This is a genomic window from Mesorhizobium sp. BR1-1-13 (genome assembly GCF_020165515.1).
GTDB lineage: Bacteria > Pseudomonadota > Alphaproteobacteria > Rhizobiales > Rhizobiaceae > Mesorhizobium.
In genome coordinates this window covers 109,193-165,313 of record NZ_JAIUIH010000009.1, presented here as the reverse complement: position 1 = coordinate 165,313, position 56,121 = coordinate 109,193, and the positions used below count along the sequence as shown (strand labels likewise).

The window sequence follows — 56,121 nt, the reverse complement described above, 5'->3', positions numbered from 1 at the left end:
CCTCCTCCAGTGTCTCGCGGCGCACCGCCGCCTCGATCGTCTCGCCCGGCTCGATGAAGCCGGCAAGGGCGGAGTACATGCCCGGTGCGAAATGCCGGCCGCGCCCAAGCAGGCATTTCTCGCGCGTCGCCGTCAGCATGATCGCCACCGGATCGGTGCGCGGAAAATGCTCGGTGCCGCAATTCGGGCAATGGCGCTTGTAGCCGCCGGCCCGCATCTGCGACTCGGTCCCGCATTTGCTGCAGAAACGATGGCTGGCGTGCCAGGCGAGCAGCGCGGCGCCCTGCGCCATCGCGCCGGCGGCCGCTTCGTCGATCAGGCCTTGCATATAGACCGAGCGGTAATCGATGGCCTTGACCGTTTCGGGAAGCTGTTCCGGCTCGAGGCCGGCGGTCACCGCCAGCACTGGGCCCTGGTCGGAGAATCCAAGCAGCACGCCGCTGCCGGGCAAGGTCTGGAAGGGCAGGCTTTCGGCGACGCCGAACCAGGGATCGAAGCCGCCGTCACGAACCTTCAGGTAGAGGCGGCCGCCTTGCATCAGAAGCAGCCTGGTTCCAGGATCGGCGAGCGCCTTGTCGACCGAATCGTCGGCGCGGTTCTCGGATTGTCGGTCGATACTGTTGCCGGCGAAGCCGACGAATTGGCTCGGCTCGCGCAAGGGCGCGTCAAACAGGCTAAAGCTCATGCGGACTCTGGGCGTTCGGGATGGACACGTTCGGGATGGACACGGGAAGGCTTATAGCGCCGCCCTTATCGTTTCGGCAAACCGGCGCAGCTCGGAGCGCTGATAGGGCTCGCGCAGGCCGTGCCCCCACACCGGGCCTGGCCAGCCGGGATCGCCTTCCGAACGGGCGATGACATGGATGTGCAGCTGGCGCACGATGTTGCCGAGCGCGCCGGTGTTGATCTTGGTGCAGCCGGTCACCTTCTTCAGCGCCTGCGCCACCATATTGGTCTCGAAGGTTAGCATTGTCTGGTCGAGCGGCGTCATGTCGTGGATTTCCTCGACGCCCGGCCGCTGCGGCACCAGAAGCAGCCATGGCCAGCGGCGGTCGTTCATCACGCGCAATTCACACAGCCCAAGCCACATCAACTGCTCGCTATCCGCCTCCAGCCGGGCATCCAGCGTGAATCCGGCCTTCAGGCCCGGCAACATCGGCGTTTCCCTTGCTTTTGGTGTTTTCCTCAGAGTTCATGAACGCTAGAGCGGCTGCATCGAGGCTGCAAGCGAATCTCGTGGCTGGTGCAGCCGATTTGCCTGCGCCCTTGCATTTCGTCGCGCAATTGCCGATATGGACGGCGGGAGGTTGGTGGTGGACGATCCACTCGCCAACCGGGTCAGGTCCGGAAGGAAGCAGCCCTAACGAGCCCGGAACGGGTCATTGTTCCAGCCTCCCACCTCATCGGCCCTTCTCGCGACGTTGACGACGCATTGCAGCGCGGGCGAAACTATGCGCAGGAATCGGCCGCCTTTTGGCGCGGCCATTTGGAGTTTTGCGGGCGAATGAGCGAAGCCGGAAATTCGGGACCAAAAAGCCTGGAGATAGGCAAGGCCGGCGCCTATCGCGTGCTGGCGCGCAAGTACCGTCCGGCGAATTTCTCCGAGCTGGTCGGCCAGGAGCCGATGGTGCGCACGCTCACCAACGCTTTCGCCACCGGCCGCATCGCCCAGGCCTGGATGTTGACCGGCGTGCGCGGCGTCGGCAAGACCACGACCGCGCGCATTCTCGCGCGGGCCCTGAATTATAAAACGGCAACAATCGACCAGCCTTCCGTCGACCTTGCCGTGCTGGGCGAGCACTGCCAGGCGATCATGGAAGGCCGCCATGTCGACGTCATCGAGATGGATGCCGCCTCGCACACCGGCATCGACGACATCAGGGATATCATCGAACGGGTGCGCTACGCGCCGGTCTCGGCCCGCTACAAGGTCTACATCATCGACGAAGTGCACATGCTGTCGACGCAGGCCTTCAACGGCCTGTTGAAGACGCTTGAGGAGCCGCCGCCGCACGTCAAGTTCATCTTCGCCACCACCGAAATCCGCAAGGTGCCGATCACCGTGCTGTCGCGCTGCCAGCGCTTTGACCTGAGGCGCATCGATGCGGCTGTGGTGAAGGCTGATCTCGCCCGGATAGCGGGCCTGGAGGGCATCGAGGCGGACGACGACGCGCTGGCAATGATCGCGCGTGCCGCCGAAGGGTCGATGCGCGATGCTCAATCGATTTTCGACCAGGCCATCGCGCATGGCGGCGGTGCGGTCAGCGCCGAAGCCGTGCGGGCGATGCTGGGCCTTGCCGATCGCGCCCGCGTCGTCGATTTGTTCGAACATGTCATGAAGGGCGATGTGGCCGCGGCACTGGCTGAATTGCGCGCGCAATACGACACCGGCGCCGATCCGGCCGCCGTGCTGACCGATCTTGCCGAATTCAATCACCTCGTCACCCGGCTGCGCTTCGTGCCGGCCGCCGCCGACGACGCAGCGCTGTCGCAGGACGAGCGCGAGCGCGGCGCCGATTTCGCTCGGACGCTCTCGATCAAGGTGCTGTCGCGGACGTGGCAGATGCTGCTCAAGGGCATCCCGGAGGTGCAGTCCTCGAACCGGCCGGTAAGTGCAGCCGAGATGGTGCTGATCCGGCTGGCGCATGCGGCCGACCTGCCGACGCTGGACGAGGCATTGAGGTCGCTGAAGAACGGCCTGCCGGCGCCGGGCGCCGCGCCGCGTTCGAACGGCGCGCCGGCGAGCCCCGGTAATGGCGGCACGTCCGGCGGCAACGGCGCCAGCGCAGTGGCGCAGGCGCGCATGCCCGGCGGGTCGGGCGGCGCGCAGACCATGCGGCTGGTGGAGGCCGCGCCCGCTCCGGCCGCCTTCGTTGCGCCTGTACAGCCGGCGCCGGAGGCGCAGCCAATACCGCTGAAATCGCTGGCCGATATTGTCGCCCTTGCCGACGCGCAGCGTGACATCGCCTTCAAGGTGCTGGTCAAGCGCTGCATCCGCCTCGTGCGCATCGAGCCCGGCCGCATCGACGTCAGCCTGACCGACGATGCGCCCAAAATGCTGCTCAACGATTTGACGACCAAGCTGCGCGCCTGGACCGGTCGCAACTGGCTGGTGTCGCTGTCGAAGGAAGAGGGCGGCCAGACGCTGGCCGAAATGGAATCGACCAGGCGCGAGAACGCTTTGCTCGATGCCAAGAGCGATCCGACGGTCGCCGCCATCCTGGCTCGTTTTCCTGGTGCCAGGATCATCGACGTGCGCATTCCCGATGCGCCGGAAGCCGACGCGGTCGAAGCCGAAGTGCCGGTCGAGCCGCCGGCGGATGACGACGAACCCTGACGAAACCACGACTCTGCAAAGGATCGGACCATGAAAGATCTTCTCGGCCTCATGGGCAAGGCGAAGGAAATGCAGGCCAAATTCCAGGCCATGCAGGACGAGATCGCCACAGTCGAAGCCGTCGGCCAGGCCGGCGGCGGCCTGGTCATCGTCACGTTGACCGGCAAGTTCGAGATGAAGTCGCTGAAGATCGACCCGTCTCTGTTCAAGGAGGATGAGGTCGAGATCCTCGAAGACCTGCTTCTGGCCGCCCACAATGACGCCAAGGCCAAGGTCGAGCAGATCATGCAGGAAAAGACCAAGGCGCTGACCGCCGGCCTGCCGATTCCGCCGGGAATGAAACTGCCGTTCTAAATGCATGTCGCCGTGCGATGGTTTTGGGGATAACGACATGCATAAAGCCAAAGACTAGTTGGCCATGGCCGAAGAGCCGTCCGAAAGGCTGATCGAGCAGCGTATCCGCAACAGGATCTACGAGATCCTGGAAATCCTGGCCGATTCTGATGCCGGCGTCGATCTCGTCGGCATCAAGGGCTATTTCAACCTGTTCGAGGATTTCGTGCATCGCCCCTCGATCGAAGCGGGCACCTCGGCGCTCTCGAAGGAAGAACGCGCCATCGTGCTGGAGATCGCGGATTTCCTCGAGGCTGCCGGGGAGGCCAACCCCGATTTCACCAGGTCCGAGTTCATCGACAGCGACTGGCCGGGAAAGATCGCACCGGTCGCCCGGAATGCGCGAGCATTGTTCCTGAAGCGCGGGCTGTTCTCGGAGAAATTCGAAGAAATTGAGCCAGGACGGCCGGCTGCGATTTCAGCCGGGCGATAATGCATGTCACCCAAAAGCGGTCTCGGCATGGACAAGGGCTTGCATAAAACAAAGGCTTGAAGCCCGGATCTTGCCACGTAACTGTGCCAGTTTGGCAACAGCATCTCGCTAATAACGTTTTAGCCATCATTTTGCCCGAAAGTGTCTCATTCTTGCCGCAGCCTGGGGGCGGGCATCGAAGTGAGAGGGTTACCTGTTGATTGCCACGCGATGGAAGACGCCGCTGTTGCTCGGCGTCGTCACGTCTCCCCTGTTCCTGGCCGCTTGCAGCCAGACCGCGTCACACGGCATGTCCAGCCTGACCGACGCCATCACGCCGAGTTTCCTGAGCTCCCGCGGCTACCACACGCCGAAGGACAGGGAATGCCTGGAAAGGGCGATGTTCTTCGAATCCAACCGGTCGAGCCGCGATGGCATGATCGCCGTCGGCACTGTCGTGATGAACCGGCTGCGCTCCGGCAAGCATGGCGACACCATCTGCGCGGTGGTGGGCGAGCGCGGCCAGTTCGCGCCCGGCGTCATGACCAGGCCGATGAATTCGCGTGCCATGCCCGATGTCGAGGAAGCCGCCGACGCCGTGCTCAAGGGCGAGCGCAAGGCCAAGCTCAAGAACACGATGTATTTCCACACCGCGGGCCTGCGCTTCCCATACAAGAACATGCATTACACCATGGTCGCCGGCGGCAATGCGTTCTACGAGAAGCGCGGCCGCAACTGGCAGCCGCTGCCGGACGAACCGACGGTCGCGGTCGCCTCGGCCGAGCAGCCGGCAGCCTTGCCCGGAGTTGCCGCGACTCGTGTCGCTTCCGCCGAGCCGGCCAAGACATCCGATCGTACCGCTGCGGCCTACGTGACTGCCGCCGCGGAGCCGGTGCGCTCCGTCAAGCCGGCCCAGCAGGCCTACGTGACGGCATCGGCTGCGCCGGCCGCAAAGTCTGCGCGCCTCCAGGAGAAGCCGACGATAGTGGCGATGCAGGAGCCGATGGAGGAACCCGATGCCGCTCGTTTTGGCGGGACCTTGAACACGAAGGTCATTTCCTCGGTGCAGGGTGCGCCGCAGGAAGCGGCGATGGGGTTCCAGTCGACGCCTGAAAACACCGATGCCATCGGCGCTATGATCGTCAGCCAGAGCCGTCCGCTCGAAACCAACTGAGGCGGGCCGCACTTACGGCCTGCATGCGCTGGTTGGAGATGCGTTCCGGACGCAAAACCGCTTCGCACTTTTGGTGGAATTGCTCTAGATCAGGCAATGTCCAAGCGAATCGCGGGTCCCGAGATCGAACGCCTGATCCAGCTCCTGGCCAAAGTGCCGGGGCTCGGTCCCCGTTCGGCCAGGCGCGCCGCGCTGCATCTGATCAAGAAGAAGGAACAGCTGCTGTCGCCGCTCGCCGCCGCCATGGGCGAGGCAGCCGACAAGGTGCGCATCTGCTCAACCTGCGGCAATGTCGACACGTCTGACCCCTGCATGATCTGCAGCGATCCGCGCCGTGACGCCGGCACGCTGATCGTCGTCGAGGACGTCTCTGATCTGTGGGCGCTGGAACGGGCGGCGGCGATGAACGTGCGCTACCACGTGCTGGGCGGCACGCTGTCGCCGCTCGACGGCATCGGCCCCGATCAGCTCAACATCCGCTCATTGGTCGACCGCGTCGCCGGCGGCGAGGTCAAGGAGATCATCCTGGCCGTCAATGCCACGGTGGAGGGCCAGACCACAGCCCATTACCTGACCGATCAATTGTCCGGTTTCGAGGTGAAGATAACGCGGCTGGCGCATGGCGTGCCGGTCGGTGGCGAACTCGACTATCTCGACGAAGGCACCCTGGCGGCAGCGCTGCGCTCCAGGACGGCGTTTTGACAGATTGCGGGGAAGGATGCTTGTCACGATGATCCCGCATCCTCAAAAGTTGGCGTTCCGTGGCGCGGGGGGCGCGACAGAACGCGACTTTCGCAAATTTGGTTTTGCATTCCTCTTGGCTGCGCTCGCTGCACTGTTCCTCTCCACCCCCGCCTCGGCCGCCAAGATCGACGACCAGTTCCGCGCCTGGCTTCGGAGCGATCTGTGGCCTGACGCCAAGGCCAAGCGCATTTCCAAGCAGACCTTCGATGCCGCCTTCGACGGCGTCACACCCAATCTCAAACTGCCCGATCTTGTCATGCCCGGCGAGAAGCCGAAGACACCGCAGAAGCAGCATCAGGCCGAGTTCGGCTCGCCCGGCGCCTATTTCGCCGAGAAGACCATCCGCGCCGTCACATCGGGCGGGCGGACGCGCGAGGCGGCCAACGCCAGGACGCTCGCCGCGATCGAGAAACGCTATGGCGTGCCGGGGGAGGTCCTTTTGGCGATCTGGGGCCGCGAAACAGGCTTCGGCGCGGCGAAGATGCCTTATGACGCCTTCGAGGTGCTGGGTACCAAGGCGTTCATGTCGACGAGGAAGGACTTCTTCCGCACCGAGCTGTTGGCGGCGCTCGAGATCGTCCAGCGCGGATTGGCCCCGGTGAATGCGATGAAATCGTCCTGGGCAGGCGCGCTCGGCCAGCCGCAGTTCATGCCGACATCGTTTCTCAAGCATGCCGTCGATTTCGATGGCGACGGGCGTGTCGACATCTGGAGCTCGACGCCTGACGTGCTCGCCTCGATCGCCAATTATCTCGTCCATTATGGCTGGGTGAGGGGACGTGGCTGGGGCTTCGAAGTGACCGTGCCCGAGAGCGTCTCCTGTTCGCTCGAAGGCCCCGACCAGGGCAAGACAATCTCGCAATGGGCCGCAATGGGCATCAGGCGTGTCGGCGGCAAGGCATTCCCGGCGAGCGAGCTGAAGGCGGAGGGCTTCCTGCTGATGCCGGCCGGCCGCAGCGGCCCGGCCTTCATCGCTACACCCAATTTCTACGTGCTGAAGCAATACAACACCAGCGACCTCTATGCCCTCTTCATCGGCCATGGCGCCGACCGCATCGCCCATGGCGATGCCAATTTTTCCGGCAGCTGGGGTGCGGTCGGTGACCTCCACCGCTCCGACATCGCCGCCCTGCAGCGGGCGCTGGAGGCCAAGGGCTACGATGTCGGCAGCGCAGACGGACTGCCCGGCTTCAAGACCCGCCGCTCGATCGGCGCCTGGCAGGAAAAGAACGGCAAGCGCGCCACCTGCTTCCCCGATGCCGGGTTGGTTGCCGCGCTGAAGTAACTCCCAAATCTGGGTTTTTCTCGACTGCCGGCCTCTGTTGGCCCTTCGCCTGCTCCGGCTCGCCCGCCTGCCACTATGATCCAGTGAGCCGGCGCATAAATGCTCGTTGCCCGCCGCGAGGCCGCCGGATATGCTGTTGACCAACTGGACAAAAACCACGACGGTAAGTGGTCAAAGGGGGCCCTTGTCGGCCTGGAAAAACACCGCAACCCTGAGCCGGGAACTCAGGTCAACAAAACAGGGAACAGTCACCATGATGATGGAAAAGCTTGCTCTACGATCCCGCATTCTGCTTGCGGGTGCCGCCATGTCGGCGCTGCTTCTGGCGGGAGCGCCGGCTGGCGCGGTCACACCAGCCGACACGCTGGTCGAAGGCTTCGCCATCGACGACATCATCTCCATGGATCCGGGCGAGGCGTTCGAGCTGTCGACCGCCGAGGTCACCGGCAACACCTATGACCTGCTGGTCCGGCTCGACCTCAGCGACACCTCCAAGGTCAAGGGCGATCTCGCCGAAAGCTGGACTGTCTCGGACGATGGCCTGACCTATACGTTCAAGCTCAAGCCCGGCCTGAAATTCGCCTCGGGCAACCCGATCACCGCGGCCGACGTCGCCTATTCGTTCGAACGCGCCGTCAAGCTGGACAAGAGCCCGGCCTTCATCATCGGCCAGTTCGGCATCAGCGGCGACAATGTCACCGAAAAGGCCAAGGCGGTCGACGACAGCACCTTCCAGTTCACCGTCGACAAGGCCTATGCGCCGAGCTTCGTGTTGAACTGCCTGTCGGCCACCGTCGCCTCGGTCGTCGACGCCAAGCTGGTCAAGGAACATGTCGCGGCGGTCACGCCGAGCGCCGACTACAAATGGGACAATGATTTCGGCAATGCCTGGCTCAAGACCGGCTATGCCGGCTCGGGCGTCTACAAGCTGCGTGAGTGGCGCGCCAACGAGGCCGTCGTGCTCGAACGCAACGACAATTACTACGGCGAAAAGGCCAAGCTTGCCCGCGTCATCTACCGCAACATGAAGGAAAGCTCGGCACAGCGCCTGGCGCTCGAGGCCGGCGACATCGACGTCGCCCGCAATCTCGAGCCGAACGACCTCGACGCCATTGCCAAGAACGCCGACCTCACCACCACCAGTGCGCCGAAGGGCACTGTCTACTACATCAGCCTCAACCAGAAGAACCAGAACCTCGCCAAGCCCGAAGTCCGCCAGGCCTTCAAATATCTGGTCGACTATGACGCGCTGAGCTCGACCATCCTCAAGGGCATCGGTGAAATCCACCAGACTTTCCTGCCCAAGGGCGTGCTCGGCGAACTGGACAAGAACCCGTTCAAGCTCGACGTCGCCAAGGCCAAGGAACTGCTGGCCAAGGCAGGCCTGCCCGACGGCTTCAGCGTGACCATGGATGTGCGCACCGGCCAGCCGACAACCGGCATGGCGGAATCGATTCAGCAGACGCTCGGCCAGGCCGGCATCAAGCTGGAGATCATTCCCGGCGACGGCAAGCAGACGCTGACCAAGTACCGCGCCCGCAACCACGACATCTATATCGGTCAGTGGGGCCAGGACTATTTCGATCCGAACTCCAATGCCCAGACCTTTGCCTCGAACCCGGACAATTCGGATGAGGGCAAGTCCAAGACGCTGGCCTGGCGCAACGCCTGGGACATTCCGGACCTGACCAAGCAGACCGAAGCGGCTTTGCTGGAGAAGGATTCGGGCAAGCGCGCCGACATGTACAAGGATCTGCAGCAGAAGATCCTCGACACCAGTCCCTTCGTCATCATCCACCAGCAGCTGGAAGTCGCCGGGTTGCGCAAGAACCTCAAGGGCTTCGCGCTCGGCCCGAGCTTCGACACCAATTTCGTTGGGCCGGTTTCCAAGGAATAGCGCCGGCGGATGAGCGTAGCTGAAAATCAGGCGGCGGCAGGGCGCGGCAGCGCCCGTGCCGTCGCCATTTTCTCATCGATCGGCCGCTTCCTGGTGATCGCGATCACGACCTATCTCGGTCTGCTCGCGGTGACCTTTTTCATCGGCCGCGTCATTCCCATCGACCCGGTACTGGCCGTGCTCGGCGACCGGGCGCCGGCCAATGTCGTGGAACGCACGCGCCGCGAGATGGGTCTCGACCTGCCGCTGGTCGAGCAGTTCTATATTTATGTCAAAAATGCCCTCAATGGTGATTTCGGCACCTCGGTGCTGACCACCAATCCAGTCATGACCGACATCCGCCGCGCCCTTCCGGCGACGACGGAACTGGCGACGTTGGGGACGCTGATCGGCGCGCTGTTCGGCGTGCCGCTGGGTGTGCTGGCCGCCGTCAGGCGCGGCAGCATCATCGACCAGGTCGTCCGCGTCATCGGCCTGATCGGCTATTCCGTGCCGATCTTCTGGCTTGGCCTGCTCGGGCTCGTCCTGTTCTACGCCAAGCTGCAATGGGTTGCTTTCCCGGCACGGCTCGACGTCGTCTATGAATACACCTTCACGCCGATCACTGGTTTCTATCTTCTCGATTCGGCGATGCAGGGGCAGTGGGATGTCTTTTGGGATGCCTTCCGCCACATCATCCTGCCGGCCTCGCTGCTCGGCTATTTCTCGCTCGCCTATATCAGCCGCATGACGCGCTCCTTCATGCTCAACGAACTCACCCAGGAATACATCGTCGCCGCGCGCGCCAAGGGCCTGTCGGAAACCCGCATCATCTGGGCTCATGCATTGCGCAATGCCGCCGTGCCGATGGTGACCGTGATCGCGCTCTCCTATGCCGGGCTGCTGGAAGGCTCGGTGTTGACCGAGACGGTCTTCTCCTGGCCTGGCATCGGCCTCTACATCACCAATTCGCTGCAGAATGCCGACATGAACGCGGTGCTCGGCGGCACCATCGTCATCGGCTCGGTCTTTATCGGCATCAACCTTTTGTCCGACCTGCTCTACCGCGTGCTCGACCCGAGGACGAAATCCGCATGAGCGCCGAGGCCATCCAGAGCCGCCGTGACTGGCTGCTCAGCGAGCGGCCGGCCTCACGCATGCAGGCAAGGCTCGGCCGCGCCTATGTCGCGTGGCGGCGTTTCTCCGCCAATCGGCTGGCCTTTCTCGGCCTGCTCATCATCATCGCGCTGCTGGTCATTGCCGCCCTTGCCGGGGTGCTGGCGCCTTATTCGCCGACTTTCGGCGATCTGAAGAATGCGCGCCTGCTGGCGCCAAGCGCTGAGCACTGGTTCGGCACCGACGATCTCGGCCGCGATATACTCTCGCGCATTCTCTACGGTTCGCGCTGGACGCTGTATGTCGTCATCCTGGTCGCCATCATCGCCGCCCCCATCGGCCTCGTGGTCGGCACCGTCGCCGGCTATGCCGGCGGCTGGACCGATGCCATACTGATGCGCATCACCGACATCTTCCTCGCTTTCCCCAAGCTGATCCTGGCGCTCGCGTTCGTCGCGGCCCTCGGCCCCGGCATCGAGAACGCGGTGCTCGCCATCGCCATCACCTCCTGGCCGCCCTATGCCCGCATCGCGCGTGCCGAAACGCTGACCGTGCGCAATTCCGATTACATCAAGGCGGTGGAACTGATGGGCGCCTCGCCCTTCCGCATCGTGCTGCGCCATATCATGCCGCTCTGCATTTCCTCGCTGATCATCCGGGTGACGCTCGACATGGCCGGCATCATCCTCACCGCCGCCGGCCTCGGCTTCCTCGGGCTCGGCGCGCAGCCGCCGCTGCCCGAATGGGGCACGATGATCGCTTCGGGCCGCCGTTTCGTGCTCGACCAATGGTGGGTGGCCGGCGCGCCGGGCTTCGCCATCCTGATCGTCAGCCTCGGCTTCAACCTGCTTGGCGACGGCCTGCGCGACGCGCTCGACCCCCGGAGCGGCGACCAATGAACGCTAACAGCAAGACGCTGCTCGAAGTCGACGATCTGCGCGTCACCTTCCCGACGCGCACCGGGCTGATCGAGGCCGTGCGCGGCGTCTCTTTCTCGCTCGGCCGCGAAAGGCTGGGCATTGTCGGCGAGAGCGGCTCGGGCAAGTCGCAGACCGGCCGCGCCATCATGGGGCTGACGCCGCCACAAGCGCGGATATCGGCTAATAAATTGGCGTTCGACGGCATCGACCTGCTCGGCGTCTCGGCGCGCGAGCGCCGCGCGCTGCGGGGCAATCGCATCGCCATGATCCTACAGGATCCGAAATATTCGCTCGACCCGGTGATGAGCATCGGCCGCCAGATCGTCGAGACGCTGCGCACGCATGAGAAGGTCTCCAAGGCCGAGGCGCGGGAGCGCGCGCTGGCCATGCTGGAAGCGGTGCAGATCCGCGACCCCCGGCGTGTCTTCGACCTGCATCCGCACGAGGTCTCGGGCGGCATGGGCCAGCGCGTCATGATCGCCATGATGCTGATCGCCGGGCCGGAAATGATGATCGCCGACGAACCGACCTCGGCGCTCGACGTCACCGTGCAACTCGACGTGCTCGGCATTCTCGACCGGCTGGTCAGCGAGCGCGGCATGGGGCTGATCTTCATCTCGCACGATCTGCGCCTGGTCTCGTCCTTTTGCGACCGCGTCATCGTCATGTATGCCGGCAAGGTGGTGGAGCAACTCAAGGCCTCCGAACTCGGTCGCGCCCAGCATCCCTACACGCGCGGCCTGCTCAACTGCATGCCCAAGATCGGCGCCGATCGTCACCCGTTGCCGGTGCTCGACCGGAAGCCGGAGTGGGCGGCATGACCTCAGCAATCGCCGTCGACGGGCTGGAGGTCATCTTCGACCGCTTTCGCGCGCTGAAGGGCGTCCGCCTGGACGTGCAGCCGGGCGAATCCTTCGGCCTGGTCGGCGAATCCGGCTCCGGCAAATCGACGCTTCTGAGGGCGATCGCCGGCCTTGCGCCGGTCGCTTCGGGCAGCATCACGGTCAACGGCAAGAAGCTCGGCGCGCGCCGCGACAAGGCCTTTTACCGCGAAGTGCAGATGGTCTTCCAGGATCCGTACGGCTCGCTGCACCCGCGCCAGACCATCGACCGCCTGCTGCAGGAGCCGCTGGCCATCCATGGTTTTGGCGACGGCGAAAAGCGCATCCAGCGGGCGCTGGACGAGGTCGGCCTCGGCAGCGGCTTCCGCTTCCGCTACTCGCATCAATTGTCGGGCGGCCAGCGCCAGCGCGTGGCGATCGCGCGCGCGCTCATCCTCGAACCGTCGATCCTGCTGCTCGACGAGCCGACCTCGGCGCTCGATGCCTCCGTGCAGGCCGAGGTGCTCAACCTGCTCGAGGAGGTCCGCCGGCGGCGCAAGCTCACCTTCCTGATGGTCAGCCACGACCTCGCCATCATCACCCATATGTGCGAGCGGCTGATGGTGATGCAAAGCGGCGAGGCGGTGGAGAATTTGGCAGCGAACGACCTGGTCGAACGCCGTGTTTCGAAGGACTATACGCGCAATCTGCTCAGGGCATCCGAGGGGTTCGTGAGAGTGTAGCTCTCCTCACGAACGCCATGTCCTTCGACCTGCCTCACATCTCCGCAGCAACAGTACGGTCTTCCACCGCGCCATTCCGTTCCTGCTTCGGCTCCTTGATTCTGAACCACGTCAAGTAAAGCGCTGGCAGGAACAACAGCGTGATCGCGGTGCCCGCGATGATGCCGCCCATCATGGCAGCCAGTCCGGCCGTGCCGGTTTCTCATGATAGGAATTTTTTCTTGACGGGGTGAAGGCAACTATGGTAGATATTCAGTCATGGTGCTGAGTTGCGCCAAGGGACCCGCCGCACAGGCGGGTTTTTCCGTCCAATGCTCCTCAACAGCGCGCCGCGAAGGCTCCGAACCCGTTAACGCGGTCCGTTGCCCTGGTACAGGTGTCGCCGGCTGGTCAGGCGCGATACGTCAGGCCCAATCGACTGCCGGCGGTGCCGACTTGAGGAAAACATGAAATAAGCCCAGAAGACATCTGATCAAGCAGAACGGGCGCCGGCCCTATGAGGGACATCATGAAGAACTCAGCCATTTCCGAACGCAAGAGCCAGTCGATCTCGCGCGGTGTCGGCATGACCACGCAGATCTATGCCGACCGGGCCGAGAACTCGGAGATCTGGGATGTCGAGGGCCGACGCTATATCGACTTCTCCTCCGGCATCGCCGTCGTCAACACCGGCCATCGCCACCCCAAGGTCATCGAGGCGGTCAAGGCGCAGCTCGACCGCTTCACCCACACCTGCCACCAGGTGGTGCCCTATGAGAGCTATGTAAGGCTGGCCGAACGGTTGAACGGCATGCTTCCGGGCAAGTTCGAGAAGAAGACGATCTTCGTCACCACCGGCGCCGAGGCGGTCGAGAACGTCATCAAGATCGCCCGCAATGCCACCGGTCGCCAGGCCGTCATCGCCTTTGCCGGCGGCTTTCACGGCCGCACCTTCATGGGCATGGCGCTGACCGGCAAGGTCGTGCCCTACAAGGTCGGCTTCGGCGCCATGCCGGCCGACGTCTTCCATGCCCCGTTCCCGGTGCCGCTGCATGGCGTTTCGGTGGCCGATTCACTTGCCGCGCTCGACCGCCTGTTCAAGGCCGATGTCGATCCGGCCAGGGTCGCCGCCATCATCGTCGAGCCGGTGCAGGGCGAGGGCGGCTTCTACGAGGCGCCGCGCGACTTCATGGCGGCGCTGCGCAAGATCTGCGATCAGCACGGCATCCTGCTCGTCGCCGACGAGGTGCAGACCGGCTTCGCCCGCACCGGCAAGATGTTCGCCATGGAGCATCATGACGTGGCCGCCGACATCACCACCATGGCCAAGGGCCTGGCCGGCGGCTTTCCGCTGGCGGCGGTCACCGGCCGCGCCGAGATCATGGATGCGCCTGGCCCCGGCGGTCTGGGCGGAACCTATGGCGGCAGCCCGATCGGCGTTGCCGCCGCGCACGCGGTGCTTGACGTGATCGAGGAAGAGAAGCTGTGCGACCGCGCCAACTCGCTCGGCGCCAGGCTGAAGCAGCGTCTGGGCTCGATCCGCGACGACGTCCCGGAAATCGTCGACATCCGTGGCCCCGGTTTCATGAACGCGGTCGAGTTCAACGACGTCAGGAAGGGCTTGCCATCGGCGGAGATGGCCAATGCTGTCAGGCTGAAGGCGCTCGACAAGGGGCTGATCCTGCTCACCTGCGGCGTCCACGGCAACGTCATCCGCTTCCTGGCGCCGCTCACCATCCAGGACGGCATCATGAACGAGGCGCTCGACATTCTGGAAAGCTCGATCCGCGAGGTTCGCGCTGCCTGAAAGGGCGGGCCTTCTCCCCGTCACCATACGGGGAGAAGGTGCCGGCAGGCGGATGAGGGGCAGCGCAGACGTCGAAATTGATGTTTGACCTCGGGTGCCTTCTATCCCGCAGCCCTTGCGGGCTCATCCTGTTGAAACGCGGCCAGCGCCGCTTTCAATCCGTCCGGCCCCGCTGCCACCGTCTGTGGCGCCGGCGAGAAGCCGGCGCCGAGCATCTTGCGGCCGAGCATGTGGTCGCCGGGGCGGTTGACCGATTCGATGCCGAGCAGCCTGTCTGCGGCATAGTGGTAGATCGAGAACTTGTTGTCGGCGAGATCGCCCAGCACGACATGGCTGTCGGCGCCGGATGTCAGGCCGACCATCTGCAGCTTCATGTCGCCGATGTCGGACCAGAACCAGGGCACGGCCGAATAGGCGTCGGCATGGCCCGTTATGGTGCGCGCGGCAAGCCGCGCCTGGTCGGTGGCGTTCTGTACCGATTCCAGCCGCACGTCGCCGCCGGTGAACCAATGCCGATAGGAGGCGGCGTCGCCGATGGCGAGGATTTCCAGCACCGAGCTGCGCATCTGGTGGTCGACGCGAATGCCGTTGGCGATGGTGAGGCCGGCTTCCCCGGCCAGTTCGACATTGGGCACGGCGCCGATGCCGACGACGACCATGCGCGCCGGCAGCCTTTCGCCTGACGAGGTGATCGCGGCCGTGACATGGCCGTTTTCGCCTTCGAGCCTTGCGATCGTGGTGCCGGTGAGAATGTGCACGCCGGTCGCTTCCAGCCGTTGGCGGACATGGCTCGCCACGACCGGCGCCACGGCGCGGCCAAGCAGCCGGTCGACCGCTTCCACGACCGTTACGGTGCGGCCGGCCGCGCGCAGCGTCGCCGCGATCTCCAGCCCGATGAAGCCGCCGCCGAGGATGACGACGTCTTCGCTCCGTGCGCTCAAGTCCCGGATCAGCCGCGCATCGGCCAGCGAGCGCAACGACACCACACCGGACAGATCCGCGCCCGGCAGCGGCAGGAGGCGCGGGCGCGAGCCGGTGGCGAGGATCAGACGATCGAAGGCAAGTTCGCCGCCGCCTGATATCTCCAAACGGCGACTGCCGGCATCGATGCGGTCGATCCGAACGCCCGGCCGGTAGTCGATGGCGTTGCCGGTGTAGAAGGCCTCGCCACGCAAGGGTTGCGGCTTGGCCTCGGCATCCTTGATGAAGGTCTTCGACAGCGGCGGCTTGTGATAGGGCAGTTCGTTCTCGTCGCCGACGAGGATCACCGGCCCGTCGTAACCCTCCTCGCGCAGGCTTGCCGCCGCCTGTACGCCCGCATGCCCCGCACCGACAATGACCACGCCGTTCTTCATCGCATTCCGATCCCAAGCTGGATTTTAGGATGTCTCGCCACGTGGCAATTGTCTGGCGCCGCCGCAAGAGGCCAGTTGCGGGTCGCACCCGGAACGGCGGCTGTCAATCGGACAGTTCGGCGACGAAGTCGGCACACGGTGCAGGCGGGTAAAGTTGACTATCGCAGTTTAGAATAATTCTAAACTATTGTTTCAATTGAGTTTTCCTGTCGATTTTCGTTGACTTCCATCGGTCCTGAAGCTTTATGGAGCCTCGCGCATCGGCGCATCCCTTTGATGTCTGGGCCTTGAACCCTTTCGATTGGAGGCATTTTGGTGTCTTTCTTCTTCGACCCGCGCGACAGCGCGGCATACCCCGCGAATGACGGCCTGCACATGGCCTGGCGCCGGCTGTCGCGCGCGCCGTTCACAAAATTCCCGAAAAACTGGAGAGCGATAATGACGGCACGACATGGCAGCAGGCTTGCGGCGATCGGCGCCACGGCCCTGCTGACGGCAGCGGTGTTCGTGCTGCCCGCCAAGGCCGAGAGCGATCCCAAGGCGGTCATCAAGACCTATGCCGACATCGCGCTTGCCAAATACGAGGATTCGCTGACGTCAGCCCAGGCGCTCGACAAGGCGGTCGACACCTTGTTGGCCAAGCCTTCGGCCGAGACGCTCAATGCCGCCCGCGAGGCCTGGAAGGCATCGCGCGTTCCTTACCAGCAGACCGAGGTCTACCGCTTCGGCAACAAGATCGTCGACGACTGGGAAGGCAAGGTGAATTCCTGGCCGCTGGACGAAGGCCTGATCGATTATGTCGCCAAGAGCTACGGCACCGAATCCGACGCGAATTCGCTCTATACGGCCAATGTGATCGCCAACAAGGAGATCGAGATCAACGGCAAGAAGGTCGACGCCTCGAAGCTTTCGCCGGAATTCCTCGCAGGTACGCTGCAGGAGGCCGGCGGCGTGGAGGCCAATGTCGCCACCGGCTACCATGCCATCGAGTTCCTGCTCTGGGGCCAGGACCTGCACGGCACCGGACCGGGCGCCGGCGAGCGCCCCTACACCGACTATGATCTCAAGAACTGCACCGGCGGCAATTGCGACCGCCGCGCGGAATATCTGAAGTCCGCCAGCACGCTTTTGGTGTCCGACCTCCAGGAGATGGTCGGCGACTGGAAGGAGGGCGGCGCTGCGCGCAAGAACCTGGTCGACGGCGAGCCGAACGCCGCCATTTCGGCCATTTTCACCGGCATGGGCTCGCTCTCCTACGGCGAACTCGCCGGCGAGCGCATGAAGCTCGGCCTGCTGCTGCACGATCCGGAAGAGGAGCATGACTGCTTCTCCGACAACACCTACAATTCCCATCTCTATGACGCCATCGGCATCCGCGCCGCCTATCACGCTAGCTACACCAGGCTGGACGGCACCGTTATTTCAGGGCCGTCGGTGGCGGATATGGTCAAGGCGGCTGATCCGGCCATCGACAAGGAACTGTCTGACAAGCTCGATGTCACCGTCGCCAAGATGGAGGCGATCAAGGCCCGCGCCGAAGGCGGCGAGGCTTACGACCAGCAGATCGCCGAAGGCAACCCCGAGGGCAACGCCACGGTGCAGGCGGCGATCGACGCATTGATCGACCAGACCAAATCGGTCGAACGCGCCGTCGGCGCGCTGAAGCTCAACGCCATCGCCTTTGAGGGTTCAGACAGCCTCGACGCGCCGGACAAGGTGTTCCAGTAAGCATCAAGTCTGGAAACCGGGCCGGGGTCACACGGCTTCGGCGCGGGGAAGATAGAGTCAAGCCACACGGCGCGGGAGGCGCCGTCAGCCATCCGAGCAAGTTTATGCTGATCTGCCATTGCAACATCATCACCGAGAAGGAGATTGAGCAGACGATCGTCCGGCTGCTGGACCAGGATCCCTGGCAGCTCGTCGTGCCGGCAAAAGTCTATCACGCCATGCACAAGCGCGGGCGCTGTTGCGGCTGCTTCCCAAATGTGGTCGAAACGATCATTCGGGTCACCGAGAACTACCACGCCCGCTCGGAGGCGAGCGGCGTTGACATCGTTTCACATCTGGATCGCGTCAGAGGCCTGCGCGTCCAATACGGGAGCAGAACCCATGAAAGGCGAACCACAGATCATCGAGCGGCTTAACGAGGCTCTGTTCCTGGAGCTTGGTGCCGTCAATCAGTATTGGGTGCATTTCCGTCTGCTGGAGGACTGGGGATACGCCAAGCTCGCCAAGAAGGAACGCGCCGAATCGATCGAGGAGATGCACCATGCCGACAAGCTGGTGGCTCGTATCATCTTCCTGGAAGGCCATCCCAATCTGCAGTCCGTGGCGCCGCTGCGTATTGGACAGAACGTGAAGGAAGTGCTCGAATCCGACCTTGCCGGCGAGTATGACGCTCGCACCGCCTACAAGCGCTCGCGTGAGGTCTGCAACGAAGCCGGCGACTATGTCAGCATGAAACTGTTCGAGGAACTCTTGGCCGACGAGGAGGGGCACATCGACTTCCTCGAGACGCAGCTCGATCTGCTTGCCTCGATCGGCGAGGAAAAATACGGCCAGCTCAATGCCGCATCGGCGGACGAGGCGGAGTAAGGGCATGCGGGAATGCGGCGCACCCTAGCATTGCTGCGCCGCTGGCGGCGGGCCAAAGGCCTATCGTCAAACAGGAAACCGGGAAGCATCGTGCTTTCCGGTTCGGCCGCCATCATTCTTTTGGCCTTCGCCACGGGCGGGTCCGGCTCGCAGCAGCCCGCCAATTTCGCCGCCACGCGCACCGATCTCAGCCCGAAGGATCAGGCGCGCGTCACAGCCGTTACCAGGCCGACCACGGACTTTTCGAAACCCGAGCAGTTCGAATTGATGCAAGGCGGCGCCGGCACATCCAGGAAGGACGTCAACCGCGATTCCTTCTCGCAATCGTCGGCCAACATCACCTTCGAGGAAGAAGGCACCTTCAAGCTGGGCAACGCCCTGTTCCGCAAGAACTGGGTGTCGTCGCCGTCCTCGACGCAGGCCTCCGACGGGCTTGGACCGCTGTTCAACGAACGCGCCTGCCAGAACTGTCATCTGAAGGACGGCCGCGGGCGCCCACCGCAGGGCGCGGCTGGCACCACGTCGATGTTCCTGCGGCTAGCGCGCAAGGCGAGCACCGAGGAAGAGAAGGCTCGGCTTGCCGACCACAGGCTGCTCAACATCCCCGATCCGGTCTACGGTTCGCAGCTGCAGGACCTGGCCGTCCCCGGCCTGCGCGGCGAGGGCCGGATGCGCGTCGATTACAGTGAGGAAAAGGTCGGGCTCGGCGACGGCACCGTGGTTTCGCTGCGCAAGCCCGCTTACGCGGTCGATGATCTGGCCTACGGCCCGCTCGATCCGCGCACCACGCTGTCGCCGCGCCTGACGCCGCCGATGATCGGGCTCGGCCTCATCGAGCAGATCGCGCCCGCTGATATACTCGCCCATGCCGATCCGAACGACCGGGACGGCGACGGCATTTCCGGCAGGCCGAACATCGTGCGCGACGGCATGAGCGGTGAGCTCACTCTTGGCCGTTTCGGCTGGAAGGCGCAGACCGCGTCGATCCGCCAGCAGGCCGCGGATGCCTTTGCCGGCGACATCGGCATCTCGACGCCGGAGGAGCCCAAACACTGGGGCGACTGCACCGCCGCGGAGAAGGATTGCCTTACCATGCCGGACGGCGTGCAGGAGCGGCTCGGCCCGGCCGAGGCGCCGGCGCCGGTCATGGACCTCGTCACCTTTTATTCGCAGAACCTGGCCGTGCCGGCGCGCCGCGACCTCGGCGCCCCTGATGTGCTCGCCGGCAAGAAATTGTTCTACGAGATCGGCTGCGTTTCATGCCACGCGCCAAAATTCGTCACCCGCCGCGACGCGCCCAACAAGGCGCAGGCCTTCCAGCTTGTCTGGCCCTATTCCGACTTCCTGCTGCACGACATGGGCCCCGGCCTTGCCGACGGCCAGGCGGTGGGCGAGGCGACGGGCAACGAATGGCGCACGCCGCCGCTATGGGGCATAGGCCTCACCGAAACGGTCAACGGCAACAATTTTTATCTGCACGATGGCCGCGCCCGCAGCCTGGTCGAGGCGATTCTTTGGCATGGCGGCGAGGGCCAGAAGTCGCGCGACCGCTTCGCCGCCGCCGATGCGGCCGACCGCGAGGCATTGCTCAAATTCCTGGAGTCCCTCTGATGCTGAAGCGTTCCGCGCTGGTAATCCTTCTTCCTCTGGCCCTGCTGGGCGCCACCCCCGCATGGGCGGCGGTGAAGGCCGCTGACGTCATCCAGCAGGCAATCGACGGTTTTGTCCGGCCGGCCTATGCCAGTCTGCACGACCGCGCGGCGGGCTTGAACAAGGCGATGCACGCGCTTTGCGAAAAACCCTCAAAGGGCGATCTCGATGCGGCACGCGCCGAATTCTCGCGCACGGTGGATGCCTGGTCGTCGGCCGAGATCATCGGGTTCGGCCCGATCAAGGAAAACAACCGGCTGGAGCGAATGCTGTTTTGGCCGGATCGCAAAAGCATTGGCCTGAAACAGGTGCAGGCCGCGTTGGCCGCCCAAGACCCGAGCGCCGACGATCCGGCACAGCTTTCCGGCAAGAGCGTCGCCATGCAGGGGCTCGGCGCGTTGGAGTTCGTGCTCTACGGTGACGGCGCCGATGCGCTTGCCGGCAAGAACGATCCCTATCGCTGCGCCTATGGCGCCGCGGTTGCCGGCAACATCGAAACCATGGCCGGCGATGTCGCCGACGCCTGGAACAAGCGCGACGGCTTTGCGGCGCTCTGGGCCAATCCGGGGCCGCGGAATCCGCTCTATCGCGACGGCACGGAAGCGGTGACGGAACTGGTCGGCATCTTCATCAACGAGCTGGAAATGGTTCGCGACGTGCGCCTGAAAGGCTTCCTGGGCGGCAAGCCGGAGGCGGACAAGCCGAAGCAGGCGATCTACTGGCGTTCGCAAAACACCACCAATTCGCTGGCCGGAAACCTTGCCGGCATCGACGGGCTGTTCGAGGCCTCGAAGCTCGGCGATGCGCTGCCGGCCGATGCGCGCTGGATAGCGGAATCGATCCATATCCAGCTGGTCAACGGCGTCGCCACCGCGAAGACGGTCCAGGGGCCGATCGATCTGGCGCTCGGCGATCCGGCGCTACGCGCGAAGCTCGAGCATTTCGCGGTGATCACCTCCAGCCTGTCGACCCTGTTCGGCATCAGGCTGACCGCCGAATTCGGCCTGACCGCCGGGTTTTCCTCGCTGGATGGGGACTGAGCGTGAAAACCTCCCTCATCGACCGTCGCGATTTCCTGAGAGCCGCTGGAGCAGGCTTCGTGGCGGCGATCGCGCCGCCGGCCTGGGCGAAGACGCTTGCCGCCGATGCCGTCTTCGCTACCGCCTTCGTCAAGCGCGACGGCAGCTATGGCGCCGCAATCCTGTCCGAGGCCGGCAAGCTCCTGCACGCGATCGACTTGCCCGACCGCGGCCACGACGTCACCTTCGATCCCATATCGAAGCGCTCGGTGGTCTTCGCCCGCCAGCCCGGCACCTTTGCCGTGGTCTTCGATCACGCCGGGCGCGATGAACCGCTGACCATCGCCAGCATCACCGGCCGGCATTTCTTCGGCCATGGCGTATTCTCCCCGGACGGCGCCTTGCTTTACGCCACCGAGAACGATTTCGACAACGCTGCCGGCGTCGTCGGCGTCTACGATGCGCGGGCGAAATTCAAGCGCCTTGGTGAATTCCCGACCCATGGCATGGGACCGCACGAGCTTCTGCTCCTGGGCGACGGCAGGACGATCGCCGTCGCCAATGGCGGCATCGAGACTCATCCCGATTATGGCCGCGCCGAGCTCAACATCGCCACCATGAAGCCATCCTATGTGCTCATCGACCGTGTCACCGGCGACCTGGTCGAGAAGCACGAATTGCCGGCGGCGCTGCACCAGCTGTCGATCCGCCACATGGACACCGACCAGACCGGCACAGTCTGGTTCGGCTGCCAGTACAGGGGACCCGGCACCGACCGTCCGCTGCTGGTCGGCCGCGCGGCGCGCGGCAAGGATTTGCAGCTTCTCGACATGCCGCGGGATGTTCTGTCCGGCTTCCGCAACTATATCGGTTCCGTCGCGGCCAATCCGGCTGCCGGCACCGTCGCCGTCTCTTCGCCGGAAGGCAATTCGCTTGTGGTGATCGAGGCGGCGAGCGGCAAGGTGGTCGCGACCAGTGCGTTGGTCGAGGTCTGCGGCGTGGCGCCGGACAAGGGGGGCTTCATGGCGACGACGGGCGCAGGCGAGATCATAGAAGGCAATGGCGCGACGCGGTCGGAACCGGACTATGTCTGGGACAACCACATGCTGCGCATCGAGCGGGGCGCCTAGACACCTTTCCCGCTGCGCCGAAGCGAAGCCGCTTAACAAATTATGCGCTATCCCCTTGCGGTGGCGCGCTGTGGCAGGCACAGGGAATTGTTTTTCGAACCGGTCGTTTCATGAAAGTGCTCGCCATCGATTGTGCCGCCAACCTCTGCGCTGCCTGCGTCTATGACGCCGGGGCGAGGCAGGAGCTCGGCCGCGCGGTGCTCGATCTCGGCAAGGGCCATGCCGAGCATCTGATGGGCGTCATCGCCGAGGCGCTGAAGGCTGGCGCAACCGCCTATGCCGGCCTTGGCGCCATCGCCGTCTCCGTCGGCCCCGGTTCCTTCACCGGCCTGCGTGTCGGGGTTTCCACGGCGCGTGGCCTGGCGCTGGCGCTCAAGGTGCCTGCTATCGGCGTGGCGACGCTCGAGGCACTGGCGGCCGAGGCGGCAGGGGCATTTCCCGGCCGCGCCGTGCTGGCCGCGCTCGATGCCGGCCGCGAGGAGATCCATGCCGCTCTCTACGATGAAATGTCGGTTTTGACTTACGGTCCGGCCGTGGTCACGCTGGCGGATGCCGTGGCCATGGCGAGCGAGGGGTCTTCGGTGCTCGCCGGGACCGCCGCGACGCGGATCGCGGCCTTCGCCGGATGCGCCTTCGACATCGGACCCGAGACGGCGACCGCGGACATTCTCACTTACGCCCGCCTGGCGGCCGCCAAGGGCGGGGGCGAGAGGCCGAAACCTCTTTATCTGCGCGGCGCCGACGCCAAGCCGCAGGCCGGGTTCATACTTTCCAGGCAAGGGAAATAATGCGCATACCTTTTCTCCAGTCGCGCCGCCGCGATTACGCGCTCGAACCGCTCAGGACCACCGACAGTCCGGCGGTCTCGCTGCTGCACCGCGAGGACTTCGTCCGGCCCTGGACCGATGGCGAGTTCGCGGCCTTGCTCGAACAGGACACCGTGTTCGGCTATGCCGCGCGCGAAACCGGGCAGGGCGCCAAGCCGCCGGTCGGCTTCGTGCTGGCCCGGCTGGCGGCCGGCGAGGGCGAGATCCTGACCGTCGCGGTGGCGCGGTCGCATCGCCGCCAGGGGCTAGGCTGGCAGCTGATGGACGCGGTGCTGCGCGAACTGCACGCGCAGCGCGCCGAGGCGCTCTTCCTCGAGGTCGACGAGACCAATGTCGCCGCGATCGCCCTCTACAGGCGTCTGGGGTTCCGCGAAGTCGGCAAGCGCCCCAACTATTACAGGTCGCCCGAGCATGGCCCGACCGGCGCGCTTGTCATGCGCCGCGATCTTCGCTAGCCAGGGTTTCGGGGTGGCGATGATCGGAAAAATCAGGATTTTCCTGGCGATAGGGCTGGTCGTCGCCGGTTCGCTGATCCTGGTGCCTTTGCAGGTCCTGTCGATGAAGACCGGCTGGTGGCCCGAAACCTTCATCCTCAAGATCTGGCACAGGCTGATCGTCAGGGCCCTCGGCATGCGTATCCATGTCAACGGCACGATGTCCGACCGCCGCCCCTTGCTGATTGCCTCAAATCACATCTCCTGGACCGACATCATGGTGCTGGGCTCGTTTGCCGATGTGAAGTTCATCGCCAGGGCCGACATGGAAGGCTGGCCGCTGATCGGCATGCTGTCGAAGCTGCAGCGTACCGTCTTCATCGAGCGTGAGCGCAAGCGCTCGTCCGGCGACCAAGCGAGCGAGATCGCCAACCGCATGGCCAAGGGCGATGCCATGGTGCTGTTTGCCGAGGGCTCGACGGGCGACGGCAACATCGTCCTGCCTTTCAAGAGCACGCTGTTCGGCGCCGCCTCGATGGCGATTTCGGAGGGCGCGGCGGAGCAGGTCTTCATCCAGCCGGTAGCGATCGCCTATACCCGGTTGCATGGCGTGCCGCTCGGCCGCCGGCACCGGCCGATCGCGGCGTGGATCGGCGACGAGGATCTGATGCCGCACCTCAAGGTGCTGATGGCCGAAGGCGCGCTCGATGTCGAGGTGCATTTCGGCGAACCGATTGTCTTTGCCAAGGGGTCGAACCGGAAGGAAACGGCGAAGCTGATGGAAAGCCGCGTGCGCGAAATGATGCAGGGAGCACTGGCCGCGCCGCGCCCGAGCCGCTGAATCCCGAAGGCCCCCAGGCAGAATCGTCTGTTTTTTGTCGCGGAAAGGCGTTAGAAGCCGCCGGATGGACTTGAACACGGTTGAAAGCGACGACATCGGGACTGCGGCTGGACAGCAGGCAGTGATTTCCCCGGCAGCGAAAAAGGTCTTCGTCAAGACTTATGGCTGCCAGATGAACGTCTATGATTCGCAGCGCATGACAGATGCGCTGGCCGCCGACGGCTACACGGCGACGCAGACCATCGGCGAAGCCGATCTGGTGCTGCTAAACACCTGCCACATCAGGGAAAAAGCGGCTGAAAAGGTCTATTCCGAGCTCGGTCGCATTCGCGAAATGAAGGCCGAACGCGCCGCGGCCGGCCGCGAATTGCTGATCGGCGTCGCCGGTTGCGTGGCGCAGGCCGAAGGCGCCGAGATCATCCGCCGCTCGCCCGCCGTCGACCTCGTCATCGGCCCGCAGACCTATCACCGGCTGCCGGACGTACTGGCCAGGGTGCGCGGCGGCGAGAAGATCGTCGAAACCGACTACGCCATCGAGGACAAGTTCGAGCACTTGCCGCAGCCGAAGCGCGCCGAGGTGATCAAGCGCGGCGTCACCGCCTTCCTCACCGTCCAGGAGGGCTGCGACAAGTTCTGCACCTTCTGCGTCGTGCCCTACACCAGGGGGTCCGAAGTGTCGCGGCCGGTGGCACAGATCGTCGCCGAAGCCGAGCGCCTGGCGGAAGCCGGGGTGCGCGAGGTGACGCTGCTTGGCCAGAACGTCAATGCCTGGCATGGGCAAGGCGAAAACGGCGAGGAATGGGGCCTTGGCCGCCTTCTGTTCAGGCTGGCCGAAATTCCCGGGCTGGCGCGCCTGCGCTACACCACGAGCCACCCGCGCGACATGGACGACGAGCTGATAGCGGCCCATCGCGACCTGCCGGCATTGATGCCGTATCTGCATCTGCCGGTGCAATCCGGGTCCGACCGCATCCTGAAGGCGATGAACCGCAGGCATACGGCGGATGATTATCTGGCGCTGCTCGACCGCATCCGCGCCGTGCGGCCCGATATCGCGCTGTCGGGCGATTTCATCGTCGGCTTCCCCGGCGAGACGCAAGCCGATTTCGAGGCGACGATGGAGCTGGTGCGCCAAGTGAACTACGCCTCGGCCTTCTCGTTCAAATATTCGCCGCGCCCCGGCACTCCGGGCGCCGAGATGGCCGGCCATGTGCCGGAAGCGGTCAAGGACGAGCGCTTGCAGCGGCTCCAGGCGCTGCTTTTGAAGCAGCAGCAGGATTTCGGCTTGAGTCTCGTCGGCCGCACCATAGATACGCTGATTGAGAAGCCAGGTCGCCAGGCCGGCCAGAAGGTCGGGCGCTCACCTTGGCTTCAGCCGGTTATTGTTGATGAAAAGGCCGGCGAAATCGGTGACATTATCCAGGTGCGAATCACGAAGACGGGTTACAATAGCCTGTTCGCCGAATTGGTCTGATGACCTCGGCAGATGAGGAGAGACGGTTGAGCGCAGCGGAGCTGAAGAACCTGCCCCCGGTACCGGCATCTGGGGCTTCTGACATGGCGCACATCGTACTGACTTTCGACAACAACAAGCTTGCCAGCGCCCTTTACGGCCAGTTCGACGAGAACCTCGCCCGGCTCGAGCAGAAACTGGGCGTCGACATCCGCTCGCGCGGCAACCAGCTGACCATCAAGGGGTCGGCTTCCGCCGCCGAGCAGGCCCGCCGCGCGTTGGACAATCTCTACGGCATCCTCCAGAAGGGGGTGGATATCGGCCAGTCGGATGTCGACGGCGCCGTGCGCATGGCGGTCGCCGCCGATGACCAGCTCACGCTGCCGACGCTGGAGCGCAAGGGCAAGGTCTCGGCCGCCCAGATATCGACGCGCAAGAAGACGATCTACGCCCGCTCGCTCACGCAGGACGCCTATATGCGGGCGCTGGAGCGCTCGGAACTGGTGTTCGGCATCGGCCCGGCCGGTACCGGCAAGACCTATCTGGCGGTGGCGCATGCGGCGATGCTGCTCGAACGCGGCATGGTCGAGCGCATTGTTCTGTCGCGGCCTGCCGTCGAGGCCGGCGAGCGGCTGGGCTTCCTGCCCGGCGACATGAAGGAGAAGGTCGATCCCTATCTGCGGCCGCTCTACGACGCCCTCTACGACATGATGCCGGCCGACAAGGTCGAGCGCGCCATCGCCGCCGAGGTGATCGAAATCGCACCGCTCGCCTTCATGCGCGGCCGCACGCTGGCGCATGCCGCCGTCATTCTCGACGAGGCGCAGAACACCACGCCGATGCAGATGAAGATGTTCCTGACCCGTCTGGGCGAAAATTCGCGCATGATCGTCACCGGCGACCCAACGCAGATCGACTTGCCGCAGAACACCAAGTCAGGCCTTGTCGAGGCGCTCCGGATTCTCGATGGTGTGACCGGCATGGTGACGGTCCGCTTCAATGAAGGCGACGTCGTCAGGCATCCGCTGGTCGCCGAGATCGTCAAGGCCTACGACCGGGACGGCAAGCTCGCCCGCGGCCTGGGGACCGAAGGCTGATTTTGGTCGTGCGACCCAATGGTTGAGGCCGAAACGCCGAGCGGGCCGGCTCTGTCGCTGCCCGTCGACATCGATCTGACGATCGAGGCGGGGGATTGGCCGGACGAAGCCGAGCTTGTCCGGCTGGTTGGCGCCGCCGCCGCGGCGGCATTCGCCGAGACGGGTGCGGCGGGCCATTCCGAACTCAGCGTCGTTTTTTCCGACGATGCCCATGTCCAGGCGCTCAACGCCGGCTGGCGCGGCAAGGACAAGCCGACCAACGTCTTGTCTTTTCCGGCATTTCCTTTCCCCAAGGGCGGTCCGCTGCCGCCGATGCTCGGCGATATCGTGTTGGCCGCGGAGACGGTGGCGCGCGAGGCGGCACTGGAAGACAAGCCGCTGGAGAACCATATTTCCCATCTCGTCATCCACGGCCTGCTGCATCTCATGGGCCATGATCACGAGACCGACGCCGAGGCCGAGGAGATGGAGGCCGTCGAGCGCGCCGCGCTCGCCAGACTTGCCATTCCCGATCCCTACGCGTAACTACTTCTAACCATTTGACGGACGAAGATGAACGACAAACCTGAAACTGCCGTCCGCCCCGACGCCGGCAGTGCGACCAAGGCTTCCGATACGTCGGAAGAGGGATCAAGTCCGAGTACCGTTACCCCTGGTGTTGCCAACACCGGCAGCGTCGCCAGTGAGCCGTCGCCTGCCGGGCCTTCCCTGTTCAACCGCGTTCTGGGCCTGTTCAGGCAACGCAACGGAACCAGCCTGCGCGAGGAGATCGCCGGCGCGCTCGCCGAGACGACGAGCGATGTCGAATCCTTCTCGCCGGGCGAACGCGCCATGCTCAACAACATCCTGCGGCTGCGCGAGGTGCGCGTCGAGGACGTCATGGTGCCGCGCGCCGACATCGAGGCGGTCGAGATCGCGACCACGCTTGGCGATCTGCTTGGCATGTTCGAACAGTCCGGCCATTCCCGCATGCCGGTCTATGCCGAGACGCTCGACGACCCTCGCGGCATGGTCCACATCCGCGACGTGCTGGCCCATATCACCAAGATTGCGCGCGTCAGGAAGGGCCGGGCGACCAGGAAGACACCCGTGGCCACGGTTCTCGACCTCACCCAGGTCGATCTCTCGCGCACCATAGGCGAACTGAACCTGATCCGGCCGGTGCTGTTCGTGCCCCCGTCCATGCTGGCCTCCGATCTGATGGGCCGCATGCAGACGACGCGCACGCAGATGGCGCTGGTCATCGACGAGTATGGCGGCACCGACGGGCTTGTCTCGCTCGAGGACATCGTCGAGATGGTGGTCGGCGACATCGAAGACGAGCACGACGACGACGAGCCGATGATCACTCAGACCGGTGAAGGCGTGTTCATCGTCGACGGCAAGGCCGAGATCGACGAGGTTGCCAAGATGATCGGCGGGGATTTCGCCGCCGGCGAACATGGCGAGTATGTCGACACTATCGGCGGCATGATCTTCAACACGCTTGGCCGGGTGCCGGCGCGCGGCGAGGTGGTGCAGGCCATCCCTGGCTTCGAGTTCCATGTGCTTGACGCCGATCCGCGCCGCGTCAAGCGCGTGCGCATCGTGCAGAACCAGAAGGGCGAACGCCGCCGCCGCGCCGCGGCGCGCACCGAGCAGGCTTAAGCGCCTGCGGATGACCGAAGACCCCTTCAAGCACGCCGCCTTGGGATCCGGCGTGTTCTACAGGGATCCGCGGGCCGCGCTGGATTGGCTGGAGACAGCTTTCGGCTTCGAACGCAGCATGGTGGTCAGCGATACCGACGGCAAGCTCGTCCATTCCGAGATGCGGTTCGGCGACTGTTACATCATCGTCGATTCCGAATGGAGCGACTATGTCGCCAGCCCGGCCTCGGTCTCGGGCAAGAACACGCAGTCGGTCTATGTCAGGCTGAAAGACGGCATTGATGCACATTGCGAGCAGGCGCGGACGGCGGGTGCCGGTATAATCCAGGAGCCGGCGGACCAGTTCTACGGCGAGCGCCAGTATCGGGCGCGCGATCCCGAGGGCCATGTCTGGACCTTCACGCAGACCATCCGCTCGGTTCCGCTGGAAGAGGCCGAACGGCTCGGCGACGTGCGCATAGAAGGGTGGCACCGCTAAAGCAATTCCAGGAAACGTGTGTACGGTTTTGCGTCCGGAATTGCGTGATGGCCCCAGCAGCGGTGAGTGGGTTTCACGGCAGACCACCCGAAGTTTGGAGCGCAGGCCGCGGCCTGATAAATCTGCTGCCGTGATTCGCACGACTCGGAACCATGCATGAACCGCCTGGCCGGCCGGATAATTCTGTTTTGGGGTTGGCGGCGTGCGCTCGTGGCGTTCCTCGCGGGCGCCCTGGCGGTGCTTGGCCAGGCGCCGTATGATTTCTTTGCCGCTTGTTTCATTTCGTTTCCGCTGCTGGTCTGGCTGCTCGACGGGGCGACCGGTGAGGCCTCGGGCAGCCTGTTTGCGCGGCTGCGGCCGGCCTTTGCCGTCGGCTGGTGGTTCGGCTTCGGCTATTTCCTCGCCGGTCTGTGGTGGATCGGCTCGGCGCTGCTTGTAGAGGCCGACAGTTTCGCCTGGGCGCTGCCCTTCGCGGTGGTCGGCATCCCCTTTGCATTGGCCTTCTTCTATGGCTTTGCGGCCATGGTCGCCCGGCTCCTGTGGAGCAACGACATCGGCCGCATCGCGGCGCTGGCCGCCGCCTTTGGGCTGGCCGAATGGCTTCGCGGCTTCCTGTTCACCGGCTTTCCCTGGAATGCGATCGGCTACGCGGCGATGCCGGTGCCCCTGCTGATGCAGAGCGTCTCGGTCACCGGCATGGTCGGCATGAACGTGCTCGCCGTGTTCGTCTTCTCGCTGCCGGCGCTGCTGGCGGCGCGCACCCATCTTCGTCTTGGCGTCGCGCTGCTTGTCGTGCTCGTCGCCGCTCATGCCGGCTTCGGCTATCACAGGCTCAACGCTCCGGCCGCGCCTGCGGCCCGCACCATCGATGTGCGCATCGTCCAGCCCGCCGTCGACCTCTCGGAAAAGTGGGACGCCTCGGTACGCGACCGCATCTTCGCCACCCTGATAGGCCTGTCGGCCAAGGCGCCGGACCCCGGCCATGAAAAGCCGAAACTGATCCTGTGGCCCGAAACCTCGGTCCCGTTCCTCCTCACCGAGCGGCCGGACGCTTTGACCGCACTGGGCGACATGCTGGACGCCGGCCAGATGCTGATCGCCGGCGTCGTGCGCGAGGAAGGCGGTCCGGCGGCCGGTGCCGGCAGCCGCTACTACAACTCCGTGGTGGCGATCAACGACAGGGGCGAAATCGCTGACGCCGTCGACAAGGTCCATCTGGTGCCGTTCGGCGAATACCTGCCTTTCGCCGACCTGCTCGACCGTTTCGACATCGAACAACTGGTCGCTGGCCCGGTGACCTTCACGGCAGGCAATGAGCGGCATGCGATCACGCTGCCGGACGGCGTCCGCGCCTTGCCCTTCATCTGTTACGAAGTGATCTTTCCCGAACTGGTGGCGGTTGACGCAACGTCAGCGCAGCTTATTGTCAACGTTACCAACGATGCGTGGTTCGGCGATACGCCGGGTCCTTATCAGCATTTCAGGCAGGCTCAGATTCGCGCAGTGGAGAACGGGTTGCCCTTGTTGCGTGCGGCCAACAACGGCATCTCGGCGGTTGTCGACCCACGCGGGCGCATCATCGATGCGCTGGCCATCGACGCGCGCGGGGCCATCGACGTCCGTGTGCCAATCTCGCGGCAAGCGGTCGTGTCCGCCAGCCAGCTGCGCATTAACGGAATGCTGATCATGTTGCTGTTTGCCCTGGCTGCCGTCCTGTTCAATGTAAGGCAAAGGCTACGGGTGAATTGACAGTCGACACATTAGAAACTCATACTGTAACGCCTGAAAATTTCTCGAAGTCGGTGGATCGTTCTGTTGGGGCAGTCGCCTCCGGCTTTGTTTGGGTAGGAAAAAAATCACAAAGCCGAAAAAATTCGGCGAGGAAAAAATGACAGAAGATAACAAGAAGAAACCGAATCCGATCGACATCCATGTTGGAAGTCGCATCCGGCTTCGCCGCAATATGTTGGGAATGAGCCAGGAAAAACTGGGCGAGAACCTCGGCATCACATTTCAGCAGATACAGAAATATGAAAAGGGCACCAACCGTGTCGGCGCAAGCCGCCTGCAGGCGATAGCATCCATACTCGGCGTGCCTGTCGCCTTCTTTTTCGAGGATGCGCCGGGCCAGGAGAGCCCGGCCGGCCGCGGATTCGCGGAGGATGCTTCGATGGCTTTCGCCGTGGAATTCTGCGGCAGCCCGGAGGGCCTTCAGCTCAACCGGGCCTTCGTCAAGATCGCCGACGTCAAGGTGCGTCGCAGGATCATAGACCTGGTGAAGTCGCTGGCGTCCGAAGATTCCGACTGATCCGCAACAGGACTCGAACCGGCGGCATTCCGGCCGCTGGTGGTACAAAATATCGACATCGACATTCATGCCAGAAGGGCGGCGCCGCTTGACGAGCGGCGCTTCGCCCCGCTAACACGTGGCGCGCCAAATCGGCAGCCTGCCGATCGTTTTTTCAAGAGGGGACACCCGTGACGCGGCAGAACTACTTCTTTACCTCGGAATCCGTTGCCGAGGGCCATCCCGACAAAGTCTGTGACCGGATCTCCGACGAGATCGTCGACCTGGTCTACCGTGAGGCCAAGAAGACGGGCATGGACCCGTGGAAAGTCCGCGTCGCCTGCGAGACGCTGGCGACCACCAACCGCGTCGTCATCGCCGGCGAGGTGCGCGTTCCCGAGACGCTGCTGAAGAAGGACAAGGAAGGCAACATCCTCAGGGATGCCGCCGGCCATCCGATCGTCAACCCGGCGAAGTTCAAGTCGGTCGCCCGCAAGGCGATCCGCGAGATCGGCTATGAGCAGGCCGGCTTCCACTGGAAAAAGGCCAAGATCGACGTTCTGCTACATGGCCAGTCGCCCGACATCGGCCAAGGCGTCGACAATGCCTCCGACCGCCAGGGCGAGGAGGGTGCCGGCGACCAGGGCATCATGTTTGGCTATGCCTGCCGCGAGACTCCGGACCTGATGCCGGCGCCGATCTACTACAGCCACAAGATCCTCGAACTTCTGGCCGCCGCCCGCCACCAGAACAACGGCGATGCCGGCAAGCTCGGGCCGGACGCCAAGAGCCAGGTTACCGTCCGCTATATCGACGGCAAGGCCGCCGAAGCGACGCAGATCGTGCTGTCGACCCAGCACCTCGATGCGAGCTGGGATTCCAAGAAGGTGCGCAAGGTCGTCGAGCCCTATATCCGCGAGGCATTGGGTGACCTCAAGATTGCCGACGATTGCATGTGGTACATCAATCCGACCGGCAAGTTCGTCATCGGCGGGCCTGATGGCGACGCCGGGCTGACCGGCCGCAAGATCATCGTCGACACCTATGGCGGCGCCGCACCCCATGGCGGCGGCGCCTTCTCGGGCAAGGACACCACCAAGGTCGACCGTTCGGCCGCTTATGCGGCGCGCTACCTGGCCAAGAACGTCGTGGCGGCGAAGCTCGCGGACCGCTGCACCATCCAGCTTTCCTACGCCATCGGCGTCGCCCAGCCGCTGTCGGTCTATGTCGACCTGCACGGCACCGGCAAGGTCGACGAGGCAAGGCTCGAGGAGGCGCTGCGCAGCGTGATGGACCTGTCGCCGTCCGGCATCCGCCGCCACCTCGACCTCAACAAGCCGATCTACGCCAAGACCTCGTCCTACGGTCATTTCGGCCGCAAGGCCGGCCGCGATGGGTCCTTTTCCTGGGAAAAGACCGATCTCGCCAAGGCACTCAAGGATGCTGTCGCTGCCTGAGGGCGGCGACAGGACCTGATCAGCCGATGAGTTCCGGGGGCAGGCCAAGCCGCGCGACAGAAGCCTTCTTCGGCCGTCGGCGCGGCAAGCCGGTTCGCCCGCAGCAGGCGGCGGCCCTGGAAAGCGGCCTCGACACCTATCGGCTCGATCTGACGACCGAGACGCCGTCGGATCTGCGGGCTCTGTTCGAAGCCGATGTTTCCGCCTTTCGCCTCGAAATCGGCTTTGGCGGCGGCGAGCATCTCCTGCATCGCGCGACCGAAGCGCCGATGACCGGCTTTATCGGCGTCGAGCCCTTCGTCAACGGCATGGCCAAGATGATGATGGCGGTGCGGGAAAAGCCGCTGGCCAACCTCAGGGTCTACGACGACGACGCCACGCGGCTGCTCGACTGGCTGCCGCAGGCCTCGCTCGATGGCATCGACCTGCTCTATCCCGATCCGTGGCCGAAGAAGAAGCACTGGAAGCGCCGTTTCGTCAGCCCGGTCAATCTCGAGCGTTTCGCACGCGTTGTGAAGCGTGGCGGCGAATTCCGTTTCACTTCCGACATCGACACCTATGTGAACTGGACCCTGTTGCATTGCCGCGCGCATGGCGGTTTCGCCTGGCAGGCTTCAGAGGCCGCCGACTGGCATCGCCCCTACGATGGCTGGCCAGGCACCCGCTACGAGGCGAAAGCCGTCCGCGAGGGCAGGCGGCCGGCCTATCTTACCTTCATCAGGACCTAGGCATCGGGATTTGGGCGCCCCTCGTGTGTGGGCGATCTTCAATTGTTGCGGGGACACAGAACTCGAATGTCGCCCGTTGGCCGGAGTTCAGAAACGGCTGATCTTGTCGAAAGCCGTCGGATCCATGCCGAGCCTGCGCAGATCGTGGGCGCGCGGCTTGCGGCCGGCTTCCACCGCCCGCGACGCGGCTACGGCGCTGCCGAATGTGGTGAAGAGATCGCCTATGGCGGAAAAAACCTTGCGGCTGTTCATTGTCATGTCCTTTCGCGTGCGGTGACGCGCTATCGCTATCGTTTTGTGCAATGCAACGTAGATAGGAGCGCGGCTTGAGAACCAACAAGGGCCGTTGCCGCATGGATGGCATGCACCTGGCGCAAGCCCAATGCACCGGACATGCGCGCAGTTGGGACGGCGGGCTTGAAACACCGTGCCGGATCGTTTATATCAGCCTCAAATTCTTGGTCGGTATGACGAAGAGTGGGTCCACCCGGTCCCGCTCTTTTTTATTACCTGCCGACGGCTAGAGAATGATCGACAGGAATCGAATGACGTCAACGGCAAGCGAGAGCGACGATCGCATCATCCGCGAAAGCGGCATCGATGCGCGCATCGCGCTGATCATCCAGCCGGTGCTGCGCGGCATCGGCTTTCGCCTTGTACGCGTGCATCTGTCCGGTCAGAACGGGCTGACGCTGCAGATCATGGCTGAGCGCGAGGACGGCACCATGACCGTCGAGGATTGCGAAGAGGTGAGCCGTGCGGTGTCGCCGGCGCTCGACGTCGACGATCCCATCGAGAAGGCGTATCATCTCGAAGTCTCATCGCCCGGCATTGACCGGCCGCTGGTGCGCAAATCGGATTTCGTGACCTGGACCGGTCATCTGGTGAAGATGGAAACATCGGTCGTTGTCGCGGATCGCAAGCGCTTCAAGGGCAAGATCGCCGAAGCCGGTGAGAACGATGTGCTGATCGAGCGCGACAAGGCGGCCTACGGTGAGGAGCCGACAGTGCGCGTGCCCTACGACGCCATTGCCGAAGCCCGGCTGATCCTGACCGACGACCTCATCCGTGATGCGTTGTCGAAGGACAACAGGGCGCGCAAGGAAGCCAAGAAACGCCGCGGCGAACCGGACGACGACGTACCGGAGGGTACGGAATCGGGCGCTACGGAAGAACACGAACAGGAAAGTTGATTGAGCTGCCAGGCCCCAGGGCCGGCAAACAGGCTCGGGAGAAAAAACATGGTTGTAAGCGCCAACAGACTTGAACTGCTGCAGATTGCCGACGCGGTCGCGCGCGAAAAGTCGATCGACAAGTCGATCGTCATCGCCGCCATGGCCGATGCGATCCAGAAGGCGGCACGCTCGCGTTATGGCCAGGAGACCAACATCCGCGCCGACATCAACCCCAACACCGGTGAGATGAAGCTGCAGCGACTGATGGAAGTGGTCGAGAAGGTCGACGACTACGCCACGCAGATTGCCATTTCCTCGGCGCGCGAGCGCAATCCCGACGCCCAGCTCGGCGACTTCATCGCCGAACAGCTGCCGCCGATGGATTTCGGCCGTATCGCCGCCCAGTCGGCCAAGCAGGTCATCGTGCAGAAGGTGCGCGAGGCCGAGCGCGACCGCCAGTATGATGAATACAAGGACCGCATCGGCGAGATCGTCAACGGAACCGTCAAGCGCGTCGAATACGGCAATGTCATCGTCGATCTCGGCCGTGGCGAAGCGATCATCCGCCGCGATGAGCTGATCCCGCGCGAAAACTACAAATATGGCGATCGCGTCCGCGCCTATGTCTACGACGTGCGCCGTGAGCAGCGCGGCCCGCAGATCTTCCTGTCGCGCACCCATCCGCAGTTCATGGCCAAGCTCTTCACCATGGAAGTGCCGGAAATCTATGACGGCATCATCGAGATCAAGTCGGTCGCCCGCGATCCCGGTTCGCGCGCCAAGATCGCCGTCATCTCGCGCGACAGCTCGATCGATCCGGTCGGCGCCTGCGTCGGCATGCGCGGCAGCCGCGTCCAGGCGGTCGTCGCCGAATTGCAGGGCGAGAAGATCGACATCATTCCGTGGTCCCCCTCGGCCGCATCCTTCATCGTCAACGCGCTGCAGCCGGCGGAAGTCGCCAAGGTCGTGCTCGACGAGGACGCCGAGCGCATCGAAGTGGTGGTGCCGGACGACCAGCTCTCGCTGGCCATCGGCCGCCGCGGCCAGAATGTGCGCCTCGCTTCGCAGCTCACCGGCTGGGATATCGACATCCTGACCGAGGCCGAGGAATCCGAGCGCCGCCAGAAGGAATTCGTCGAGCGCTCGGCGCTGTTCATGGAAGCTCTCGACGTCGACGAGATGGTCGGCCAGGTGCTTGCCTCCGAAGGCTTCACCAGCGTCGAGGAAGTCGCCTATGTCGATGCCGGCGAAATCGCCTCGATCGACGGCTTCGATGAGGATACCGCCTCGGAGATTCAGACCCGGGCCCGCGAATATCTGGAGAAGATCGAAGCCGAGCACGACGAAAAGCGCAGGGCGCTGGGCGTCAAGGACGAGCTGCGCGAAATCCCGGGCATCACCACCGCCATGATGGTGACGCTTGGCGAGGACGGCGTGAAGACGATCGAGGATTTCGCCGGCTATGCCGCCGACGACCTCACCGGCTGGAAGGAACGCAAGGACGGCGAGACCAAGGTGTATCCGGGCGTGCTGGCCGATCATGGCGTTTCGCGCGCCGATGCCGAGCAGATGGTGCTCGCGGCCCGTCTCAAGGCCGGCTGGATTTCCGAAGACGAGCTTGCAGCCGAAGAAGCGCCGGCTGACGAAGCCGTTGGTGCGTGAGGTGAAACCGCATCGCACAGAACCCGCCCTTGGACGAGATGAACGATCGCACCTGCATCGTCACCCGCAAGCAGGCCGAACCGGATGAACTGATCCGGTTTGTCATCGGCCCGGATTCGGCCGTCGTTCCGGATCTCAAGAGAAATCTGCCCGGCCGTGGTTGCTGGGTGAGCGCCGACCGCCTACATATCGACAAGGCGGCGGCGAAGAACCTCTTCGCCCGCGCCTTCAAGGCACAGGTGGTCGTGCCGCCCGACCTCGGCGGCATGGTCGATGGGCTGCTTTCCAGATCCGCCCTTGGCATGCTGGGTCTCGCTCGCAAGGCAGGGGCGATCGCGCTGGGCGCCACCAAGGTGGAGAGCGCGGTGCGCGGTGGATTGGCGCTTTTCGTGCTCCACGCGACCGAAGCCTCAGACGATGGTGTGCGCAAGATCAGCCAGGCGCGGCGGGCGACCGTCCATATTGGCGGCCCCTCCATCCTTGCCTACAAACTTTTCTCCGAGGCTGAGTTGAGCTTGGCATTGGGGGGTACAAATGTGATACATGCTGCCGTCCTCGCGGGAGACGCGGGTAAGGCGGTCCAGAAGCGCATGGTTGCGCTCGACCGATATCGGGGCGGTACCCCGGACGATCTGGCAATGCTTGCGGCCGTTGCTGACGAAGATGAGGCCGCAGAGGATATGGAATGAGCGATACGAAATCGGGCGACGACAAGACGTTGAGTGTTACGCCGAAGAAGACCTTGACGCTGAAGCGCCCCGGCATGGAACAGGGCACAGTGCGCCAGAACTTCTCGCACGGCCGCACCAAGTCGGTCGTGGTCGAGACCAAGAAGCGCAAATTCTCGCTGCCCGGCGACAAGCCGGAGCCGGCGGTGGTGGCCCCCGTGTTCACCCCGAAGCCGGCGGTCGCGGCGGCTCCCGTCGTGCAGGAGGCACCCAAGGCACCGCCTCCACCTCCGCCGGCACCGGTCGAGCGTAGCGGCATGGTGTTGAACGAGCTGTCGCGCAGCGAAATGGAAGCGCGCCGCAGGGCGCTCGAAGGCTCCAAGGCGCGCGAGGTCGAGGACCGCCAGCGCGCCGTCGAGGAAGCCAAGCGCCGCGCCGAGGATGAGGAGCGCCGCAAGCGCGAGCGCGAGGAATCCGCACGCCGCCAGGCCGAGGAAGAAGCGCGGTTGCAGGCCGAGGCCGAATCCCGCCGCCGCGCCGAGGAAGAGGCACGCCGCCGCGCGCCCCAGGCCGCCGAACTGGCGACCGCCGACGAGGAAGAAGAGGTCAAGCCGAAGCGGACTGGCGCCGGTGCGCCGGTGCGCCGTCTGGTGACGCCCGAAGTGGCGCGTCCGGCCAAGCCGACCAAGGGCGAGGAAGACCGCCGTCGCGGCAAGCTGACTTTGAACTCCGCGCTTTCCGACGAGGATGCGCGGGCCCGTTCGCTGTCGTCGATGCGCCGCCGCCAGGAAAAGTTCAAGCGCGCGATGCACAATGAGCCGCGCGAGAAGGTTATGCGCGAAGTGATCCTGCCCGAAACCATCACTATCCAGGAACTGGCGCAGCGCATGTCCGAGCGCGCTGTCGATGTGGTCAAGTTCTTCATGAAGCAGGGTCAGATCCTGAAGCCGGGCGACGTCATCGACGCCGACACGGCGGAACTGGTCGCCACCGAATTCGGCCACACGGTCCGCCGCGTCGCCGAGTCCGACATCGAGGAAGGCCTGTTCAACATCGCCGACCGTCCGGAAGACCTGGTGTCGCGGCCGCCTGTCGTGACCATCATGGGCCATGTCGACCACGGCAAGACCTCGCTGCTCGACGCGATCCGCAACGCCAATGTCGTCTCCGGCGAGGCCGGCGGCATCACCCAGCATATCGGCGCCTATCAGGTCGAGAAGAACGGCCAGAAGATCACCTTCATCGACACGCCCGGCCACGCCGCCTTCACGGCCATGCGCGCCCGCGGCGCCCAGGCCACCGACATTGCCATCCTGGTGGTGGCGGCCGACGACAGCGTGATGCCGCAGACGATCGAATCGATCAGCCATGCCAAGGCGGCCGGCGTTCCGATCATCGTGGCGATCAACAAGATCGACAAGCATGACGCCGATCCGCAGAAAGTGCGCTCCGAGCTGTTGCGCCACGAGGTGTTCGTGGAATCGATGGGCGGCGAGGTGCTGGACGTCGAAGTGTCGGCGACCAAGGGCACCAATCTCGACAAGCTGCTCGAAGCGATCCTGCTGCAGGCCGAAATCCTCGACCTCAAGGCCAATCCGGACCGCACCGCCGAGGGCGTCGTCATCGAGGCGCAGCTCGACAAGGGCCGTGGCCCCGTCGCCACCGTGCTGGTGCAGACCGGCACGCTGATGCCGGGCGACATCCTTGTCGCCGGCAATGAATGGGGCCGTGTGCGCGCGCTGGTCGATGATCGTGGCGAACACGTCAAGGAAGCGCCGCCGGCGATGCCGGTCGAGGTGCTGGGCCTCCAGGGCACGCCGCAGGCCGGCGACCGCTTCGCGGTGGTCAACAACGAGGCCCGCGCCCGCGAGATCACCGAATATCGCCAGCGTCTGGCCCGCGAGAAGGCGGTTGCCCGCCATGCCGGCCAGCGCGGTTCGCTCGAACAGATGATGTCGCAGCTGCAGACGAGCGGACTGAAGGAGTTCCCGCTGGTCATCAAGGGCGACGTGCAGGGTTCGATCGAGGCGATCAACGCGGCGCTCGACAAGCTCGGCACCGACGAGGTGCGTGCGCGCATCGTCCATGCCGGCGCCGGCGCCATCACCGAAAGCGACGTGTCGCTGGCGGAGACGTCGGGTGCGGCGATCATCGGTTTCAACGTCCGCGCCAATGTGCAGGCACGCGCCGCCGCCGCGGCCGCGGGCATCGAGATCCGCTACTACTCGATCATCTACAACCTCGTTGATGACGTGAAGGCGGCTCTGTCAGGTATGCTCTCGCCGGAGCGTCGCGAGACCTTCATCGGCAATGCGCAGATCCTCGAGATCTTCGACATCACCAAGGTCGGCAAGATCGCCGGCTGCCGTGTCACCGAAGGCAAGGTCGAGCGTGGCGCGGGCGTGCGCCTGATCCGCGACAACGTCGTCATCCACGAAGGCACGCTGAAGACGCTGAAGCGCTTCAAGGACGAGGTTTCGGAAGTCCCGGGCGGCCAGGAATGCGGCATGGCCTTCCAGAACTACGAGGACATGCGCGTCGGCGACATCATCGAGTGCTTCCGCGTCGAGATGGTAACCCGCACGCTCTGAGTTCGTATGACGTCCGTCATGCCAGGCGGTGGCCGAGAGGCCGCCGCCTGGCTAATATTTGAGACATGAGGCACGGTCCTATCCCGTGCCCCACGCTTTCAGGATCGAGAAAAATGCCCCGTTCGACCACATCAGGCCCATCCCAGCGCATGCTGCGCGTCGGCGAGCAGGTGCGCCATGCGCTGTCTGAAACCTTGCAGCGCGGCGAGATCATCGATCCGCTGGTCGAGAATGCCGTGGTTTCGGTCTCGGAAGTGCGTATGTCGCCCGACCTCAAGATCGCAACCGCCTTCATCTCGCCGCTCGGCGCCACGGACGCCGGCGCGGTGGTCGAGGCGCTCAACAAGCATGCCAAGTTCATCCGCGGCCGTGTCTCCGGCGCGCTGCGGCAGATGAAGTACATGCCCGAGTTTCGCTTCCGGCTCGACACCTCCTTCGATAATTTCGCCAGGATCAACGATCTCTTGAAATCGCCGGAAGTGTCGCGCGATCTGGATGCGGACGACGACGATAAGGACAGCGAATAATGGCGCGCCGCGGCAAGAAGAAGGGCCGGCCGGTCTCGGGCTGGGTGGTGCTGGACAAGCCGGTCGGCATGGGCTCGACCGAGGCCGTCTCCAAGATCAAGTGGCTGTTCCAGGCGGAGAAGGCCGGCCACGCCGGCACACTCGATCCGCTCGCTTCCGGCATGCTGCCGATCGCGCTCGGTGAAGCCACCAAGACCGTGCCCTACGTTCAGGACGGCGCCAAGATCTACCGCTTCACTGTCGCCTGGGGGCAGGAGCGCTCGACCGACGACCTCGAGGGTCCGGTGACGAGGGACTCCGATCGGCGTCCCGCGGAGGCCGAAGTGCGGGCGCTGCTATCGAAATACACCGGCGTCATCATGCAGACGCCGCCGCAATTCTCGGCCATCAAGATCGCGGGCGAACGCGCCTATGATCTCGCCCGCGACGGCGAGACGGTCGATATTCCCGCGCGCGAGATCGAAATCGGCCGCCTCGACATCGTCGAGCAAGGGGCCGATCATACGGTTTTCGAGGTCGAATGCGGCAAGGGCACCTATGTGCGCTCGCTGGCCCGCGATATGGGCCGCGATCTCGGCTGCTTCGGCCATATTTCTGAACTGCGCCGGATCGAGGTCGAGCCGTTCACTGCCGAGGATTTCGTCACCGTCGCCGAACTGGAGGCGGCGCGCTTCGGCGAGCAGGGTCATGGCACACAGGAACCGTCCCCCGATACGATAGAAGCGGCGATCGATTTTGGCGCGATCGATGCACTGCTTGTCGACACCTCGGCAGCACTCGACTGCCTGCCGCAGATCGCCATCAGCGACGATGCGGCGACGAAGATCCGCCTCGGCAACCCCGTCATCATCCGCGGCCGCGACGCGCCGGTGGAGGCCGAAGAAGCCTGCGCGACCGCGCGCGGCAAGCTGGTGGCCATCGGCGCCGTCGAGCAGGGCATGTTCAAGCCCAAACGGGTTTTTGCCGGGTGAGAACCCCTCATCTGATCTCTATGCGATATCTATCCGAGGGACCGCATGGCAAAGGTTGAGGCGATCAAGACACGGGCGCCGTTCAGGACCAGGCGGCCGCCGGTAGGCGCATCTCCCGGCACGCTGATCGCCGATCCCGCGGCGCGACGCTCGGAACTGCGGCTCACCCTGATCTCGCCGCAAAAGTCCAAAACGATCGACAATGCCAGCATCGACGACGTCAATGCCAATTGCGAAAAGTGGCCAGTCATCTGGCTGGACTGCACCGGCCTCGCCAATATCGAGCTGATCGAGGAGATCGGCCGCATCTTCAACCTGCATCCGCTGGCGCTGGAAGACGTCGTCAACACAGGCCAGCGGCCGAAGGTGGATTTCTTCGAAGATCACGCTTTCGTGGTCATGCGGGTGATCGACGACGTCGCCTCGCACCGCTACGAGCAGATCGCCGTCTTCCTTGGCAAGAATTTCGTCGTCACCTTCCAGGAGCGTGAAGGCGATCCGTTCGATCCGGTGCGCAAGCGCATCGAAAGCTCGGCGCCGAACCGGCTGCGCGCCCGTGGCGCCGACTATCTCGCCTATGCGCTGATCGACGCCATCGTCGACAGCTACTTTCCGCCGATCGAGGCGGCCGGCGAACTCGTCGACAGCATCGAGGACCAGATGCTGCACGCGCCGCACAAGCATCAGATGCAGCAGCTTCATGGATTGCGGCACGACGCCAATGTGCTGAAGGGGGTGCTGTGGCCGATGCGCGACGCGCTGGCGACGCTGATCCGCAACGACGTGTCCTATGTGAAGGCTGAAACCAAGGTTTTCCTGAATGATACGCTCGACCACGCGCTGCGGCTGATCGAGTTGGTCGAGAACCAGCGCGACATGCTGACCGGCCTGATCGAGATGCATCTGTCGCTGAGCCAGGCACGCACCAACGAGGTCATCTCCTATCTGACGATCGTGTCGGTCATCTTCATGCCGCTCACGTTTCTGGTCGGCGTCTGGGGCATGAATTTCGATCCGGAGACGTCGCCCTGGAACATGCCGGAGCTGAAGGCCTATTACGGCTATCCCTTGTCGCTGTTGTTCATGGCCGTGGTCGCGATTGGGCTGATTGCCTTCTTCAAATGGAAGAAATGGCTTTGACGGCGATAACTTGCCGTTTTGGCGTGAAAAGCCGGCTTCGTGAATTGGGCTGGTGTTTTCTTGGGAATTGCACTATATGCGCCGCAGCTTAGCGCTATGACGCTCTGCTTTGCACCGGCCCCTGCTGGACGACATCCCGGCTGAGGGCGACCCGTTTCCTCGAACAGATAAGGAAAAACACGATGTCGATCACTGCCGAGCGCAAACAGGAATTGATGACTGAATTCGCAACCGCCAAGGGCGACACCGGGTCTCCGGAAGTTCAGGTGGCCATCCTTTCCGAGCGCATCAAGAACCTGACCGACCATTTCAAGGACCACAAGAAGGATAACCATTCCCGCCGTGGTCTGCTCGCTCTCGTCTCCCAGCGCCGCAGCCTGCTTGATTATCTCAAGCGCAAGGACGACACGCGCTACCAGACGCTGATCGAGAAGCTCGGCCTGCGCCGTTGACGAATTGACCGGCGGGCCCTCGCAAGGGCCCGCCGGTCGCGCATTTGAGCACCGGACCAATCCGATCTCGAATGCAGGTACTGGAGCGCCGCGCACCCATCCGGATGCCGGACGGACGCTCCAACAAGTTGAGTTTGCGCGTGACGCATTCCGCAAGCCGCTGCTTGTGGGGTCATGCGCAGGGCCAGTCGGATCGATTGGCCAAATCCGGTTTCGAGCGTGCAGAGGGCCCCCTCGAAGCCACCCCATGGACGGTCATGGGGCAGGATTGCAGGACGCTCGTGCGGCCATCCGGCCGACATGGATCGAGCTTCCCGTTGTCTTGCCCGTGGCTGCCCGAGAAAGGAAGCCAGGGGAAAGGGCACCCGCGCACGCTGAAACGGCGCGGCCTTTTCCTCATATGAAGGACAAGACATGTTCAATCACCACAAAGTGGAAATCGAATGGGGCGGTCGCCCGCTCATCCTCGAAACCGGCAAGATCGCGCGCCAGGCCGACGGCGCCGTGCTCGCCACCTACGGCGAGACCAAGGTTCTCGCCACGGTCGTTTCGATGAAGGAGCCCAAGCCGGGCCTCGACTTCTTTCCGCTGACCGTCAATTACCAGGAAAAGACCTACGCCGCCGGCAAGATCCCAGGCGGCTATTTCAAGCGTGAAGGCCGTCCGAGCGAAAAGGAAACGCTGGTTTCGCGCCTCATCGACCGCCCGATCCGCCCACTCTTTGCCGACGGCTACAAGAACGACACGCAGATCGTCGTCACCGTCGTCCAGCATGATCTCGAGAACGATCCGGACATCCTGTCGATCGTCGCCACCTCGGCGGCCCTGACCCTGTCGGGTGTGCCCTTCATGGGCCCGATCGGCGGCGCCCGCGTCGGCTACATCAACGGCGAATACGTGCTCAACCCGCATGTCGACGAGATGCAGGAATCCAAGCTCGACCTCGTCGTCGCCGGCACCGCCGACGCCGTGCTGATGGTCGAGTCCGAAGCCAAGGAACTCGGCGAAGACCTGATGCTCGGCGCGGTCATGTTCGGCCATCGCGGTTTCCAACCGGTGATCGACGCGATCATCAAGCTGGCCGAGGTCGCCGCCAAGGACCCGCGCGACTTCACCGCGCCGGACTATTCCGCTCTCGAAGCCGAGATGCTGAAGATCGTCGGCGACGAGCTTCGCGACGCGTACAAGATCACCGACAAGCAAAAGCGCTATGCCGCCGTGGACGCCGTCAAGGCCAAGGTCAAGGCGGCCTTCGCTCCGGCCGAAGGCGAAGAGCCGAAATATTCCTCCGAGCAGATCGGCAGCGTATTCAAGGAGCTCCAGGCCAAGGTCGTGCGCTGGAACATTCTCGACACCGGTTCGCGCATCGACGGCCGTGACCTGAAGACCGTGCGCAAGATCGTGTCCGAGGTCGGCGTCCTGCCGCGCACCCACGGTTCGGCGCTGTTCACCCGCGGCGAGACCCAGGCGCTGGTCGTCGCCACGCTGGGCACCGGCGAGGACGAGCAGTATGTCGATTCCCTGACCGGCATGTACAAGGAGAAGTTCCTCCTCCACTACAACTTCCCTCCCTATTCCGTCGGCGAGACCGGCCGCATGGGCTCGCCCGGCCGCCGCGAGATCGGCCACGGCAAGCTCGCCTGGCGCGCCATCCGCCCGATGCTGCCGACATCAGACCAGTTCCCCTACACGCTGCGCGTCGTCTCGGAGATCACCGAGTCCAACGGCTCGTCGTCGATGGCAACCGTCTGCGGCACCTCGTTGGCGCTGATGGACGCCGGCGTGCCGCTGGCAAAGCCCGTCGCGGGTATCGCCATGGGTCTGATCAAGGAAGGTGAGCGCTTCGCCGTGCTCTCCGACATCCTGGGCGACGAGGATCACCTCGGCGACATGGATTTCAAGGTCGCCGGCACCACCAACGGCATCACCTCCTTGCAGATGGACATCAAGATCGAAGGCATCACCGAGGAGATCATGAAGATCGCTCTCGACCAGGCCAAGGACGGTCGCCAGCATATTCTCGGCGAAATGGGCCACGCGCTGTCCGGCGCGCGCGCCGAGCTCGGCGAGTTCGCGCCGCGCATCGAGGTCATGCACATCCCGACCGACAAGATCCGCGACGTGATCGGTTCCGGCGGCAAGGTCATCCGCGAGATCGTCGAGAAGACCGGCGCCAAGATCAATATCGAGGATGACGGCACGGTCAAGATCGCTTCGGCGAACGCCAAGGAGATCGAGGCGGCGAAGAAATGGATCCACACCATCGTCGCCGAGCCGGAAGTCGGCGAAATCTACGAAGGCACGGTCGTCAAGACCGCCGACTTCGGCGCCTTCGTCAACTTCTTCGGCCCGCGTGACGGCCTCGTCCACATCTCGCAGCTTGCCAACGACCGGGTCGCCAAGACTTCGGACGTCGTCAAGGAAGGCGACAAGGTGTGGGTCAAGCTGATGGGCTTCGACGAGCGCGGCAAGGTCCGCCTGTCGATGAAGGTCGTCGACCAGGCTACCGGCAAGGAAATCGTTCGCGACAAGAAGGCCGAGAGCGAAGAAAACGCCGCCTGAACGGGCTGACGGAAAAATCGAAGCGGGCGCGGCTCATGTCGCGCCCGCTTTCGTTTATGGAGCAAAGGCATGTCCGCTGAAGCGCTGAAGACGCTGTTCCATCCATTCGAGGCCGAGGCGGTCGCCTTGCCGCGAAAGGGCGAGCGCATGCTTTTTCTCGGGGCCGAATCCGGCTTGCGGACACCGCGGGACTTCGACGCCGAGCTGCACGTGGTGCAAGGCCTCCGGCCACACTTTCGCGCGCTGCAAGCTGCGGGGTTCGCCGTGACCGCGCAACCGGAGGGTGATGGCTTTGACGCCGCGCTGGTGCTCGCGGGCCGCCATCGCGGCCAGAACGAGCTGCGCATCGCGGAAGCGCTGGAGCGCGTCGCCGAGTGCGGATTGATCGTCATTGCCGGCGGCAAGGATGACGGCATCGCCAGTCTGCGCAAGCGCATGGACGAGCTTGTGCCGCTCGAAGGCCATCTGCCCAAATATCACGGCATCGCCTTCTGGCTTCGCCGGCCGGCCGGGACGGAGGCGGCGGCAGCGCTGCGTGCCGCCAATCCCGCCGGGCTGGTCGACGGCCGCTTCAGCACGGCGCCCGGCATGTTTTCCTTCGATCGTGTCGATGCCGGTTCGAAGTTGCTGGCGGACCATCTTCCGGCCGACCTGCGCGGCCATGTCGCCGATTTCTGCGCCGGCTGGGGCTATCTGGCGGCGGAGATGGAAGCGCGTTCGCCCGGCATCTCGGCACTTGATCTCTATGAGGCGGATTTCGCTTCGCTCGAAGCCGCCAAAGCCAATCTTGCCACGGCCAGCCAGTCGGTTGCGAAAGGTTTCTTCTGGACGGACCTGCAGGGCGAGCCGGTCGAGCGTCGCTACGACGCGGTCGTCATGAACCCGCCCTTTCATCGCAGCCGCGCGGCTGAACCGGAGATCGGCGCCGGCCTGATCCGGGCAGCGGCAAAGGCGCTGAAGCCGGGAGCACGGCTGTACATGGTGGCGAACCGCCAGCTACCTTACGAGCACGTGCTGGCCGCTGCCTTCTCCAGCCATGCCGAGCTCGCCCGTGACGGCATGTTCAAGGTTCTTTCCGCGCATCGCTGACACGCAACGGCTTGGCACTCAGTGCAGATTGGCGACGCGCCTCGAATCCTCGACGACATGTCCCTCGCCGGCCATGACTGCAAGCGGCGCGGGCCGGCCGAACAGATAGCCTTGCACCACCTCGCAACCGGCAGCCCTGAGCAGTGTCGCCTGGTCCTCTGTCTCGACACCCTCGGCAATGATACTGACGCCGAGTGCTCGCGAGAGGCCGACAATGGTCGATACGACGGCGCCGGAGCTCGAATCCGTATCGATGCGGCTGACGAAGGAGCGGTCGATCTTCAGCTTGCCGAAGGAGAAATCGATCAGGTAGCTGAGATTGGAATAGCCGGTCCCGAAATCGTCGACTGCAACCGAGATGCCCATGTCGGCAAGCTCTTTCAGGATGGCGGCGGCGCGGTCGCGGTCCTGCATCATGGCCGTCTCGGTGACTTCCAGCTCCAGCCGCGACGGCTTGATGCCGGTGGTCCGCATCGTGTCGCGCACGAGGCCGATGAAGTCCTTGGTCATGAACTGGACCGGCGAGATGTTGACGGCGACGAAGCAGTCGTCGGGCAAATGGCGGGCGTCGCTGCATGCTTTGCGCAGAACCCATTCGCCGATCGGATTGATCATGCCGGTTTCCTCGGCGATCTGGATGAACTCCAGAGGCGGGATCATGCCGCGTTCTGGATGGTTCCAGCGGATCAGCGCTTCATAGCCGACGATGCGGCCGCTCGGCAGGTCCAACTGCGGCTGATAGTGAAGGTCGAAATCACCGCGCTCGAATGCGATGTGCAGCTCGGATTCGACCCATTGGCGATGATCGGCGACCCGCCCCATCTCGGTATCGAAGACCGACCAGTTGCCGACTCCCCTGGCGCGCGCATTTTGCAGCGCCAGGTTGGAGCGGCGCAGGATGAGGACTGGGTCGATACCGTCCTTGGGCATCGCCACGATGCCCACCGACAGGCTCACCGATTGCTGGTGGCTGCTTAGCTCATAGGGCTCCATCATCTCGTCGATGAGCCTCTCCACCATAGCTTCCATCGTGCCGTGGATCTGATGATCCGGAAGCAGCACCGCGAACTCGCCGGCGCCGATGCGCCCGATCAGCACGCGCTCGGGCACGCAGGCCTGCAGCCTCTTGGTGAAGGCGCGGATCAGTTCGTCGCCCTGGCTGTAGCCGATCGCGTCGTTGATCTGCTTGAACCGGTCGATGTCGATGTCGATGAGGAACATCGGGGCCCCGGTGCGGCTCGTCGCGCAGGCTGCCTCGGCGATTTTGCCGACCATTGCCGGACGCGCCAGCAATCCGGTCAGCTTGTCGAACTGGGTTTCGTTGAAGACGAAATCAGCCGATTCATCGACGCCGGCGAAGAAAGACATCGCGGCTCCCGCCGCCGCCAGCGCGCAAAGGGCAGCCATGATCGCCACCATCACGTCCGCCGGCATGCCGGCAAAGCCGTCGCCAAGCGCGTGCTTCAGGCCCCAGATGCCGAGGATGAAACTGCCAATGCCCGAACTGGCTATGGTGATCAGCCGGAACACCGGTGTGCGGTTCGGGTTGCTGACGGCAGGCATTGAAAGTCCCCAAATTGCGGGACTTTGTAGCGGATAGGCCCTTAAAATGAGTTTCCGCGAATGCATCCAATTTTATTGGAAGGGAATTATTTCTTCACAGGAGAAAAGACCATTTCGCGAAATGGCCTATTCGCTCGCGCGATCCGTCTGCTTCAGCTCCTCGAGCGTCGGCATGGAAACGATATGATAGCCTGAATCGACATAGTGGATTTCGCCGGTGACGCCGGAAGCGAGGTCGGATAGGAGATAGAGAGCCGAGCCGCCGACCTCGTCAATGGTCACGGTGCGGCGCAGCGGAGAATTGCGCTGCTGGTAAGAGAACATGTGGCGCGCATCGGAAATCCCGGCGCCGGCAAGCGTTCGCACCGGTCCCGCCGATATGCCGTTCACCCTGATGCCGCGCGGGCCGTAATCGTTGGCGAGATAGCGCACGCTCGCCTCGAGGCCGGCCTTGGCGACGCCCATGACGTTGTAGTTCGGCATGACGCGCACCGAACCGGCATAGGTCAGGGTGATCATCGATCCGCCATCCTGCATCAGGGCCGCGGCGTGGCGCGCGACCTCGGTGAAGGAGTAGCAGGAGATGACCATGGTGCGGACGAAATTGTCTCGGCTGGTGTCGGCGTAGAGGCCCTTGAGCTCATTCTTGTCTGAAAACCCGATGGCATGGACCACGAAGTCGAGCCCACCCCAGGCCTTGCCCAAAGTCTCGAAGGTGGCGCGGACCGAGGCGCTGTCCTCGACGTCGCAGGGAACCACCAGCGCCGCGCCGAGCTTGTCGGCGAGCGGTTTGACTCGGCGGCCGAAGGCGTCACCCTGGTAGGTGAAGGCAAGTTCGGCCCCATGTTCGGACAGTTTCCGGGCTATGCCCCAGGCGATCGAATGATCGTTGGCGACGCCCATGACAAGCCCGCGCTTGCCCTTCATCAATCCGTCCATGATCGCCAATCCTCGTGGAAAAAACGTGGCCTTATGCGGAATAGCGCTGGAAAACCAGCGTTGCGTTGGTGCCACCAAAGCCGAAGGAATTGGACAAAACGGTGTCGATCCTGGCGTTGTCGATGCGCTTTCGCACCACCGGCATGCCCTCGAATTCGGGGTCGAGAGTCTCGATATGGGCGCTTTCGCCGATGAAGCCGCCTTGCATCATCAGGATCGAATAGATGGATTCCTGCACGCCGGCGGCGCCCAGCGAATGGCCCGTCAGCGATTTGGTCGAGGTAATGAAGGGCATCTTCTCGCCGAACACCTCGCGGATCGCGCCCATTTCGCGGGAATCCCCCACCGGCGTCGAGGTGCCGTGGGTGTTGATGTAGTCGACCGGGGTGGTGACGGTCGCAAGCGCCTGCCGCATGCAGCGGACGGCGCCTTCGCCCGAGGGCGCAACCATGTCGAAGCCGTCCGAGGTGGCGCCGTAGCCGACGATCTCTGCATAGATCTTGGCGCCACGCGCCTTGGCATGCTCCAGTTCCTCGAGCACCAGCACGCCGGCGCCGCCGGCGATGACGAAGCCGTCGCGATCGACGTCGTATGCGCGGGAAGCGGCCGATGCCCTGTCATTGTACTTCGACGACATGGCGCCCATGGCGTCGAACAGGTCCGACATCGTCCAGTCGAGATCTTCGTGGCCGCCGGCGAACACCATGTCCTGCTTGCCCCACTGGATCAGTTCGTAGCCGTTGCCGATGCAATGCGCCGAGGTCGAACAGGCCGACGAGATCGAATAGTTGACGCCGTGGATCTTGAACCACGTGGCGAGCGTCGCCGACGCGGTCGACGACATCGCCTTCGGCACGGCGAACGGGCCGATACGCTTGGGGCTGCCGTTCTTGAGCGTGGTTTCGGCCGCCTCGACGATGGTGCGGGTGGAGGGCCCGCCCGAGCCCATGACGATGCCGGTGCGCTCATTGGTGATGTCGCTCTCGCCAAGGCCGGCATCGGCGATCGCCTGGTCCATGGCGACATGGTTCCAGGCCGCACCCTGGCTCAGGAAGCGCATTGCGCGGCGATCGATCATGGCGCTGGGATCGAGCGTCGGCGCGCCCCAGACCTGGCAGCGGAAACCGTGCTCGGCGAAGGAGTCGGAGAAGCTGATGCCGGATTTGGCGTCATGCAACGAGGCTTGCACCTCGTTGGCATTGTTGCCGATCGACGACACGATGCCGAGGCCTGTGACTACGACACGTCTCATTCGCAACTCCTTCCAGGAATGCTGGCCACGAGGTCGACCAGGGCGACGGTCAAGCGACCGCCGACTGCTTAGACAGACCGACTTTCAGGTCCGTTGCCGCGTATATGGGTTCGCCGTCCGCCTTTAGCCAACCATCGGCGATGCCCAGCACCAGCCGGCCACGCATCACACGTTTGAATTCCACGCCATACTCGACCTTTTTAACCGAGGGCGTGACCATTCCCTTGAACTTGACCTCGCCGGTCGACAGCGCCATGCCTTTGCCGGGTTCGCCCAACCAGCCGAGATAGAAACCCGTCAGCTGCCACAGGGCATCGAGGCCCAGGCATCCAGGCATGATGGGATTGCCGATGAAATGGCAGGCAAAGAACCACAGGTCCGGCTTGATGTCGAATTCGGCGCGGATGAAGCCCTTGTCGAAAGCCCCGCCCGTTTCGCTGATCTCGGTGATGCGGTCGAACATCAGCATCGGCGGGTAGGGCAACTGGGCATTGCCCGGTCCGAACAGCTCGCCGCGGGCGCAGGCCAGCAATTCTTCGTAGTCGTAGCTGGATTTCGAACCCGCCATCAATCTCGTTCCCATATGTCCCGGGCGCTGGCGCGCCCTTGTCGTTGGTGTCCTAACACAATCTGTTTCAGGCCGGAAACCGGCGTTTGCGCTTAACCCGCCAGTCTTGCCGGGTCAATGCGCGCTATTGATCGCATCCGGACGACAGAATATATGTCGGAAGGGGTCCGGTTTCGGCAGACATCCGTTTTTTTGCCATTCTGGACGTGTCTTGAGGCGGAACTGTGAGCTTGGACGACCAGATGGACCGGGGCTGCCGGAAGGAAAATGTCGCTGTGGACAAGCGGGTTCGTGAAGCCGGCCTGAGGCCGACACGGCAGCGCATTGCGCTTGCAGACCTGCTTTTCGCCAAGGGCGACCGCCATCTGTCGGCCGAGGAACTGCACGAGGAGGCCGTCGCCGCCGGCGTGCCGGTGTCGCTGGCCACCGTCTACAACGCCCTTCACCAGTTCACCCAGGCGGGACTGCTGCGTATTCTCGCTGTCGAGGGCGCCAAAACCTATTTCGACACCAACACCTCCGATCATCATCATTTCTACATCGAAGGCGAAAACCGGATTTTCGACATCGCCAACGGTCCGGTAACCGTCACCAACCTACCCGAACCACCCGAGGGGATGGAGATCGCCAATGTCGACATCGTGGTGAGGCTGCGCCCCAAACGCGCCGAATGACCGAGGGCCAGGCACCTATGAACGGCCGGGCACGTATCAACGGCTGGGAATGAAACCCCTCGATCTGGCTATCCGGTTGGAATGGTCCGCTGTCGCGGTGTCCGCTATCGTCTTTTATGCACTCGCCGGTGCGTCCTGGTGGTTGTTCGCCTTGTTGATCCTGGCGCCTGATCTGTCCATGTTCGGCTATCTCGCCGGGCCGCGCGTCGGCGCCGCCTGCTACAATGCCTTCCACATCTTGGTCCCACCGGTGTTTTTGGTGCTTGCCGGCAGCCTGTTCGGCAATGCAACCGCTATAGCGATTGCATTGATCTGGATCGCCCACATCGCCATCGATCGTGCGCTGGGCTACGGCTTGAAGCTGTCGAGCAGCTTTCAGGATACCCATCTCGGCCGCATCGGCCGCTAAACGGTCCGGCCTGCGGTTCAAACGAATCGGGGCAAGGCCAAAAATCAGTCCTTGACCCGTTCGCCGGGATAGGCGCCCCAGACGACGGATTGGGCGAGCCAGCCGGTATGGCCATCGAGCGTCATTTCGCACCACTGGCCGTCGCAGGATTTGATCGTGCCCATGACGCCCGGCTCGACGATCGCCACCACGCTGGCGTCCTTTTCGGGGCTCCTGAGGAGATTGATCTGGGCGCCCTTGCCGCGCTGCCACGGCGCCACGATCGCCGTGCGCCGGCCCGAAAGCAGCGACTGGTTGATCCAACCTTCCGAGCCGTCGGCGTCGCGCACGCGGCGCCATGTGTCGAATTCCTGGATGATCTCCATCGGCAAGCCTGCCTTCAGGTACATCCAGTCGACCGAGTAGTTGGCGCCCGGCCCGACACGCGAATTGACGCGGCCGGATTTCAGGCTGACGAATCGTGGCAGCGGCAGGCCGCTCGGCCCGAGCGTGACGACGCTCTGGGCGGGGGCCGCTGCACCTTGCGCGCACAGTTGGGGTGAATAGAGCAGAGCGCCGAGAAATGCTGCGCTGAGGGTCAGGCGAAGCGACGCGAAACCAGACACTTTCGTTCCTTTCGGCGCTGGCCTGCCGGCCCCGGCGCCCCTTTTTCTTTGTCTTCGGCGGCACCGCTTGGTACATGGGTAAATCGGCTACCGCGACCGGCTTCCAGTTTCGCCGGTCTTGGTTAAAGAGGTCTCAACGAGGGAAACAATGGCAGGCAAAAAGAAGCCTCTCGTGGTCATCACGCGAAAACTGCCCGACCCTGTCGAGACCCGCATGCGCGAGCTGTTCGACGCAAGGCTGAACGTCGAGGACAGGCCGATGACGCAGCCGGAACTGGTCGCGGCGGTCAAGGAGGCCGACGTGCTGGTGCCGACGGTGACCGACCGCATCGACGCGGCATTGATCGCCCAGGCCGGCGAAAACCTCAAGCTGATCGCCAATTTCGGCAATGGCGTCGACAAGATCGACGTCGCGGCCGCGGCCAAGAAAGGCATCACCGTCACCAACACGCCCAACGTGCTGACCGAGGATACGGCCGACATGACGATGGCGCTGATGCTGGCGGTGCCGCGCCGGCTGGCGGAGGGCGCCAATGTACTCACCGGCGACAAGAAATGGGCCGGCTGGTCGCCGACATGGATGCTTGGCCGGCGCATCTGGGGCAAACGGCTCGGCATTGTCGGCATGGGGCGTATCGGCACCGCCGTTGCCAGACGTGCCAAGGCCTTCGGCCTCTCCATCCACTATCACAACCGCCATCGCGTGCTGCAGGCGGTTGAGGACGGGCTGGAGGCGACCTATTGGGAAAGCCTCGATCAGATGCTGGCCCGCATGGACATCATCTCGGTCAACTGCCCGTCGACGCCGGCGACGTTCCATCTGCTTTCGGCGCGGCGGCTGGCACTGCTCCAGCCCACCGCCTATATCGTCAACACCGCGCGCGGTGACATCATCGACGAGGAGGCGCTGGTCAAGCTGATCCAGGATGGCAGGATCGCCGGCGCAGGCCTCGACGTCTACGAGCACGAGCCCGCATTGAACGGAAAACTGCTCAAGCTCGCGACCAAGGGCAAGGTCGTGCTTTTGCCGCATATGGGGTCGGCGACCCTCGAGGGCCGCATCGACATGGGCGAGAAGGTGATCATCAACATCCGCGCCTTCGTCGACGGCCACCGACCGCCGGATCGCGTGCTGCCGCTCAGGACCTGAGCGGCTTCGCAACTGAATGTAAGTAAAATCTTACGAAAAAGTCTTGCGCATGGTGACCGAAGTCGGCCGCGCATACCCTTCATGCGCCGTTCTCACGATCTCGCGAAAACCGAGCCGGGCAAAGGCTGCCTGGTTCCCAGCCAGCTCGATTCGCGTCTGCAGCTCGATTGCGGCCTTGCCGCGGCTGCGGGCAAAATCCTGGACGGCTTGCATCAACAACCTGCCGATGCCCTGGCCCTGACAGTCCGGCGTGACGGCGAGCTTGCCGACATAGAGGTGGTCGGTTCGTTCCAGGGCGAAGATGCAGCCGACGATCCTGTTGCCGCTGAGCGCCAGCAGGCCGGTCTCGCGGCGGGCTTTGTCGCGCAAAGTTTCCGCGGTGAGCAGGTGCGCCGAGGACGGCGGGTCGATGATGCCGTCCATGAAGGCGAATGCGCGCAGGATCAGGGCGAGCACTTCGTTCCAGCCGTCGAAATCGGCCGGAATCCGGGTGATGATGATATCGGCAGTGCGCTTCAACGTCAGTTTCGTCTCTTGTAGCGGATGGTCTCGAAACGCGCGGCCAGCGCGTCATAGAGCAGCAGTCGTCCGATCAGCGGCTCGCCAATGCCGGTGATCAGCTTGATGGCTTCCATGGCCTGCAACGTGCCGATCACCCCAGTCAGCACGCCAAGCACCCCGGCCTCGGCACAGGACGGCACCAGACCCGGCGGTGGGGCCTCCGGGAAGAGGTCGCGGTAGCCGGGGTTGGAGGCGCCGTCCCTATCGGCTTGGAACGGCATCAGCACGGTCACGGAGCCATCGAAACGACCCACGGCGGCGTGCACCAGCGGCTTGCCCTCCGCCGCGCAGGCATCGGCCACGACATAGCGCGTCTCGAAATTGTCGGACCCGTCGACGACCACGTCGTAACGGGCGACGAGGGCTTGGGCATTGTCCGCGGCGAGGCGCAATGTGTGGGTTTCGACAGCGGTGTTGGGATTGATGCGGGCGATTGCCGCCTTGGCGCTGTGGGTTTTCAGCATGCCGACAGTGTCGGTGCCGTGAATCACCTGCCGCTGCAGGTTGGAGAGCGAAACCGTGTCGTCGTCAATCACGCCGAGCGTGCCGACGCCGGCTGCGGCAAGATATTCAAGCACTGGTGCACCCAATCCGCCGGCGCCGATGACCAGCACCCGCGCTCGCTTCAGGCGCTGCTGGCCGGCGCCGCCAATTTCGGGCAGCACGATGTGGCGGGCGTAGCGTTCGAGTTCTTCGTCGGTGAGGGCGGTGGCGATCATGGCTCGACCATATAACGGGAGAAAAACCTTGTCAGGTGTTCACACAGCCATCGGCGCGACCGTGCCGTGATCCACGGTCAGGAACTGCGCCCGGCCCCCCAGGCTGGAAAACAGCGCCGCATCGGTTCCCGTCATGAAAGCCTGGCAGTTCAATTCCTCGAGGATCGAGAACAGCGCCGCACGCCGGCCGCCATCGAGATGTGCCGCGATCTCGTCGAGCAGCAGGATTGGCGTCAAGCCGGACATCTCGCCGGTCAATCTGGCATGCGACAGGACAATGCCGACAAGCAAGGCTTTCTGTTCGCCGGTCGAACACAGCGCCGCCGGCGTCGCCTTGGGTCGGTGCCGGACCACGAGATCGGAGCGGTGCGGGCCGTCGAGCGTGCGCCCGGCAGCGCGGTCGCGGTCGCGGCCCCCGGCGAGCGTGCGGCGGAACCACTCCTCGACGTCGACAGCCGGCGTGGTGGCGATCTCGGCTTCCAGATCGCCCGACAGGCCGATATCGGCCTGCGGAAACGGGCCGCTGTCGGGCAGCCTGTCGATCATGGCGGCCAGAAGGCGCACCATTTCGGCGCGCGCCGCGGCGATCGCCACGCCTGTCTCGGCCATCTGCGTCTCGATCGCCTCGAACCAGCTCAAATCCCGCGAACCTTCCGTCAGCAACCGGTTACGGCCGCGCATCGCCTTTTCATAGTCGAGGGCGCGCTGTCCGTGGCCGGGATCGATCGCCAGCACCAGCCGGTCGAGAAAGCGCCGGCGGTCCGCGGCCGGTCCGGTGAACAGAGCATCCATGGCCGGCGTCAGCCACGTGACGCGCAGCCATTCCAGCATGTCCTCGGCGGATCGCGCCGTGGCGCCGTTGATGCGCACCCGCCTGCCGCCCTCGCCAAGACTGTCGCCACCCGAAATGCCCGTCCCTATCTCGACTTGGCCGTCAGGTCCGTCGAGCCGTGCGTGCAGCGCAAAGCCGCCGTCGCCGCCCTCCCGCGCGACGTCCGCGTAAGGCGCGCGGCGCAGGCCGCGGCCCGGCGTCAACAGGGAAATCGCTTCCAACAGATTGGTTTTGCCGGCGCCATTGTCACCGGAAAACACCACCGCGCCAGGCTCAAGCTCGATCGACAGCGCCGCATAGTTGCGGAAATTGGTAAGTGTAAGCTTACTTATATGGGTTTGTGCCGGCAACCGCTGCTGCTCTACACCCGCATCGGCATCAGCACGTAAAGCGCGGTTTCATCGGCC

General features: G+C 64.1%; 57 protein-coding genes and 1 other RNA gene (2 of these 58 only partly in view). 44 read left to right on the top strand and 14 right to left on the bottom strand.

The window, feature by feature from the left end:
* Positions 1–685, bottom strand: the 5' portion of a protein-coding gene (gene nudC / locus LB533_RS21095) for an NAD(+) diphosphatase (protein ID WP_140639990.1). Its footprint begins 257 nt before the window's first position; only the first 685 of its 942 coding nucleotides appear in the window; the start codon lies at positions 683–685; the stop codon falls past the left edge of the window.
* Between the two features lie 51 nt (positions 686–736).
* On the bottom strand, positions 737–1,156 hold the full coding sequence (locus tag LB533_RS21090; RefSeq protein WP_140496869.1) for an HIT family protein: 420 nt from the start codon (positions 1,154–1,156) through the stop codon (positions 737–739).
* A gap of 146 nt (positions 1,157–1,302) precedes the next feature.
* Here LB533_RS21090 and ffs point away from each other — a divergent pair.
* From ffs to LB533_RS21030, 12 genes are all read left to right on the top strand, one after another.
* Positions 1,303–1,399: signal recognition particle sRNA small type (gene ffs / locus LB533_RS21085), an RNA gene on the top strand.
* Positions 1,400–1,504: 105 nt separating this feature from the next.
* Positions 1,505–3,337, top strand: a complete 1,833-nt coding sequence (locus LB533_RS21080; RefSeq protein WP_140639989.1) for a DNA polymerase III subunit gamma/tau — start codon at positions 1,505–1,507, stop codon at positions 3,335–3,337.
* Between the two features lie 30 nt (positions 3,338–3,367).
* On the top strand, positions 3,368–3,691 hold the full coding sequence (locus tag LB533_RS21075; protein WP_140496865.1) for a YbaB/EbfC family nucleoid-associated protein: 324 nt from the start codon (positions 3,368–3,370) through the stop codon (positions 3,689–3,691).
* 64 nt (positions 3,692–3,755) lie between these two features.
* On the top strand, positions 3,756–4,163 hold the full coding sequence (locus LB533_RS21070) for a hypothetical protein (protein ID WP_140496863.1): 408 nt from the start codon (positions 3,756–3,758) through the stop codon (positions 4,161–4,163).
* Positions 4,164–4,359: 196 nt separating this feature from the next.
* Positions 4,360–5,316 (top strand): cell wall hydrolase, encoded by a 957-nt coding sequence (locus LB533_RS21065; RefSeq protein ID WP_140639988.1) that lies wholly within the window; start codon positions 4,360–4,362, stop codon positions 5,314–5,316.
* Between the two features lie 96 nt (positions 5,317–5,412).
* The gene (gene recR / locus LB533_RS21060; protein WP_140639987.1) at positions 5,413–6,018 is read left to right on the top strand and encodes a recombination mediator RecR; all 606 of its coding nucleotides are present in this window, start codon (positions 5,413–5,415) and stop codon (positions 6,016–6,018) included.
* 16 nt (positions 6,019–6,034) lie between these two features.
* A complete protein-coding gene (locus LB533_RS21055) occupies positions 6,035–7,345 on the top strand; it encodes a lytic murein transglycosylase (protein ID WP_411908881.1) in 1,311 nt (436 codons plus the stop codon).
* A 253-nt stretch (positions 7,346–7,598) separates the two neighbouring features.
* The gene (locus tag LB533_RS21050; protein ID WP_140639986.1) at positions 7,599–9,242 is read left to right on the top strand and encodes an ABC transporter substrate-binding protein; all 1,644 of its coding nucleotides are present in this window, start codon (positions 7,599–7,601) and stop codon (positions 9,240–9,242) included.
* 9 nt (positions 9,243–9,251) lie between these two features.
* On the top strand, positions 9,252–10,319 hold the full coding sequence (locus LB533_RS21045; protein WP_140639985.1) for an ABC transporter permease: 1,068 nt from the start codon (positions 9,252–9,254) through the stop codon (positions 10,317–10,319).
* The gene (nikC, locus tag LB533_RS21040) at positions 10,316–11,236 is read left to right on the top strand and encodes a nickel transporter permease (protein WP_140550114.1); all 921 of its coding nucleotides are present in this window, start codon (positions 10,316–10,318) and stop codon (positions 11,234–11,236) included. The genes LB533_RS21045 and nikC overlap by 4 nt, the downstream gene beginning before the upstream one ends.
* The gene (locus LB533_RS21035; protein WP_140639984.1) at positions 11,233–12,078 is read left to right on the top strand and encodes an ABC transporter ATP-binding protein; all 846 of its coding nucleotides are present in this window, start codon (positions 11,233–11,235) and stop codon (positions 12,076–12,078) included. Before nikC ends, LB533_RS21035 begins: the two co-directional genes overlap by 4 nt.
* On the top strand, positions 12,075–12,821 hold the full coding sequence (locus LB533_RS21030) for an ABC transporter ATP-binding protein (RefSeq protein WP_140639983.1): 747 nt from the start codon (positions 12,075–12,077) through the stop codon (positions 12,819–12,821). Before LB533_RS21035 ends, LB533_RS21030 begins: the two co-directional genes overlap by 4 nt.
* Positions 12,822–12,855: 34 nt before the next feature.
* Here the strand turns inward: LB533_RS21030 and LB533_RS21025 are convergent, their stop codons facing one another.
* Positions 12,856–12,996: a hypothetical protein gene (locus LB533_RS21025; protein WP_181169381.1), complete on the bottom strand. Its 141-nt coding sequence runs from the start codon at positions 12,994–12,996 to the stop codon at positions 12,856–12,858.
* Between the two features lie 333 nt (positions 12,997–13,329).
* Here LB533_RS21025 and LB533_RS21020 point away from each other — a divergent pair, with 333 nt between their 5' ends.
* Positions 13,330–14,607, top strand: a complete 1,278-nt coding sequence (locus tag LB533_RS21020) for a 4-aminobutyrate--2-oxoglutarate transaminase (protein ID WP_140639982.1) — start codon at positions 13,330–13,332, stop codon at positions 14,605–14,607.
* A gap of 101 nt (positions 14,608–14,708) precedes the next feature.
* Here LB533_RS21020 and LB533_RS21015 read toward each other — a convergent pair whose 3' ends face one another.
* Positions 14,709–15,962: an NAD(P)/FAD-dependent oxidoreductase gene (locus LB533_RS21015; protein ID WP_140639981.1), complete on the bottom strand. Its 1,254-nt coding sequence runs from the start codon at positions 15,960–15,962 to the stop codon at positions 14,709–14,711.
* A gap of 438 nt (positions 15,963–16,400) precedes the next feature.
* On the opposite strand from LB533_RS21015, the gene LB533_RS21010 reads away from it, so the two are divergent.
* From LB533_RS21010 to trmB, 18 genes are all read left to right on the top strand, one after another.
* Positions 16,401–17,690 carry an imelysin family protein gene (locus tag LB533_RS21010; RefSeq protein WP_140639980.1) on the top strand — a complete coding sequence of 430 codons (1,290 nt, stop codon included), beginning with the start codon at positions 16,401–16,403 and terminating at the stop codon, positions 17,688–17,690.
* Between the two features lie 104 nt (positions 17,691–17,794).
* Positions 17,795–18,106 carry a (2Fe-2S)-binding protein gene (locus tag LB533_RS21005; RefSeq protein ID WP_140639979.1) on the top strand — a complete coding sequence of 104 codons (312 nt, stop codon included), beginning with the start codon at positions 17,795–17,797 and terminating at the stop codon, positions 18,104–18,106.
* Complete coding sequence (bfr, locus tag LB533_RS21000; protein WP_140496826.1) at positions 18,072–18,557, top strand: bacterioferritin; 486 nt, start codon at positions 18,072–18,074, stop codon at positions 18,555–18,557. The genes LB533_RS21005 and bfr overlap by 35 nt, the downstream gene beginning before the upstream one ends.
* Positions 18,558–18,671: 114 nt before the next feature.
* Positions 18,672–20,168, top strand: coding sequence for a di-heme oxidoredictase family protein (locus tag LB533_RS20995; RefSeq protein ID WP_411908883.1), 1,497 nt, complete (start codon positions 18,672–18,674; stop codon positions 20,166–20,168).
* A complete protein-coding gene (locus LB533_RS20990) occupies positions 20,168–21,247 on the top strand; it encodes an imelysin family protein (RefSeq protein ID WP_140639977.1) in 1,080 nt (359 codons plus the stop codon). Before LB533_RS20995 ends, LB533_RS20990 begins: the two co-directional genes overlap by 1 nt.
* Before the next feature lie 2 nt (positions 21,248–21,249).
* Complete coding sequence (locus LB533_RS20985; protein WP_140639976.1) at positions 21,250–22,356, top strand: DUF1513 domain-containing protein; 1,107 nt, start codon at positions 21,250–21,252, stop codon at positions 22,354–22,356.
* A 110-nt stretch (positions 22,357–22,466) separates the two neighbouring features.
* Positions 22,467–23,144 (top strand): tRNA (adenosine(37)-N6)-threonylcarbamoyltransferase complex dimerization subunit type 1 TsaB, encoded by a 678-nt coding sequence (tsaB, locus tag LB533_RS20980; RefSeq protein ID WP_140639975.1) that lies wholly within the window; start codon positions 22,467–22,469, stop codon positions 23,142–23,144.
* Positions 23,144–23,638: a ribosomal protein S18-alanine N-acetyltransferase gene (rimI, locus tag LB533_RS20975; protein WP_140629792.1), complete on the top strand. Its 495-nt coding sequence runs from the start codon at positions 23,144–23,146 to the stop codon at positions 23,636–23,638. The genes tsaB and rimI overlap by 1 nt, the downstream gene beginning before the upstream one ends.
* Positions 23,639–23,657: 19 nt before the next feature.
* The gene (locus tag LB533_RS20970; protein ID WP_140639974.1) at positions 23,658–24,458 is read left to right on the top strand and encodes a lysophospholipid acyltransferase family protein; all 801 of its coding nucleotides are present in this window, start codon (positions 23,658–23,660) and stop codon (positions 24,456–24,458) included.
* A gap of 64 nt (positions 24,459–24,522) precedes the next feature.
* Positions 24,523–25,932: a tRNA (N6-isopentenyl adenosine(37)-C2)-methylthiotransferase MiaB gene (gene miaB, locus LB533_RS20965; protein WP_140639973.1), complete on the top strand. Its 1,410-nt coding sequence runs from the start codon at positions 24,523–24,525 to the stop codon at positions 25,930–25,932.
* 83 nt (positions 25,933–26,015) lie between these two features.
* Complete coding sequence (locus LB533_RS20960) at positions 26,016–27,008, top strand: PhoH family protein (RefSeq protein ID WP_224518987.1); 993 nt, start codon at positions 26,016–26,018, stop codon at positions 27,006–27,008.
* 18 nt (positions 27,009–27,026) lie between these two features.
* A complete protein-coding gene (gene ybeY / locus LB533_RS20955) occupies positions 27,027–27,533 on the top strand; it encodes an rRNA maturation RNase YbeY (protein WP_140639972.1) in 507 nt (168 codons plus the stop codon).
* Between the two features lie 27 nt (positions 27,534–27,560).
* Positions 27,561–28,655 carry a hemolysin family protein gene (locus LB533_RS20950; RefSeq protein ID WP_140639971.1) on the top strand — a complete coding sequence of 365 codons (1,095 nt, stop codon included), beginning with the start codon at positions 27,561–27,563 and terminating at the stop codon, positions 28,653–28,655.
* A gap of 10 nt (positions 28,656–28,665) precedes the next feature.
* Complete coding sequence (locus LB533_RS20945; RefSeq protein ID WP_140639970.1) at positions 28,666–29,133, top strand: VOC family protein; 468 nt, start codon at positions 28,666–28,668, stop codon at positions 29,131–29,133.
* Between the two features lie 156 nt (positions 29,134–29,289).
* Positions 29,290–30,882, top strand: coding sequence for an apolipoprotein N-acyltransferase (gene lnt / locus LB533_RS20940; RefSeq protein WP_140639969.1), 1,593 nt, complete (start codon positions 29,290–29,292; stop codon positions 30,880–30,882).
* 139 nt (positions 30,883–31,021) lie between these two features.
* Positions 31,022–31,441, top strand: a complete 420-nt coding sequence (locus tag LB533_RS20935) for a helix-turn-helix domain-containing protein (protein WP_140496800.1) — start codon at positions 31,022–31,024, stop codon at positions 31,439–31,441.
* Positions 31,442–31,611: 170 nt separating this feature from the next.
* Positions 31,612–32,877, top strand: a complete 1,266-nt coding sequence (metK, locus tag LB533_RS20930; RefSeq protein ID WP_140639968.1) for a methionine adenosyltransferase — start codon at positions 31,612–31,614, stop codon at positions 32,875–32,877.
* A 26-nt stretch (positions 32,878–32,903) separates the two neighbouring features.
* Positions 32,904–33,605 carry a tRNA (guanine(46)-N(7))-methyltransferase TrmB gene (gene trmB / locus LB533_RS20925; protein ID WP_140639967.1) on the top strand — a complete coding sequence of 234 codons (702 nt, stop codon included), beginning with the start codon at positions 32,904–32,906 and terminating at the stop codon, positions 33,603–33,605.
* An 87-nt stretch (positions 33,606–33,692) separates the two neighbouring features.
* Here trmB and LB533_RS20920 read toward each other — a convergent pair whose 3' ends face one another.
* Positions 33,693–33,857, bottom strand: a complete 165-nt coding sequence (locus LB533_RS20920; protein ID WP_140639966.1) for a hypothetical protein — start codon at positions 33,855–33,857, stop codon at positions 33,693–33,695.
* Between the two features lie 293 nt (positions 33,858–34,150).
* On the opposite strand from LB533_RS20920, the gene rimP reads away from it, so the two are divergent.
* The 10 genes from rimP to LB533_RS20870 all read left to right on the top strand — a co-directional run bounded on the left by rimP (position 34,151) and on the right by LB533_RS20870 (position 46,442).
* A complete protein-coding gene (gene rimP, locus LB533_RS20915; protein WP_140639965.1) occupies positions 34,151–34,798 on the top strand; it encodes a ribosome maturation factor RimP in 648 nt (215 codons plus the stop codon).
* Positions 34,799–34,846: 48 nt separating this feature from the next.
* Positions 34,847–36,442: a transcription termination factor NusA gene (gene nusA, locus LB533_RS20910; protein ID WP_140639964.1), complete on the top strand. Its 1,596-nt coding sequence runs from the start codon at positions 34,847–34,849 to the stop codon at positions 36,440–36,442.
* 38 nt (positions 36,443–36,480) lie between these two features.
* Entirely contained in the window at positions 36,481–37,131 is a 651-nt protein-coding gene (locus LB533_RS20905) for an RNA-binding protein (RefSeq protein WP_140640180.1), read from the top strand.
* Positions 37,128–39,701, top strand: a complete 2,574-nt coding sequence (gene infB / locus LB533_RS20900; RefSeq protein ID WP_140639963.1) for a translation initiation factor IF-2 — start codon at positions 37,128–37,130, stop codon at positions 39,699–39,701. The genes LB533_RS20905 and infB overlap by 4 nt, the downstream gene beginning before the upstream one ends.
* Positions 39,702–39,814: 113 nt before the next feature.
* Positions 39,815–40,228, top strand: coding sequence for a 30S ribosome-binding factor RbfA (gene rbfA, locus LB533_RS20895; RefSeq protein WP_140639962.1), 414 nt, complete (start codon positions 39,815–39,817; stop codon positions 40,226–40,228).
* Positions 40,228–41,199 carry a tRNA pseudouridine(55) synthase TruB gene (gene truB / locus LB533_RS20890; RefSeq protein WP_140639961.1) on the top strand — a complete coding sequence of 324 codons (972 nt, stop codon included), beginning with the start codon at positions 40,228–40,230 and terminating at the stop codon, positions 41,197–41,199. The genes rbfA and truB overlap by 1 nt, the downstream gene beginning before the upstream one ends.
* A gap of 45 nt (positions 41,200–41,244) precedes the next feature.
* Positions 41,245–42,339: a magnesium/cobalt transporter CorA gene (gene corA, locus LB533_RS20885; protein ID WP_140639960.1), complete on the top strand. Its 1,095-nt coding sequence runs from the start codon at positions 41,245–41,247 to the stop codon at positions 42,337–42,339.
* 182 nt (positions 42,340–42,521) lie between these two features.
* Positions 42,522–42,791 (top strand): 30S ribosomal protein S15, encoded by a 270-nt coding sequence (rpsO, locus tag LB533_RS20880; protein WP_140496780.1) that lies wholly within the window; start codon positions 42,522–42,524, stop codon positions 42,789–42,791.
* 414 nt (positions 42,792–43,205) lie between these two features.
* Positions 43,206–45,353, top strand: a complete 2,148-nt coding sequence (pnp, locus tag LB533_RS20875; protein ID WP_140550084.1) for a polyribonucleotide nucleotidyltransferase — start codon at positions 43,206–43,208, stop codon at positions 45,351–45,353.
* Positions 45,354–45,422: 69 nt separating this feature from the next.
* Positions 45,423–46,442, top strand: a complete 1,020-nt coding sequence (locus LB533_RS20870) for a class I SAM-dependent methyltransferase (RefSeq protein ID WP_224678155.1) — start codon at positions 45,423–45,425, stop codon at positions 46,440–46,442.
* An 18-nt stretch (positions 46,443–46,460) separates the two neighbouring features.
* On the opposite strand, the gene LB533_RS20865 is transcribed toward LB533_RS20870, so the two are convergent.
* From LB533_RS20865 to fabA, 4 genes are all read right to left on the bottom strand, one after another.
* Positions 46,461–48,005 (bottom strand): putative bifunctional diguanylate cyclase/phosphodiesterase, encoded by a 1,545-nt coding sequence (locus LB533_RS20865; protein WP_140639958.1) that lies wholly within the window; start codon positions 48,003–48,005, stop codon positions 46,461–46,463.
* A gap of 126 nt (positions 48,006–48,131) precedes the next feature.
* A complete protein-coding gene (gene fabI / locus LB533_RS20860; protein ID WP_140624823.1) occupies positions 48,132–48,944 on the bottom strand; it encodes an enoyl-ACP reductase FabI in 813 nt (270 codons plus the stop codon).
* 31 nt (positions 48,945–48,975) lie between these two features.
* Positions 48,976–50,196: a beta-ketoacyl-ACP synthase I gene (fabB, locus tag LB533_RS20855; RefSeq protein WP_140496770.1), complete on the bottom strand. Its 1,221-nt coding sequence runs from the start codon at positions 50,194–50,196 to the stop codon at positions 48,976–48,978.
* A 49-nt stretch (positions 50,197–50,245) separates the two neighbouring features.
* Positions 50,246–50,764 carry a 3-hydroxyacyl-[acyl-carrier-protein] dehydratase FabA gene (gene fabA, locus LB533_RS20850; RefSeq protein ID WP_140496768.1) on the bottom strand — a complete coding sequence of 173 codons (519 nt, stop codon included), beginning with the start codon at positions 50,762–50,764 and terminating at the stop codon, positions 50,246–50,248.
* A 242-nt stretch (positions 50,765–51,006) separates the two neighbouring features.
* On the opposite strand from fabA, the gene irrA reads away from it, so the two are divergent.
* Positions 51,007–51,438 carry an iron response transcriptional regulator IrrA gene (gene irrA, locus LB533_RS20845; protein ID WP_181165297.1) on the top strand — a complete coding sequence of 144 codons (432 nt, stop codon included), beginning with the start codon at positions 51,007–51,009 and terminating at the stop codon, positions 51,436–51,438.
* Between the two features lie 49 nt (positions 51,439–51,487).
* On the top strand, positions 51,488–51,847 hold the full coding sequence (locus LB533_RS20840; RefSeq protein ID WP_140639957.1) for a DUF4260 domain-containing protein: 360 nt from the start codon (positions 51,488–51,490) through the stop codon (positions 51,845–51,847).
* 44 nt (positions 51,848–51,891) lie between these two features.
* Here the strand turns inward: LB533_RS20840 and LB533_RS20835 are convergent, their stop codons facing one another.
* Positions 51,892–52,452, bottom strand: coding sequence for an SH3 domain-containing protein (locus LB533_RS20835; protein ID WP_140496762.1), 561 nt, complete (start codon positions 52,450–52,452; stop codon positions 51,892–51,894).
* Between the two features lie 148 nt (positions 52,453–52,600).
* Between LB533_RS20835 and LB533_RS20830 the strand changes: the two genes are divergently transcribed.
* On the top strand, positions 52,601–53,602 hold the full coding sequence (locus tag LB533_RS20830) for a 2-hydroxyacid dehydrogenase (RefSeq protein ID WP_140496760.1): 1,002 nt from the start codon (positions 52,601–52,603) through the stop codon (positions 53,600–53,602).
* Positions 53,603–53,632: 30 nt separating this feature from the next.
* On the opposite strand, the gene LB533_RS20825 is transcribed toward LB533_RS20830, so the two are convergent.
* The 4 genes in view from LB533_RS20825 to dnaN are tightly spaced (at most 39 nt apart) and all read right to left on the bottom strand, a layout consistent with a single transcriptional unit that may run on beyond the window.
* Complete coding sequence (locus tag LB533_RS20825) at positions 53,633–54,121, bottom strand: GNAT family N-acetyltransferase (protein WP_224556961.1); 489 nt, start codon at positions 54,119–54,121, stop codon at positions 53,633–53,635.
* Between the two features lie 2 nt (positions 54,122–54,123).
* On the bottom strand, positions 54,124–54,882 hold the full coding sequence (locus tag LB533_RS20820) for a molybdopterin-synthase adenylyltransferase MoeB (protein WP_140639956.1): 759 nt from the start codon (positions 54,880–54,882) through the stop codon (positions 54,124–54,126).
* 39 nt (positions 54,883–54,921) lie between these two features.
* Positions 54,922–56,064, bottom strand: a complete 1,143-nt coding sequence (recF, locus tag LB533_RS20815) for a DNA replication/repair protein RecF (RefSeq protein ID WP_224678154.1) — start codon at positions 56,062–56,064, stop codon at positions 54,922–54,924.
* Between the two features lie 11 nt (positions 56,065–56,075).
* Positions 56,076–56,121, bottom strand: the 3' end of a protein-coding gene (gene dnaN / locus LB533_RS20810) for a DNA polymerase III subunit beta (protein ID WP_140496751.1). Its footprint extends 1,073 nt past the window's final position; the window shows 46 of its 1,119 coding nt (coding positions 1,074–1,119); its start codon lies beyond the right edge, outside the window; it ends in the stop codon at positions 56,076–56,078.

Coding starts and splice junctions, on each gene's coding strand:
- LB533_RS21090 (WP_140496869.1), bottom strand. CDS start 1,156: ATGTTGCCGGGCCTGAAGGCCGGATTCACGCTGGATGCCCGGCTGGAG.
- LB533_RS21080 (WP_140639989.1), top strand. CDS start 1,505: ATGAGCGAAGCCGGAAATTCGGGACCAAAAAGCCTGGAGATAGGCAAG.
- LB533_RS21075 (WP_140496865.1), top strand. CDS start 3,368: ATGAAAGATCTTCTCGGCCTCATGGGCAAGGCGAAGGAAATGCAGGCC.
- LB533_RS21070 (WP_140496863.1), top strand. CDS start 3,756: ATGGCCGAAGAGCCGTCCGAAAGGCTGATCGAGCAGCGTATCCGCAAC.
- recR (WP_140639987.1), top strand. CDS start 5,413: ATGTCCAAGCGAATCGCGGGTCCCGAGATCGAACGCCTGATCCAGCTC.
- LB533_RS21055 (WP_411908881.1), top strand. CDS start 6,035: ATGCTTGTCACGATGATCCCGCATCCTCAAAAGTTGGCGTTCCGTGGC.
- LB533_RS21050 (WP_140639986.1), top strand. CDS start 7,599: ATGATGATGGAAAAGCTTGCTCTACGATCCCGCATTCTGCTTGCGGGT.
- LB533_RS21045 (WP_140639985.1), top strand. CDS start 9,252: ATGAGCGTAGCTGAAAATCAGGCGGCGGCAGGGCGCGGCAGCGCCCGT.
- nikC (WP_140550114.1), top strand. CDS start 10,316: ATGAGCGCCGAGGCCATCCAGAGCCGCCGTGACTGGCTGCTCAGCGAG.
- LB533_RS21035 (WP_140639984.1), top strand. CDS start 11,233: ATGAACGCTAACAGCAAGACGCTGCTCGAAGTCGACGATCTGCGCGTC.
- LB533_RS21030 (WP_140639983.1), top strand. CDS start 12,075: ATGACCTCAGCAATCGCCGTCGACGGGCTGGAGGTCATCTTCGACCGC.
- LB533_RS21025 (WP_181169381.1), bottom strand. CDS start 12,996: ATGATGGGCGGCATCATCGCGGGCACCGCGATCACGCTGTTGTTCCTG.
- LB533_RS21020 (WP_140639982.1), top strand. CDS start 13,330: ATGAAGAACTCAGCCATTTCCGAACGCAAGAGCCAGTCGATCTCGCGC.
- LB533_RS21015 (WP_140639981.1), bottom strand. CDS start 15,962: ATGAAGAACGGCGTGGTCATTGTCGGTGCGGGGCATGCGGGCGTACAG.
- LB533_RS21010 (WP_140639980.1), top strand. CDS start 16,401: ATGACGGCACGACATGGCAGCAGGCTTGCGGCGATCGGCGCCACGGCC.
- LB533_RS21005 (WP_140639979.1), top strand. CDS start 17,795: ATGCTGATCTGCCATTGCAACATCATCACCGAGAAGGAGATTGAGCAG.
- bfr (WP_140496826.1), top strand. CDS start 18,072: ATGAAAGGCGAACCACAGATCATCGAGCGGCTTAACGAGGCTCTGTTC.
- LB533_RS20990 (WP_140639977.1), top strand. CDS start 20,168: ATGCTGAAGCGTTCCGCGCTGGTAATCCTTCTTCCTCTGGCCCTGCTG.
- tsaB (WP_140639975.1), top strand. CDS start 22,467: ATGAAAGTGCTCGCCATCGATTGTGCCGCCAACCTCTGCGCTGCCTGC.
- rimI (WP_140629792.1), top strand. CDS start 23,144: ATGCGCATACCTTTTCTCCAGTCGCGCCGCCGCGATTACGCGCTCGAA.
- LB533_RS20970 (WP_140639974.1), top strand. CDS start 23,658: ATGATCGGAAAAATCAGGATTTTCCTGGCGATAGGGCTGGTCGTCGCC.
- miaB (WP_140639973.1), top strand. CDS start 24,523: ATGGACTTGAACACGGTTGAAAGCGACGACATCGGGACTGCGGCTGGA.
- LB533_RS20960 (WP_224518987.1), top strand. CDS start 26,016: ATGGCGCACATCGTACTGACTTTCGACAACAACAAGCTTGCCAGCGCC.
- ybeY (WP_140639972.1), top strand. CDS start 27,027: ATGGTTGAGGCCGAAACGCCGAGCGGGCCGGCTCTGTCGCTGCCCGTC.
- LB533_RS20950 (WP_140639971.1), top strand. CDS start 27,561: ATGAACGACAAACCTGAAACTGCCGTCCGCCCCGACGCCGGCAGTGCG.
- LB533_RS20945 (WP_140639970.1), top strand. CDS start 28,666: ATGACCGAAGACCCCTTCAAGCACGCCGCCTTGGGATCCGGCGTGTTC.
- lnt (WP_140639969.1), top strand. CDS start 29,290: ATGAACCGCCTGGCCGGCCGGATAATTCTGTTTTGGGGTTGGCGGCGT.
- LB533_RS20935 (WP_140496800.1), top strand. CDS start 31,022: ATGACAGAAGATAACAAGAAGAAACCGAATCCGATCGACATCCATGTT.
- trmB (WP_140639967.1), top strand. CDS start 32,904: ATGAGTTCCGGGGGCAGGCCAAGCCGCGCGACAGAAGCCTTCTTCGGC.
- LB533_RS20920 (WP_140639966.1), bottom strand. CDS start 33,857: ATGAACAGCCGCAAGGTTTTTTCCGCCATAGGCGATCTCTTCACCACA.
- rimP (WP_140639965.1), top strand. CDS start 34,151: ATGACGTCAACGGCAAGCGAGAGCGACGATCGCATCATCCGCGAAAGC.
- nusA (WP_140639964.1), top strand. CDS start 34,847: ATGGTTGTAAGCGCCAACAGACTTGAACTGCTGCAGATTGCCGACGCG.
- LB533_RS20905 (WP_140640180.1), top strand. CDS start 36,481: ATGAACGATCGCACCTGCATCGTCACCCGCAAGCAGGCCGAACCGGAT.
- infB (WP_140639963.1), top strand. CDS start 37,128: ATGAGCGATACGAAATCGGGCGACGACAAGACGTTGAGTGTTACGCCG.
- rbfA (WP_140639962.1), top strand. CDS start 39,815: ATGCCCCGTTCGACCACATCAGGCCCATCCCAGCGCATGCTGCGCGTC.
- truB (WP_140639961.1), top strand. CDS start 40,228: ATGGCGCGCCGCGGCAAGAAGAAGGGCCGGCCGGTCTCGGGCTGGGTG.
- corA (WP_140639960.1), top strand. CDS start 41,245: ATGGCAAAGGTTGAGGCGATCAAGACACGGGCGCCGTTCAGGACCAGG.
- rpsO (WP_140496780.1), top strand. CDS start 42,522: ATGTCGATCACTGCCGAGCGCAAACAGGAATTGATGACTGAATTCGCA.
- pnp (WP_140550084.1), top strand. CDS start 43,206: ATGTTCAATCACCACAAAGTGGAAATCGAATGGGGCGGTCGCCCGCTC.
- LB533_RS20870 (WP_224678155.1), top strand. CDS start 45,423: ATGTCCGCTGAAGCGCTGAAGACGCTGTTCCATCCATTCGAGGCCGAG.
- LB533_RS20865 (WP_140639958.1), bottom strand. CDS start 48,005: ATGCCTGCCGTCAGCAACCCGAACCGCACACCGGTGTTCCGGCTGATC.
- fabI (WP_140624823.1), bottom strand. CDS start 48,944: ATGGACGGATTGATGAAGGGCAAGCGCGGGCTTGTCATGGGCGTCGCC.
- fabB (WP_140496770.1), bottom strand. CDS start 50,196: ATGAGACGTGTCGTAGTCACAGGCCTCGGCATCGTGTCGTCGATCGGC.
- fabA (WP_140496768.1), bottom strand. CDS start 50,764: ATGGCGGGTTCGAAATCCAGCTACGACTACGAAGAATTGCTGGCCTGC.
- irrA (WP_181165297.1), top strand. CDS start 51,007: ATGGACCGGGGCTGCCGGAAGGAAAATGTCGCTGTGGACAAGCGGGTT.
- LB533_RS20840 (WP_140639957.1), top strand. CDS start 51,488: ATGAAACCCCTCGATCTGGCTATCCGGTTGGAATGGTCCGCTGTCGCG.
- LB533_RS20830 (WP_140496760.1), top strand. CDS start 52,601: ATGGCAGGCAAAAAGAAGCCTCTCGTGGTCATCACGCGAAAACTGCCC.
- LB533_RS20820 (WP_140639956.1), bottom strand. CDS start 54,882: ATGATCGCCACCGCCCTCACCGACGAAGAACTCGAACGCTACGCCCGC.